Source organism: Bradyrhizobium arachidis, assembly GCF_015291705.1.
GTDB lineage: Bacteria > Pseudomonadota > Alphaproteobacteria > Rhizobiales > Xanthobacteraceae > Bradyrhizobium > Bradyrhizobium arachidis.
Genome location: NZ_CP030050.1, coordinates 7,654,280 through 7,711,950, shown reverse-complemented (window position 1 = coordinate 7,711,950; position 57,671 = coordinate 7,654,280). Strand labels below are relative to the sequence as shown.

Here is a 57,671-nt window from a genome sequence, read left to right as displayed (position 1 = left end):
AGCGGTCCGACATGACGCAGTGCTTCGGCGGTGACGATGCCGACTCCGCCGGCGCATTCATTTTTTCCAGGGAATCATCGTGTCGCATAAGCTTGCCCCGGCGGTCCTCGCCGCTCTCTTCCTCGCGATCTCGTCTTTCTGTGGCGCCCACGCCGAGCCGGCTGCTCCGGCCGCCAACCAGGCGGCCGCGCTGTCGCCTGACGAGGCGAAGCGCGCGCTGGAGACGCTCCAGGACGACAAGAAGCGCGCGCAGATGATCGACACGTTGCGCGCGATCGCGAACGCATCCGGCCCACAGCAGCCCGCGCCCGAGCAGAAGTCGCCGATACCGCTCTCGGCGGACGGTCTCGGCGCGCAACTCCTGCTCACAGTGTCGGAGCAGATCGGCGACATCTCGCGCGAGATCGCCAGCGTGGCGCGGACGCTGACGCATTTCCCCGCGTTCTATTACTGGATCGTGCGCACCGCCAACGATCCCGCCGCCTACAATCTCCTGATCGAGATCGCCTGGAAGCTTGCATTGGTGCTCGGCTGCGCGCTTGCGGCGGAATGGGTGATCTTCCGCCTGATCCGGCGTCCGGTGGCATTCCTCGAGGGGCGCGTGCCGCATACCGCGCGCCTGCCGGTGCAGGCGCTGCCGATCGCCGATCCGCCATCGTCGGTGGCCGACGTGACGCCGGCGCCTGAATTGCAGAAGCGACGCCATAGCCTGGCGCGGGTCTGGCAATTGCTGCTGCGGCTGCCCTTCGTGCTCGGCCGCCTCCTGCTCGAGCTGCTTCCGGTGTTCGTCTTCATCGGCGTCGCGACCGCCTTGCTCGGCACCGAGATCGGCGATCCCGTCACGGTCCGCTTCGTGATCCTTGCGGTCGTCAACGCCTATGCATTCTCGCGCGGGCTCATCTGCGTGGTCCGCGCGCTGGCCGGGCCATTCGGCCTGTTTCCGGTGCGCGCCGAGACCGCGGCCTATATCGAGATCTGGGCACGCCGCATCGTCGGCGTCGGCGTCTCTGGCATCGCCTTTGCCAATGTGGCGCTGCTGCTCGGGCTGCACCGCGCCGGCTACGCCGCGCTGCTGCGCATGGTGATGCTGGTCGTGCATCTCTTCGTCGTCGTCATCATCCTGCAATGCCGCCGCCAGGTCGCCGATTCCATCCGTGCGCCGGCCGACCGGCAGGGCATCGCTGCGCGCCTGCGCAACCGCATCGCTGCCGGCTGGCACTACCTCGCCATCGCGCTCGATCTCGCATTGTGGGCGGTGTGGGCGCTCAACATCCGCAACGGCTATTCGCTGCTGCTGCAATATTTCGTCGGCACCATCGTGGTGGCGCTGATCACCCGCGTCGCCATCATGGTGACCTTGAGCCTGATCGACCGCGGCTTCCGCATCAGGCCGGAGATCCTCCAGCGTTTTCCGGGCCTCGAGGTCCGCGCCAACCGCTATCTGCCGCTGCTGCGCAGGATCGTCTCCGGCGTGATCGCCTTCATCGGCTTCGTCGCCGTGCTCGAAGTCTGGGGCGTCGATGCCATCGTCTGGTTCTATGGCGGTCAGATCGGCAACCGGCTGATCTCGGCCGTGGTGACGATCGGCCTGGCCGTGTTCATCGCGGCAGCCATCTGGGAAGCCAGCAACGCACTGCTGGACCGCCAGATCAACTCGCTGTCGCGCGACGGGCACTATGCCCGTGCCGCGCGCCTGCGCACCTTCCAGCCGATGCTGCGAACTGCCTTGCTCTGCCTGATCGCCACCGTCGTCGGCCTCACCGCGCTGAGCGAGATCGGCGTCAATGTCGCCCCGCTGCTGGCCGGCGCCGGCATCGTCGGCATCGCGATCGGCTTCGGCTCGCAGAAGCTGGTGCAGGATCTCATCACCGGCCTGTTCCTGCTGCTGGAGAACACGGTCCAGGTCGGCGACACCGTCAGCGTCTCGGGGCTCTCTGGCGTCGTCGAGAACGTCTCGATCCGCACCATCCGCCTGCGCGCCGGCGACGGCGCCGTGCACATCGTGCCGTTCAGCGCGGTCACCACCATCACCAATGCCAGCCGCGGCGCCGGCAACGCCTCGGTCAGCGTCAATGTCGCCTACAAGGAGGACACCGACCGCGCCGGCCAGATCCTCAAGGACATCGTCGACGAGATGCGGCGCGAGCCGGAGTTTCGCGCGGCGATCCGCGGCGATCTCGATCTGTGGGGCATCGACAAGGTCGACGGCGCCATGGTGTCGATTGTCGGCCAGATCCGCTGCACCGAGGCCGGCCGCTGGCCGGTCCAGCGCGAGTTCAACCGCCGCATGAAGCTGCGCTTCCAGCAGCACGGCATCGAGATCGCGTCCCCAGTCCAGACCATCTTGATGCAGATCGCGCCACCTGCGGATAGTGCCGCCAATCTGACGCCGCGGCGGGCGGCTGGATAATTTCTGGGCTTGCCTCGGCCAGCGCGGCAGCGTTCACTCCGGCTCCAACCCGCTGACAACATGCGGGCGGCAAAAAGGGTGGGAGAGAACGATGCGGGGGCTGTGGGCCGGATTACGCGGTCATGTGATCGTCATCTGCGCGCTGATTGGATGCGCGTCGTGGACCGCGCCAGCGAGTGCGCAGCCATTCCCGTCGCGTCCCATCACCCTCGTCGTGCCGTTCGCGGCTGGCGGCCCGACCGATACGCTGGCGCGGATCCTGTCGGAGCGGATCGCCGCCGAGCTGCACGCCACGGTCGTGGTCGAGAACGTCGCCGGCGCCTCCGGCAGCATCGCCGGTGCCCGCGTCGCGCGCGCGACGCCTGATGGTACGACCATCACCATCGGCCATTGGGGCACGCATGTGCTCAACGGCGCGATCTTCAAGCTGCCCTATGATCTGCTCGCCGATTTCGAGCCGGTGGCGACCATCGCGATGGGCACGCAGCTCATCGTTGGCCGCAAGTCGCTCGAGGCCAACAATCTGAAAGAGATGATCGCCTGGCTGAAGGCCAATTCCGGCAAGGCCACCGCCGGCACGGCCGGTGCGGGCACCGGCGCGCATGTCGCCGGCGTGTTCTTCAAGGAGAAGACCGGCACCGATTTCCAGTTCGTGCCCTATCGCGGCGCAGGGCCCGCCATGATCGATCTCGTCGCCGGCCAGATCGACATCATGTTCGACCAGGCCTCGAACTCGCTGCCGCAATACAAGAACGGCGCGATCAAGGCCTTTGCGGTGACCTCGCCGACACGGCTTGTCTCCGCGCCTGACATCCCGACCGTCGACGAGGCGGGGCTGCCCGGTCTCTACATCTCCTACTGGCATGGCATCTGGGCACCGAAGAACACGCCGAAAGATATTGTCACAAAGCTCAACGCGGCGATCGTCACGGTTCTTGCGGATCCCGCCGTCAAGCAGCGCTTCACTGAGCTCGGGCAGGAGATTCCGCCGTCCGATCAGCAGACGCCCGCGGCACTCGCGGCGTTCCAGAAGGCCGAGATCGAGAAATGGTGGCCGATCGTCAAGGCCGCGGATATCAAGCCGGAATAGCGTTGTCGCCGTATAGTCCTTCGTCTTCCTGATGGTTTGTGAGGTTTTTCTCGTCATTCCGGGGCGCGCGTCAGCGCGAGCCCGGAATCCATTGCGGCGGCGGTATCTGCGGATCGATGGATTCCGGGTTCGCGACTTCGTCGCGCCCCGGGGAATGACGGGGGGAGAGGGCAGGCCGCCCCTCAATCCCTCATCATCAGGAGCAAAAACGTCGCCGTGTTAACTTGCGCGCGCAACTGCGGATCGTTCTCGAAAACCTCGCTGCGGTGCGAGATCACAATCGATGCCGGGATGCCTGCGTCCTTGATCTCGGGTGAGCACTGGCCGACAATGGCCGCCCTTCAATAAGAAACTCCCTGGGGGAATTCGTGAATAGACCTGCTCGGGTCAGCGCCCATTCGACATCATCCGACGCCGCGCACGGCATGACGCTGCTGCGCGATCCCCTGCTCAACAAGGGCACCGCCTTCACCGAAGCGGAGCGCGCGGCGCTCGGCCTGCGCGGCTTGTTGCCGCCCTGCGTGCTGACGATGGAGACGCAAGCCGAGCGCGTGCTCACCAACCTCCGCACCCTGCCGACGGACCTCGAAAAATACGTCGCGCTGAACGCGCTGCATGACCGCAACGAGGCGCTGTTCTTCCGCGTCGTCGTCGACAACATCGACGAGATCCAGCCGATCATCTACACGCCGACGGTCGGGCTCGCCTGCCAGAAATACGGCCTGATCTTCCAGCGGCCGCGCGGCATGTTCATCTCCTCGCGCGATCGCGGCCAGATCGCGGAGATCCTGAAGAACTGGCCCTATCCGGCCCAGCTGATCGTCGTCACCGACGGCGAGCGCATCCTTGGCCTCGGCGATCTCGGCGCCAACGGCATGGGCATTCCGGTCGGAAAACTCTCGCTCTATTCCGCCTGCGCCGGCGTGCACCCCGAGCAATGCCTGCCGATCGTGCTCGACGTCGGCACCAACAATGAAGAGCTCTTGAACGATCCCTATTATCTCGGTCTGCGCGAGCGGCGGCTCACGGGCGAGGCCTATGACAGCTTCGTCGACGAGTTCATGCAGGCTGCGCGGAAGACGTTCCCGGGCGTGCTGATCCAGTTCGAGGATTTCGCCAATCACTCCGCGTTCAAGCTGCTGCACAAATACCGGGATGATGCCTGCGTCTTCAACGACGACATCCAGGGCACCGCGGCGGTGGCGCTCGCGGGCCTGTTCTCGGCGCTGCGTGTCTCCGGCGGCAAGCTCAGGGATCAGCGAATCCTGTTCCTCGGCGCGGGCGAAGCGGCGACCGGCATCGCCGATCTCGTGGTCTCCGCCATGATGGCGGAGGGCGCAACGGAAGCCGACGCGCTCCGCCGCAACTGGCTGGTGGATTCCCGCGGCCTGGTCGTTGGCGGCCGTGACGGCCTTCACGGCCACAAGCTGCGCTATGCCCATGCGGGCCAGGCGCCGATCGCCGACTTCCTCACCGCCATCAAGACGCTGAAGCCGACGGCGATCATCGGCGTTGCCGCGGTCGGCGGCGCCTTCACGCCCGACGTGCTCAAGGCGATGGCCGAGCTCAACGAGCAGCCGATCGTGTTCGCGCTCTCCAACCCGACCTCGAAGGCCGAATGCTCGGCGGAGGATGCCTACCGCTACACCGAGGGCCGCGCGCTGTTCGCCTGCGGCAGCCCGTATGATCCGGTGAAGCTGAGCGGCCGCACCTTCGTGCCGCGCCAGGGCAACAACTCCTACATCTTCCCGGGCGTCGGTCTCGGCGTCATCGCCAGCCGTTCGCGCCTGGTGACGGACGAGATGTTCATGGCGGCCGCCCATACGCTCGCCGACTGCGTCGGCAAGGAGGACCTCGCGCAAGGCAGCCTCTACCCGGCGCTGCCCCGCATCCGCGAGGTCTCGGCGCGGATTGCGGCGGCTGTGGCCGACGTTGCCTATCAGCGCGGGCTCGCGGAGGGACCGGCGCCGAACGACGTCAAGGCGCTGGTGCAGTCGCAGATGTACGAGCCGGCGTACTGAGGCTCACAATTCAAGCCGAACTTGTGGAGGCGGCCCCTCACCCCACCCTCTCCCCGTAAGAACGGGGCGAGGGAGGGCGAGAGCGGTGCGTCCCTGACGTGGGATGACCAGCCAGATCGTTTGCCGTGCCGCCTCTTAACCTCTCCCCGCTCTTTGCGGGGAGAGGTCGGATTGCGTAGCAATCCGGGTGAGGGGCAAGGCACGCCTGCAGGCCAGATTGAAAGCCCACCCGACGCCTCAGTCGTTTTCAGTTCGGCGTCAGGCCAGCCCGCCACCACCATTCCAGGTGGAATCGCCGTTGTGCCGCGCGGCGCTATATGCGACAATCTGTAGCGTTACAAGAAACTCAAGCCGCAAGGTAAGCCGCCATGGACGATCGTTTGCCCGAACTGGGAGACCTCGAGCGCGAGGTCATGCAATTGGTTTGGGCCCATGGTCCTGTCACGGCCGAAATCGTGCGTGAGCGGCTGTCGCGGCGCCTGAAGGAGTCGACCGTGCGCACCGTGCTGCGCCGGCTCGAGGAAAAAGGCTATGCTAACCACACCGTGGACGGACGGACCTATGTCTACACCGCCGCCGAACCACGCGCGAAGGTCGCGGCCAAGGCCGTGCAGCGCATCGTCGACTGGTTCTGCAACGGCTCGATCGAGGAGGTCCTCGTCGGCATGGTGGACAATGCGATGCTCGACCAGCAGCAGCTGCGCACGTTGGCCGACCAGGTGGCCAAGGCGAAGAAGGCGAGGGGAGTGAAGAAAGAATGATCGCAACTCTGGCGGAGGCGGCGCTGCGCTCCCTTGTGCTGGGAGGCGTCGTCTGGTTCGGTCTCTATCTTTTTCGCGTGCGCAATCCACACGTCCACATGACGGCGTGGATCGTCGTGCTGCTGGCATCGCTGGCGATGCCTTTCGTGATGCATTGGCCGACGCTGACCATCACGCGGCTGCCTCTGCCGATGCCCATGCCGGACGATGTCGCCCCAGTTGACATCTCGATGCTGGAGACGCCGCAGCCAGCCCTGGCAATGCCAGCGGGCGCCGCCGTCGTGGCGCCGCCTGGAAGCGGGTTCTCGATCAATTGGTGGCTGGTCGCCACCATCGTCTATGCCGGCGTCGCCGGCCTGTTGCTGTTGCGGCTCGCCATCGGCCTTTGCCTGACCTGGCGCCTGGCGCGGGCGGCGCAGCCCGTGAGCGCCGCGGCCATGATCGGAGCCGACGTGCGCGTCAGCCGCGACGTCGGCGGTCCTGTCACCTTCGGCTCGACCATCCTGGTGCCGCCGCAATTTGCAGCCTGGGATGCGAAGAAGCGTCTCGCGGTGCTCGCGCATGAAGGCGCGCATGTTGCCAATTGCGATTTCTACATCCTGCTGCTGGCTTCGCTCAACCGCGCAGTGTTCTGGTTCAGCCCGTTCTCGTGGTGGCAGCTCGCGCGCCTCGCCGAGCTCGCCGAGATCATCAGCGACGCCGAAGCGATCGAGGTGATCGACGACCGCCTGTCCTATGCCGAAATCCTGCTGGATTTCGCCAGCACCGTGAAGCCGCGGCCGGTGGAGCTCGCGATGGCGCGCGCCTCGACCGTGCGCGCCCGTGTCGAGCGCATCATCGCGGCAGCCGCGATGCCCGTCGCCGTCGGCTGGCGCAAGCGGCTGTGGATCGCGGCGGCGATCGTGCCGGCCGTGATCGTCTCCGCGGGCATGATCGCCTATCGCAGCCCCGACCCTGCGCCCGTCGCCGCGGACACCGGCGAGGTGCCGGCCCAGCATTACCGTCCCTTCGTCAATTTCTACGCCATGGGGCCGTCTTCCGTGTTCGCGATCTTCCGCGAGGGCGACGAGGTTTACGGTCAGCTTACCGGGCAGCGCAGACTGCGCCTGACGGTTGGCAGCGACGGCACCGCGTCCTACGCGGCTTCGTCCGGCGAGATCACGTTCCAGCTCGAGGCGGAGCGCCGCTCGTCCGAGCTGATGCTGCGCATGAACGGCCGCGACATCCGCGCGGTTCGCGTCGCCGAAATGCCGACGGCGGCGGCCGATTCCGCAGCGCTCGATCAATATGTCGGCTGGTACAGGGTCGCGCCGAACCGCGTGCTCACCGTGCGCCGCGACGGCGATCGTCTCCAGGTACAGGAAACCGTGCAGGGCCGGGCGGCGCTCCTCGCCGAGGGTGCCGACGTCTTCTCGATCCACGGCGACAATCTGCTGATCTTCCTGCGCGACGAGCAAGCCAAGGTCTCGCGGGTTCTGGTCCAGAACGCGGTCTTCGGCGCGCGGCTTGCGCCGCGGATCGACGCGTCGGTGGCGCAGGCGATCGAGGCCGATTTCGCGCGCCGTGTCGCGGAAGTTCCGGATCGCTTCCGTGAGCAGGTCCCGGTCGCCGGCGGCAAGGACTTGATCTTGCGCGGGATCGAGGACTTGCGGCGCGGCACGCCGAACTACGATCGCATGAGCGCGCCGCTGGCTGCCAAGATCCATCGTCAGCTCAATGAAACGCAGGCGACGTTCGCAGCGCTCGGTGCAGTCGAGTCGCTCTTCTTCCGCGGCGTCGGCCCCGGCGGCTACGACATCTATGGCGCGAAGTTCGAGAACGGCACGGCGGAATTCCGCCTGCTGCTCGAGCCCGACGGCAAGGTCGGCGACGTGCTGTTCCGGGCCGACGGCAATGACGAGCTCGGAGGCATCGTGCCTTGCGCGGAGGAAGCGAGCGTGCGCGGCCGCGCCGGTACCTCGCCGATCAGGATCATGCTCTATAACGAGATGGGCGACGACATCCAGGTCTTCAATCTCGATGCGAGCGGCAATCGCAGGATGCAGAGCCTCGTCAGGCCCAACGCGACCTGGGCCGCGACCACCACCGTGAACAATCCCTGGGTGATCGCCGACAAGGCGGGGCGGTGCATGGAGATCCTGGTGCCGGGCCGACAGACCCGCTTCCACAATGTCGAGGCGTCGAACCTCGGCGCGCGTCCGGGCCGCGCGGCACGCCGCGCCGTTCCGATCGCCAATGGCGAGGAGATGCTGCGCCGTTACATCGAGAGCGTCGGCAAGGGCCAGCCTGACTACGAGCACATGACGCCGGAGGTCGCCGACATCACGCGTCAGCAGCTGCCGTTCGACCAGGCGATCCTGGCGCGGTTAGGTGCGCTGCGCGCGGTCTCCTTCCGCGGCGTCACCGCGCTCGACAGCGACATCTATGTCGCCCAGTTCGCCAACGGCTCGGCGGAATGGCGTATCGGCGTCAGGAACGGCACGATCACCAAGATCGCGCTCGGGCCGAATTTCTAGGACGGCTGCTGCCGGCCGGCGGCTCGCGATTTCTTGACGGCGGTGTCCCAATCTCCGCTTGCCCGTCCATTGGTTGAATGCTACGATTTGTAGCACTACAAGTCGTAGCTGCCGATGGCGCTGCCGTCGGGCAGTCTCGAAAGATTGGGCATTCGTCATGAGCAATGCTGCAAAGGCCGAGGTCGTGCTGGCGCTCCATCGCTTCGGGATGGGACCACGGCCGGGATCGATCGCCGCCATCGGGACCGACCCGCGCGGCGCGCTGATCGCAGAGCTCGACCGGCCGCTCACGCTGACCGCCGCAGCCAGTCTTCCGACGAGTGCGAAGGCCTATCGCACCGTGGCCGATGCCAATGCGCGGCGGACGGCGCGCGCCAAGCAGGCGCAGCAGCAGGCCAAGAAGCAGCAGATGGCTGCGACGCAAGTGGCTGCGGGCGAGCAAAGCCAGGCGCAGAGCGAAGGGCAGGCGCCGGCGCAAGGCCAGGAGAAGGACGCTGCCGAGATGGCGGCGAAGCAGGCTGCCGACGCCATTCCCGATCCCGGCCGCCCGATCTATTTGCAGGAAGCCAAGCTGCGCACGGAGGCCGCGCTGTCTGCCGAGATCGGCTTCGCCGAGCGGCTGGTGTGGTTCTGGTCAAATCATTTCTGCATCTCGGCCAACCGGATTCAGAGCATGTCCGGCGCCTACGAGCGCGAAGCGGTGCGTGCCAATGCGCTCGGCCGCTTCGTCGATCTGCTGCTGGCCACCGAGGGCCATCCGGCGATGCTGTTCTATCTCGACAATCTGGAATCGATGGGCGCGAACTCGACCGCCGGCATCAACCGCAGCCGCGGCCTCAACGAGAATTTTGCGCGCGAGATCATGGAGCTGCATACGCTCGGCGTGCGCACCGGCTACACCCAGGACGACGTCATCAGTTTCGCCAATGTGCTGACGGGTTGGACCCTGGTGCCGCCGGGCGCCGATCCCACTCACGGCGGCGAGTTCACCTTCAATCCGCGGCTCCATGAGCCCGGCGGGCAGACCGTGCTCGGCAAGCGCTACGAGCAGGAAGACGCCGAGCAGGGCCGCGCCGTGCTGCGCGACCTCGCCGCGCATCCGGCGACCGCAACCCATGTCGCAACCAAGCTCGCGCGGCACTTCGTTGCGGACGAGCCGCCGCCGGCGCTGATCGAGCAGCTGGCGAAGACCTTTCGCGACACCGAAGGCGATCTCAAGCAGGTCGCGATCGCGATGGTGTCGTCGGATGACGCCTGGCGCGGGCCGCCGTCGAAGCTCAAGCGTCCCGGCGAATGGGTCGTCGGCATGGTGCGTGCGACCGGCATCACGCTCGTCGATCCCGTCCGCTACACCGGCGGCCAGCAACTGCTCGGCGAACCGCTGTGGCGTCCGTCGATGCCCAAGGGCTATCCGGACGACGAGGCGAGCTGGATCGACGGCGTCGGCCGGCGGCTCGACGTCGCCAACAATTTCGCCGAGCGCATCACCGGCATGGCCGATCCGCAAGTGATCATCGAGGACGTGTTCGCATCAGAGATCGCGAGCGAGGTGAAGCAGGCGGTCGGCCGCGCCGAGAGCCGGCAGCAGGCGCTCGCGCTGCTGTTCATGTCGGCGGATTTTCAGAGGAGGTGAGCATGGGCTTCGATCATCATCTGCCCACGCGGCGCGAGCTTCTGGTCGGCTCCGGTGCGCTGTTCGCCTGGAGCCAGATGCCGCGGATCGCGCGCGCCGAAGGCCGCGATCCGCGTCTGCTCGTCATCGTGCTGCGCGGCGCGCTCGATGGCCTCGGCGCGGTCGCGCCGGTCGGTGATCCCGACTGGGCCTCCTTGCGCGGCGATCGCGCGCTACTGCTGGACGGCAAGCCGCCGGCGCTGCCGCTCGATTCCTTTTTCGCGCTCAACCCGGCGATGCCGAACCTGCACCGGCTCTACAAAAGCGGCAAGGCCGCGATCGTCCACGCCTGCGCGACGCCCTATCGCGAGCGTTCGCATTTCGATGGCCAGGACGTGCTGGAGAGCGGCATTTCCAAACCCGGCGTGACCGCGTCGGGATGGCTCAACCGCGCGCTGCTTGCGATGGAATCCGGCGGGCGCGTCGATCCGCGCGGCAGCCGCGCGCTCGGCATCGGTTCGGTGACGCCGCTGGTGGTGCGCGGCTCGGCGCCGGTGATGACATGGGTGCCACAGAAATTGCTGCCGGCGAGCGAGGACACGCAGAACCGTCTGCTCGATCTCTACCAGCACACCGACCCGAAACTCGCGACCGTGCTCCAGGCGCGGATGAAGCTGGCCTCGCTCGGCGGCGCACCGGGCGCGGGCGATCCGATGTCGGACGATCCGACCCTGGCGCCTCCGGGCATCGCGCGCGTGCGCGCCTATTTCGCCGAAGCCGCCGGCACCGCCGCGCGCTATCTCGCAAAGCCCGACGGCCCGCGCGTCGGCGCCATGGGCTTCGTCGGCTGGGACACGCATATTGCGGAAGGCGCAGCGTCCGGCCAGCTCTACAATCTGCTCGGCGCGCTCGACGGCGCGTTCGCGGCGATCGAGAGCAACATGGGCGAGGCATGGAACGAGACTGTGGTCGCCGTCGTCACCGAGTTCGGCCGCACCGCGCGCATCAACGGTACGCAAGGCACGGATCACGGCACGGGCACGGTCGCCTTCCTCATCGGCGGCGGACTCGCCGGCGGCCGCGTGATCGCGGACTGGCCGGGCCTGAAGCCGGCGCAGCTGTTCGAGGATCGCGATCTCAAGCCAACCACGGATTTGCGCGCGGTGCTGAAGGGCTTGCTGCGGGATCACCTGCGCGTTGAGGAGAAGGTGCTGGCAGATACAGTCTTCCCCGGCAGCACTGAGGTCAAACCGATGGGAGGCCTCGTCGGCTGACGGCGTTGTCGCAACCGGATCGGGTTCGTGATGTGCACACTGACGCAATTGGAGCTCGACTTTCTCGCCAGCCTGAAAACCGGCTGGCGACGGCTCTATCGGCGCGAGCTGATGCGGCTCCTGAAGGGGGACGCCGATACCGGTGAGCCCAGCCCGGATTCGCGTCCGATCATTTTGCGGGTCGTATCGGGCTGATTTTCCGCGAATTTTGTTCCGATTCACGACAGCGACTGTGGTGGAATGGCCACAGCTGGCGCGAAAGGACCGCGGCCGCAAGGCCGCTTCTGTTCAGACAAGGTTCTGCCCTCATTGCCGACCGAAACTTGGGGTTGTTCGGAGGGCGCATCATGTCTCGCATTGCAAGTGCCGAAACTGCCCGGATGTCCCTGGCAACCTCGAGCCGGCTGCTGCTGGTCATCGTCGGTGCCGCTTCGCTCGCCGCGTGCGCGCAGTCGCCGGCCGGCCGCCAGAGGGCGGATCTCGGCACCAGCCGGCAGGCCACGATCGAGCGGCCGCACCGGGTCGCGGCATTCCGCCCGCGGCCGATCCACCGGGCGCGCATTCCCAATAATACTCGCGAGGCAAAGCAAAACGCTTCGCATGGCGTTGCCAGCTTCTATTCGGATACGGAAACCGCAAGCGGCGAGAAGTTCGACAAGAACGAATTGACCGCGGCCCATCCGACCCTGCCGTTCGGCACCAAGCTGCGTGTCACCGATGTTTCCTCCGGCCGCTTCGTCACCGTCCGGGTCAACGATCGCGGGCCGTTCGTTCGCGGACGCGTGGTCGACGTCTCGCCGTCCGCGGCCGAGGCGCTTGGCATGGTCGACAAGGGCATCACCAATGTCAGGCTCGATGTCGTGCGATAGCGCGATTCATCGAGCTGAGACGCGCCGCGCTTAACCGGCTGTTAGCTGCTTCTCGCGCACGATGGCTGCCCGAACAATTCGGGGCGGTTGGGGAGGCGGGCGCTTGAACACGATCCAGTATCTCGAAGATCAGGCCGCGCGCGCCGAGCGCCTCGCCAAACGGATCACGGATACGCTGACGATCGAAAAGCTGCTGACCTTCGCCGGCGACCGCCGCCGCGAGATCGAACTGATCGCTGGCAAGTACCGGCGCGCATAACTCCCGTAATCCATGCACTGAACGCATTCGCCCTCTCTTTGAGGCGCGGAACTTCTTTTCGCCTGCCGCGTCATCTGGGCGAGGCAAGAGGAGGAGGACATCATGGGTTTTGGAAGAGGTGCTTTGCTTTGGCTGCTTGGCGTGCCGCTGCCGATCATTCTGCTGCTGGCATTGTTCTGGCACCACTAGAGCATGATCGGGAAAAGTGTAGAGCGGTTTTCCGACAAGATCATGCTCAAGCACGAACGTTGAAGTACGGAAAAGCGCCGCGGACGCGGCGCTTTTTTGTTGCCTGCGATTTGATGTCCGTCAATTGCACAATGCGCGATCAGGTGTGGCTCTCGACGAAGTCGCTGAGATAATCCGGCAGCGTCACGCCGTCGATGTCGCAACGCGCCTTGATCTCGCCGGCGACATCGGTGGAGATGTCCTTCATCCAGTGCTCGAGCGTGTTGAAGGAAATCACCTTGATGGGATCGTTGAAGCAGCCGGCGACGAGCTCGCCGATGGTGGCTTCGAGATCGCTGCGCTCGACCCGAATCTCAGTTGCCTTGTCGAGGCGATCGATCACCACGATCAGGGTCTGATCTGCGCCATAAGGCACGATGGAAGATGGTACGCTGGCTTCAAGCATCTTGAGGCACTCGTCTTGACTTCCGATCCCCATTAACGGGAAAAACCGGAAGAAGGTTCCTGCCTTGATCGGAAGCTTGTCGCGCGCGTGCAGCTTTCCGCGCCTGCACGCAATCAGAGATATTCCCGCAAGCGCGACAGCTCTGCGACGTGCTCGGGCGAGAGGACGCCCGTGACCAGCGGCGGCTGCGCCGTCGTGTGGATTTCATAAAGATGTCTGGTCGCCGCCGGCTTGCCCATGAAAGCGGAGATGCACTGATCGAGCGTGCCTTCGCTCACCTGATAGGTGTCCCTGTCCGGCCGGCGCTGATTCGCCAGTGACGGCCATTTGTGCAGCACCGCAAGCGCGCTGAAATCGACCTTTGAACCTGCAACTGATGCGTCCCTCATTGTCCCCGCCCTCACGCAAAAACACCCCAGCACGCTGGTTGGCGTGCCGGGGCCCACTATCGCTGCATCTCAATGCCGCAGCCACACAACGCGGCGGCCGGGAAAAGGTTCCCGGCCGCCTTGTTGCCGTCAGCTTGCGGCCGCTGCGATCTTGTGCCCCGGACTGACATGACCGTGGCTGGTCTCGTCGCCGCGGCTGACCTCCGGCGGAAGCCCCGCAAAGCGTCGCAGGGCTTCGGCCATCTGCACGCGGCCCTGGACGCCGGTGATCACCACGTCGACCATCGCAAAGGACGAGTGGAAATGGCCGCGCGCCTTGAGCTGTTCGACCGGGACGCCGGCAGCAGCCATTGCTTCGGCATAGGCGATGCCCTCGTCGCGCAAGGGATCGAACTCGCAGGTGACGACGAAGGCCGGCGGTAACCCTGAAACCTTGCCACGCAGCGGCGAGACGCGCGGATCGGTGCGGTCGGCCGGTGAGCAGTAGAGGTCCCAGAACCAGTACATCAACGAGCGCGTCAGGAAATAGCCGGTCGCATTGTCGTTGTAGGACGGGCGATCATAGGTGCAGTCGGTGACCGGACACACTAGCAATTGGCCGGCGATCTCAGGCCCGCCGCGGTCGCGCGCGAGCTGGCAGGTGACGGCGGCGATGTTGCCGCCGGCGCTCCAGCCCGCGACCAGCACCGGTCCCGGTCTGCCGCCGAGCTCGGTGGCGTGCTCGGCGATCCAGCGCGCCGCCGCATAGCCGTCTTCGGCCGCGGCCGGGAAACGATGCTCCGGCGCGTGGCGGTAGCCGACGCTGACGAACATCATGCCGGTCCGCCGCACCATGTCGCGGCAGAACGGCTCGTCCGACTGCTCGTCGCCGAGCACCCAGCCACCGCCGTGGAAATAGACCACGACCGGATGCGGCCCCGGCGTCGCCGGCTTGTAGGCGCGATAGGGCAGCGGGCCATCGGCGCCGGGCAGGGCGCCGTCGACGATCTCGCCGATCAGGCGTCCCGCCGGGCGCCCCTTGTTGAACTCGTTGACGAAGGCGCGCGCGCCGATCGCGCCCATCGACTCGATCGGCGGCAGGTTCAGCGACGCCAGCAGGTTCAGCACCAGCCGCACGTCCGGTTGCAGCTTCACCACCTCGCCGTCGTTGCATTGCGGGGCGACATTGGGGCCGCCGAGCTTGAAGCCGAGCATGCCGCGGTTCGTGACCTCGTCGCAGATGCTGCGATAAGGACCAACGCCGCCGGTATAGGGCATCAGGCCCTGGATCTTGCCCGGCACGTTGGCGCCCGTGTACCAGGTGTTGGCGAGCCGGTGCAGCGTCACCATCGAGCAGTCAGCCATGTGCCGACCCCAGGCGGCCTGCGCCGTCTCGGTCGGCTCCATCGTGGTGAAGCCGGCATCACGCAATGCGGCGAGGCGATCGACCACCCAGTCGACATGCTGCTCGATCGACACCGCCATGTTCGAGAGCACCGACGGGCTGCCGGGCCCGGTGATCATGAAGAAGTTCGGGAAGCCCTCGACCGTGAGCCCGAGATAGCTCTGCGGCCCCTGCGCCCAGACATCGGTGAGCGACTTGCCGCCGCGTCCGGTGATCGGATGCACAGCGCGGATCGCGCCGGTCATGGCGTCGAAGCCGGTCGCGAACACGATGACGTCGACGTCGAAATTGCGCTTGCCGGTGGTGATGCCGCTTCCGGTGATCGCCTTGATCGGCTCCTGGCGCAGATTGACCAGCGTGACGTTCGGCCGGTTGTAGGTCGCATAGTAATTGGTGTCGAGGCAGGGACGCTTGGCACCGAAGGGATGATCGTCCGGCATCAGCGCCGCCGCCGTCTCGGGATCCTTGACGGCAGCACGGATCTTTTCGCGGATCAGGTCCTGGACGATCTTGTTGCCGTCGACGTCGACCGCCTGGTCAGCCCAAAGCTGCGTCAGGATGTGGACGAGGTCACCGGCTGCCCAGGCGCGTTCGAAACGCTCACGACGCTCGGCATCGCTGAGCTGCCAGCTCACGACGGTCTGCTGCGGATAGGGCACGCCGGTCATCGACTGGCGCGCCTGCTCGCGATAGGCCGCGCGGTCGCTCTGGAACATGTCCATGCGATCGGCCGGCGAGGGGCCGTTATGGGCGGGCAGCGCGAAATTCGGCGTGCGCTGGAATACGGTCAGATGGCCAGCCTGCTCGGCGATGATCGGGATCGACTGGATCGCCGAGGAGCCGGTGCCGATCACCGCGACGCGTTTTCCCGCGAGGTTGACGCCGTCATGCGGCCAGCGCCCGGTGAAATAGACCTCGCCTTTGAAATCCTTCACGCCGTCGATCTCCGGCGGCTTTGGCGCGGAGAGGCAGCCGGTGGCCATGACGTAATGACGAGCGGAAACCGGTGCGCCATTGCTGGTGGTGAGCTGCCAGCGTTCGGCCTGCTCGTCCCACTTGGCTTCCGTCACCTTGGTGTTGAAGCGGATGTCGCGACGCAACTCGTAGCGATCGGCGACGAAACCGAGATAGCGCAGGATCTCGGGCTGGGTCGCGTATTTCTCCGACCAGGTCCAGGCGCTCTCCAGTTCCGGGTCGAAGGTGTAGCTGTAGTCGATGGTCTGGATATCGCAGCGCGCGCCGGGATAGCGGTTCCAGTACCAGGTGCCGCCGACATCGCCGGCTTCTTCGAGCGCGACGGCCGAGAGGCCGGCCTTGCGCAGGCGATGGAGAAGATAGAGGCCGGCAAATCCGGCGCCGACCACGGCAACGTCGACTTGTTGGGCTGTTCCACTCGCCGCCTTGGACTCACGTGCGGCGACCATTGCGTCTGGCATGGTATTCCTCCCGTGTAGTTTGTTTTGCCGGCAGGCTAGCCCTGCAGGCCTGGTCTGTCATCAGGACAAATGCAATCTTCGGTAGTCATTCGCGGCGCGATCGTGGCCGCGCGAAGATTGCGGCGATACACGCACCGCGATGCACAATCGCCGGGATTGTCCGGGCTAATCAGAGCACATCCTTCTGTGTATGCTTGCGGCTACAAGCCACGCGTGCCCAGGGCGTCATGACAGAGTTGAGTGAGCGAACCAAAGCGAACATGGACGTCGTCCTGGAGGAGACGTGCCGCCAATTGCCGCATGGCGGCGATCACGACAGCCGCAGGTTCATCGCCGAGCGCCTGATCGAGGCGGCAAAGGCGGGACATTCCACGCTCGGCGAGCTCGGCATCATCGCAAGGCGCGCGCTGGCGGAGATCATTGCGAAGAGCGGTTAGGCGGCGGCCGCGGTGACGGTGCGCTCCCTCGCTCCGTTCTTACGGGGAGAGGGTTCGGGTGAGGGGCTTCTCTCAGCGCGTGCGACTGCCGCGAGACCTGTACCCCCTCACCCGGATCGCACCGGACGATGCTTCGCATCGCCGGGGAGAAGTAAGAACGCGGCGGTGCTTGCCTCTTCGCGCATCCAAGACGTAACCTCGCCAGGAACCCTTTCCGCGCATTGAGATCCCTCAAGATGCGGTCCCTGCTCACGCTCATCACGACGTCCGCGCTCCTTTGCTGTGCCGGCTTCGCCTTCGCGCAGCCGGTCGGACAGTTCCCCTTCGCGCTGACGCGTGAGGGGCAGATGCTGGGCGCCGTCGAAGGCGAGGTGGCCTCGTTCAAGGGGCTGGCCTATGCGGCGCCGCCGGTCGGCGCGCTACGTTGGCGGGCGCCGCAGGCGACCGTCGAGAGCTCGGAGATGCACACCGTCTACGATTACGGCGCGCCGTGCCTTCAGCCGTCGCTGCCTGATACGAGCGAGGATTGCCTGACGCTGAACGTGTTCCGTCCGTTCGGGGTCGATGGCCCGCTGCCGGTGATGGTCTTCATCCATGGCGGCGGGTTCGTCTCAGGCACGGCGAACGATCCGCTGTTCGACGGCGCAAAGCTCGCACAGGCCGGCCTCATCGTGGTGACCGTGAATTATCGCCTCGGCGCGCTCGGCTGGCTCAGCCATTCCGAATTGTCGGACGGCGGCTCCGGCAATTACGGGCTGATGGACCAGATCGCGGCGCTGCACTGGGTTCACGACAACATCGCGGCCTTCGGCGGCGATCCCGGCAATGTCACCCTGTTTGGTAGCGACGCAGGCGCGACGTCGATCGCGCTGTTGATGCTATCGGCGCCATCGCGCGATCTGTTTCAGAAAGCCATCCTTCAATCGGTGCCGGGTCGTAGCCAGCTGCGCTCGGCGCAGGAGGCGGAAGCCGTGGGGCGGCAGTTCGCAGCGGCGCTCGGACCGCAGACTGATTTGCGCGCGGCCGAGCCGCGGCGCCTGCTTGCCGCCCAAAAACATCTGCTCGAAAAATCGCCGCACGGCTTTGCGCCATTCATCGATGGAGCTCTGGTGAGCGGAGATGTTGCCGAAGGCTTTGCGGCCGGGCATGAAAGCCGCATTCCCCTGATCATCGGCTCGAACGATGACGAGACGGGTTTTGATACCGAGCTCGACGTCAAGGAGGCGCTCGCAGCATCAGGTGCCACGAGCGAGGCGTTGCGCAAGCTTTATCCCGATCTCGCCAAGCCTTCGGAGCTCGCGGCGCGGTTCTACACCGACAAGGTCTTCTCCGAGCCGGTGCGGCTGCTGGCCCGCCTGCATGCCGCAAGCGGCGCGCCGACGTTTCGCTATCGCTTCGCCTACGTGCCGGAAGCGCGGCGTGCAAATCCCGAAGGCGGCCACGGGCGGGAGTTGCAGTTGATCTTCGGCGTGGAAGGCGTGCCGGGTGCGGGCATCTTCTCACGGCGCGACCGAGAGATCGCAAGCCGCATGCGCAGCTACTGGATCAACTTTGTAAAAAGCGGCGATCCCAACGGTCCCGACTTGCCACGCTGGGACGCGGCCGCAGACCGCGATCTCCTGCTCCTGATCACGAACGACCGCATCGCGAGCGGAGACGACCCCTTGTCAGAGCGTCTCGACCGGCTCGCAGGTGAGGGCAGAAAATGAGTTGGAATTAGGCCGCGAGCTCGACGCGCGGCGCCGGGCTCAGCCGGTCTTCCTCCAGATAGTCAACCGCGCCGTCCTTCTCGACGGCATAGAACTGCTGGCCTTCCCGCGACTTGAACGCGGCGCGAACGACGCCGCGGCGGCCCTTGTCACTGTTAACGACGTCCCCCAGCGCAAACTTCCTCATCTCACGTCCCTGGCAACCGGCCGACTGCTTCGGCCACACAGCCGGGATTCTGCGAGGCAAATCGTTAACGACTTGCTAACCATGCCGGTTTGCCTATGCTCGCCGCCGATGCGCAGCTGCTACGCGCATGTTGTCTTTGAGCCGGGCCTTTACCCATGACGCGATTTCCGACCCTGTTCCTGTCGCACGGCGGCGGCCCCTGGCCGTTCATGGAGGACAGACGGGTGCAATATGCGAAGACCGCCGAAGCGTTCGGCCGATTGCCGCAGCTGCTGCCGGAAAGGCCGAAGGCCGTGCTCGTCATCACCGGACATTGGGAGGCAGACGCCTTCACCGTCTCGACCTCGGCGCATCCGCCGATGGTGTACGACTATTACGGTTTCCCCGAGCATACCTATCACCTGAAATATCCGGCGCCGGGCAAGCCCGAGCTTGCAGCTAAGGCAAGGGCGCTGCTCAAGCATGCGGGCCTCGATTGCCGGGATGATCCCAACCAGGGCTTCGATCACGGCACCTTCGTGCCGCTCGGCCTGATGTATCCGAACGCCGACATGCCGATCGTGCTGCTGTCGCTGAAATCGACTTACGACGCGGCCGAGCACATCAAGGTCGGACAGGCGATCGCATCGCTCCGCGACGAGGGCGTTCTGATCGTCGGCAGCGGGCTGACCTATCACAACATGCGCGGCTTCGGCCGTGCGGAGTCCAAGCCGGTCTCGTATGATTTCGAGGCCTATCTGAACGAGGCCATCAGCAACCCGGATGCGGCGCGCCGCAACGCGATGCTGGTCGACTGGGAGAGCGCGCCGAGCGCACGCCTTGCGCACCCCCGCGAGGACCATCTGCTGCCGCTGATGGTCGCGGCCGGCGCCGCCGGCAGCGATGTCGGCAAGCGCGTCTTCGTCGATGAGGTCGCGAACGTCGCGATGGCGTCGTACGTGTTTGGGTGATGACTTCTTCTTCCTCTCCCAGCTTGCGGGGAGCGGCGAAGACAGCCTCACCCGTATCTCAGCTTCATCAACAGAATGCCGCCGGCGAGCAGCATGGTGACGGCGTTCGAGGCGATCAGTGGGCCGTCGCCGCTGAGCAGGCCGTAGATCAGCCAAAGCGCGAGGCCCAGCACCATGACCAGGAACATGCCGAGCGAGATGTCGCCGGTGGAGCGGGTCTTCCACACCTTGATGGCCTGCGGCGCGTAGGCCACGGTGGTGCAGGTGGCGGCGGCAAAGCCGATCAGCTTGATCACGAATGGTTCCATGCGCGCTCTATAGCATGGATTCGACGGCGGTCATGACTCAGGTGCGCGACACCATGAGATCGCGATACAGCGCGGCATAGTCGCCGGCGCGGTTGCGCCAGGAGACATCGGTGGCAAGGCCGCTCAGTTGCAGCCGGCGCCAGGTCAGCTTGTCGTGGAAGACGGTGTTGGCCTTGCGCAGCGTGCCGACGAGGGCATCGATGGTCACGGGGCCGAACTTGAATCCGGTGGCATCGCGGTCCGACGCATCGGCCTCGCCGATATCGACGATGGTGTCTTCGAGACCACCGACGCGGGAGACGATCGGCACAGCGCCATAGCGCAGCGCGCAGAGCTGGGTCAGGCCGCACGGCTCGAAACGCGAGGGCACGATCAGCGCATCCGAGCCGGCCTGGACCAGATGCGCCAAAACCTCGTCATAGCCGATCATGACGCCGATCCGCCCGGGATTGGTGCGGGCGGCGGCCTGATAGCTCTCCTGGAGATCGCGGTCGCCGCTGCCGAGCAGCGCGAGCTGCATGCCTTCGCCCAGGATGGTGGGAATGGCCTCCAGCAGCAGATCGAGCCCCTTCTGCCAGGACAGGCGGCTGATGACGCCGAGCAGCGGCGCTTCGTCCGAGGAATCCAGATTGAACTGCTGCTGAAGAACCGCCTTGTTCGCGGCCCGGAACGTCAGGTCTCCGGCGCCGAAACGATAGGCGATGTGCGGATCGGTTTGCGGATTCCATACCTCGGTGTCGATGCCGTTGAGGATGCCGCTGAGCACGCCGGCGCGTTCGCGCAACAGGCCGCCGAGACCCATGCCGCCTTCGTCGCTCTGGATTTCCCGCGCATAGGTCGGCGACACCGTGGTGATGCGATCGGCGAGTTGGAGGCCGGCTTTCAGAAAGCTGATGCCGCCGAAATATTCGAGGCCATGGACGTCGAACGAGGACTCCCAGGGCAGGCCGATCGCGCCGATCAGTGCGCGGTCGAACTTGCCCTGATAGGCCATGTTGTGGATCGTCATCACGGTGCCAGGCCGTGGACGGTTGTCGTAGTGCAGATAGGCCGGCGCGAGTCCGGCCTGCCAGTCGTGGGCGTGGACGACATCGGGCACGAAAGCGGGGACGAGGCCGTGGCCGATATCGGCCGCGATGCGCGACAGCGCGGCGAAGCGGATGCCGTTGTCGGCCCAGTCGACGCCGTCGGTGGTGACGTAGGGATTGCCGGGCCGCGCATAGAGATGCGGCACGTCGAGCACGAACAGGTCGAGCCCGTCATGGGAGCCGGCGAGCAGGCGTCCGGGACCGCCGAAATAATCCGGCCAGCGCCGGATCTCATCCGCGCCCGCGAGCAGCCGCATCACGTCGGGATAGCCCGGCATCAAGGTGCGCATCTCGACGCCGTGCGCCTTGAGCGCGATCGGCAACGCGCCGGCGACATCGGCGAGGCCGCCGGTCTTGACGATGGGATAGACTTCGGAGGCGACCGCGAGGACGCGAACAGGCGTCATGTATTGAGCCTGTCGATCATCGGCTGGGTGATCAGCGAGATGCCCTGCTCGGTGGTGCGGAAGCGCTTGGCGTCGAGTTCCGGGTCCTCGCCGACGACGAGGCCTTCGGGGATCTCCACGCCGCGATCGATCACGACGTTCTTTAAGCGAGCGCCGCGCCCGACATGGACGTAGGGCATGATCACGGCGTTCTCGACATTGGCGTAAGAGTTGACGCGCACGCCGGTGAATAGCAGCGAGCGGCGCAGCGAGGCGCCGGAGATGATGCAGCCGCCCGAGACCAGCGAGCTCACGGCCTGGCCGCGCCGGCTCTCCTCGTCATGGACGAATTTCGCGGGCGGGGTGATCTCGGCATAGGACCAGATCGGCCAGGCGCGGTCGAACAGATCGAGCTCGGGCACCACGTCGGTCAGGTCGATATTGGCAGCCCAATAGGCATCGACCGTGCCGACATCGCGCCAATAGGCGCGCGGGTCGTCGCCGGAGCGGACGCAGGAGCTCGAGAACTGGTGCGCGATGGCGCGGCCGTTCTTGACGATGTAGGGAATGATGTCCTTGCCGAAATCGTGGTTGGAGTTCGGATCCGCAGCGTCGCGCTTGAGCTCCTCGTAGAGGAATTTCGCGTCGAACACGTAGATGCCCATACTGGCGAGCGAGACATCAGGCTTGCCCGGCATCGGCGGCGGATTCTTGGGCTTCTCCAGGAACTCCTGGATCCAGCCGTTCTCGTCGATATGCATGATGCCAAAGCCCGAGGATTCCACACGCGGCATTTCGAGACAGCCGACGGTGACGTCTGCGCCGCTGTCGACGTGCTGGCGCAGCATCACCTCGTAATCCATCTTGTAGATGTGGTCGCCGGCGAGCACCACGATGAAGCGGGCGTTGTGCGACTCGATGATGTCGATGTTCTGGTACACGGCATCCGCCGTGCCGACATACCACATGCTCTCCGACACGCGCTGGCTGGCCGGGAGGATGTCGAAACTCTCGTTACGCTCGGGTCGGAAGAAGTTCCAGCCCATCTGAAGATGCCGGATCAGGCTGTGCGCCTTGTACTGGGTGGCGACCGCGAGGCGGCGGATGCCGGAGTTCACCGCGTTGGACAGCGCAAAATCAATGATGCGGGACTTGCCGCCGAAATAGACCGCGGGCTTGGCGCGCCGGTCGGTCAGCTCCAGGAGCCGGCTGCCGCGTCCGCCGGCCAGGACGAACGCCAGCGCCTGACGGGCAAGCGGCTCGGGTCTCGCGGCACTCATGTGATCCTCCCACAGCTCGGGCGCTTCGCGAGAGGCTTCCCCGCCGCGCGCATTGGAACCGATAGTAACGGTACGAATAGTAAATCGGGAAGGTGGTTGTTGGTTGCGAACACACGGGAAGCTTAATGCTTTGCCGCGGAGGCCGGGCCCGTCGCGCCGTCGTCCCGGTGTCATATCGGTGCGGCCGGACGCAGCATCGCGCGTCGGTCGGCCGCGTCTTGTGCGCCGCACGCAAAATCCAGGCTTTGAGAAACAGGCTTTGACTTGGCGCAAGGATGCCCGATCATGCCTGCGCGATCCCATTTCCAAGCAAACGGAGCACGACGATGAGGATCTGGAAAACGGCAATTGCCTGTTCGCTGGCGGGCGCGGTCATGGCCGGTCAAATCGGTCAGGCCAATGCGGCGCCGATGCCGACCAATGTCGCGACCATGAAGGCCGCGGCCGGCGATGACGTCACGCAGGTGTATTGGCGCGGCGGCTGGGGCTGGGGCCTCGGCGGTCTCGCGGCCGGCGCAATCATCGGTGGCGCTATCGCCGCCAGCACCGCGCCTTACGGCTATGGCTATTATGGTGGCGGTCCGTATTACGGCGGCTACGGCTATCCGGGCTACGGCTATGGCTATGGCTCTGGTTATGGTTATGCGCCGGCCTATTACGGCTACGGACCGGCCTACGCTTACCCCAGATATTATCGGCCCTACCGTCCGTATTACGGCTATCGCTACGGCTACTACCGGTCCTACGGATATTGGTAAGTTAGAGCGACAGCCACACGATCAGGCTCATGCAGGCGAAATGCATGAGCACGATCGCGGCGAGATGCAGCGGGCCGGCTTTGAAGCGAGGTCCGCGCATCCCGCTGCTTCCGCCTAGTTCGATCCCGCCGCCGCGGCGGTGAAGCTGCGGTCGACGGCTTTGCTGACGTCTAACGTCTTCGGCAGGATGCCGTAGCGCGTCGAGCGGTCGGACGCTTGCTGGATTTCCTTCACCACGTTCTCGTCGATCACGATCGGGCTGGTGCGCTGGGCGGTGTAGGCGGAGAGCAGCACGTCCTCCGGCAGCCTGGTCAGCTCGGCGGTGTTCTTGGCATATTCGCCGAGATGGTCGAGCGACCACAGCCGCGCCTTGTTCAGCCGCTGCACGAGATCCTGCACTGCCGCACGCTTGGTGGCGATGGCGTTATCGGAGGCGACGATGAAGGTGATGGTCGGCGTCAGGCCCTCGCCGTCGGCGATCACGCGCGCCTTGTCCTTCAAGGTCGCGAACGAGACATAGGGCTCCCACACCGCCCAGGCATCGATCGAGCCGGCGACCAGCGCGATCTTGGCGTCGACAGGGCCGAGCGGCGCGAAGGTCGCATCCTCCAGCTTGATCTGCGCCTTCTCCAAGGTCGCGTCGATCAGGAACTGGCCCCAGCCGCCGCGCGTGCCGGCCAGGCGCTTGCCCTTGAGGTCGGCCGCCGATTTGATCGGCGAATCCTGGCGCACCAGGATCGCTTGCGTCTTCGCATCCGAACGCGTGCCGCCGATCGCCTTGATCGGCGCGCCGGCCGCGTAGACCGACAGGAACGAGAGATCGCCGGTGTAGCCGACATCGAGCGCGCCGGCGTTGAGCGCTTCCAGGATGGGAGCCGCCGCCGGGAATTCCGACCATTCGATCTTGTAGGGCAGGTCCTTCGCATAGCCGGAGATGTCGAGCAGCGAGCGGTTGCCGCCCTTCTGGTCGCCGACGCGCAGCACCACCGTGTCGGCGGCGAATGCAGCCGCGGCGGTCGACAGCGTGATGGCGGCGGCAAGCAGCGATGCGGCGAGCCGGCGGGTGATGGAATGATCGTCGGAGTTGATGCTCATGTGGCCTGTCTTGTTGCTTTGCTCACGACGCGTGAGCGAGCGATGCAGCGAGACGATCAAGTCTATGATCGCGCGATACGCAGTCAATGAAATGGCCATTCGTATTGTGCACGCATCGGGCAAGGACGTTTCCGCGCAGCGCAGCTTTCGAGAACGTGGCGTGCGCGCAGCGTCAAGATGCGCGGGAATGAAGCAGGCGAGGGGCCGCGTCGCGCTCTGCCGGCCGATACATCGGCAGAAATCGTTTCATCGTGGCTGCGCGCGCTGATGGAGAGAATGACTTCGCTTCGCGCTACATTCGAAATTCCATTTCATTGACGATGCCGCGTGTGCGCCGCATGATTTGCGCATCGCATCAACGCGGCGCGAAAACGCCGACGAAGCAAATTTCTCTCAACGCAGCTCCGCACGGAACATGCGCAACGCGAACCGTTGCGCGCATGGCGGAGCCGTGCCAGCGCAGGAGTGGGGACTGATGGATAACGACAACAAGCGCGGCGGTTCGGGGCTCGACCGCCGCCACCTGCTCCAGGCCGGGCTGGCTGCGGCCTTCGCCGCGCCGCTCGGCGCCTTCGGGGCAGCGCAGGCCTTTGCGCCGCGCGCCATCGCGCCTGCAATCGACTTCTCGGAATTCCCGCTGTGCCGGACGGCATCTGATGCGCCCGTGCTGACGGGCGCCCCGCGTAAGCTGAAGCTGTCGTGGAATGCCGGCGCGGTGTGCCTCGCGCCATTGCCGGTCGCGATCGAGCACGGCTTCTTCCAGAAGCAGAATCTCGACGTCGAGCTCGTCAATTATTCCGGCTCGACCGACCAGCTGCTCGAGGCGATCGCAACGGGAAAAAGCGACGCCGGCCTCGGCATGGCGCTGCGCTGGCTGAAGCCGCTGGAGCAAGGCTTTGACGTCAAGATCGCCGCCGGCACCCATGGCGGCTGCATGCGCGTACTGACCCGCGCAGACTCCAATGTCAGCAAGCTCGCCGACCTCAAGGGCAAGATCGTCGCCGTCGGCGATCTCGGCGGGCCCGACAAGAACTTCTTCTCGATCCAGCTGGCAAAACTCGGCATCGACCCGAACAAGGACGTCGACTGGCGCGCCTATCCCGGCAATTTGCTCAACGTCGCCGTGGAGAAGGGCGAGGTGCAGGCGTTCCTGTCGTCCGATCCGCTGGCCTATCTCTGGCTGAAGGACAGCCAGTACAAGGAGGTCGCCTCCAATCTCGACGGCGAGTACCGCGACAAGAGCTGCTGCATCGTCGGCCTGCGCGGGAGCCTCGTGCGCGAGGAGCCGCAGGTCGCGCGCGCGATCACGCAGGCGCTGCTCGATGCCGCGATGTTCACCGCGCAGAACCCGACCGTCGCTGCGAAATCGTTCCAGCCCTATGCGCCGAAGGCGGCCACGCTCGCCGATATCGAGGGCATGGTGCGCTATCACACCCACCATCATCATCCCGTCGGCGACATCCTGAAGCGCGAGCTCAAGGCCTATGCCGACGATCTCAAGAGCGTGCAGGTGTTCAAGCAGAGCACCGACACGGCCAAATTCGCGGAGCGCATCTATGTCGACGTATTCGCTGTCTGATGGCCTCGCCTCCGGCGCGCCGCGTGTCTCGCGCGCGCCGCTGCTGGCGACCTGGTTGCGGGACTCCGGCGTCGGCATTCTCGCCAGCCTCGCCTGGATCGGCTTCGGCGTTTCCTGCCTGTGGTGGGCGGATGTCGGCGACTGGTCGCGCACGCATTCGCTCGGCATCGCCGCCTTCGTCATCGCGGCGGTCGCGCTGTTCGGCACCGTCGGCGCCGACTATCTGGGATCGGCTGGAAAAGCGCTGCACAAGCGCGCGCCCTGGCTCGTTGCTCTCGGCGCATTCCTGACGCTCTGGGAAGTTGCCACCGCAAAGTTCGCCTGGCTGCCGCTGCCGTTCTTCCCGCCGCCGCAGTCGATCATCGAGGTCTACACTGACGATCTGCCAAAGCTGCTCGACAGCGTGTTCGCCTCGGTCAGGCTCCAGCTCGGCGGTTATCTGATCGGCGCGACCATCGGCTTTCTCGCCGGCGTCTCGATCGGCTGGTCGCGCGCGGTCGGCTATTGGGTGCATCCGGTGCTGCGCTTCATCGGCCCGCTGCCGGCGACGGCCTGGCTGCCGATCGCTTTCTTCACGTTCCCATCGAGCTGGAGCGCCTCGACCTTCCTGATCGCGCTGGCGACCGGCTTCCCGGTCACGGTGCTGACCTGGTCGGGCGTCGCAAGCGTCAGTAACGCCTATTACGATGTCGCGCGCACGCTGGGGGCAAGACCGTCCTTCCTGGTGCTGAAGGTCGCGATCCCCGCGGCGCTACCGCACGTCTTCGTCGGCCTGTTCATGGGGCTTGGCTCGTCCTTCGCGGTGCTCGTCGTCGCCGAGATGATCGGCGTCAAGGCCGGCCTCGGTTGGTACCTGCAATGGGCGCAGGGCTGGGCGGCCTACGCCAACATGTATGCGGCGCTGATCGTGATGTCGCTGCTCTGCTCCGGCGCGATCACGCTGCTGTTTGCGATCCGCGACCGCCTGCTGGTCTGGCAGAAGGGGACCGTGAAATGGTAGGCGCAGCTGCTCTCGCCGAAGCGATCACCCATCCGGCCGCCGGCGCCGCGCTCGACATCGAGCAGGTCAGCCACGCCTTCGACATCGATGGCACTGAATTGCCTGTCCTCAGCGACGTCAGCATCGCGGTCGAGCCCGGCGAGTTCGTCGCGCTGCTCGGGCCCTCCGGCTGCGGCAAGTCGACCTTGCTGCGGCTCGTCGCCGGCCTCGACAAGCCCAAGACGGGTACGCTGCGCGAGGACGAGGCCCGCATCACCCGGCCGCATCCCTCGCGCGTGGTCGTGTTCCAGGATCCGACGCTATTTCCCTGGCGGCCGGTCTGGGACAACGTCGCCCTGGGCCTCGAGGCCCAGGGCATTTTGAAGAGCCAGCGGCAGCGCGTCGACGACGCGCTCGATCTGGTCGGCTTGGCTTCGTTCCGCAATGCCTATCCGCACCAGCTCTCCGGCGGCATGGCGCAGCGCGTCGCGCTGGCGCGGGCGCTGGTCAATGATCCCAAGATCCTCATCCTCGACGAGCCGCTCGGCAAACTGGACTCGCTGACCCGCATCACCATGCAGGCCGAGCTGGTCTCGCTGTGGCAGCGTAAGGGCTTTACCACGCTCCTCGTCACGCATGATGCCGAGGAGGCGCTGGTGCTCGCCAACCGTGTCATCGTCTTCAGCGAGCGGCCCGCGCGGGTGAAGGCCGACATCCGTGTCGACCGGCCCTATCCGCGCCATCGTGGCGACTCGTATCTGGCCGATCTGCGCCGCCAGATCCTTGGCTTGCTGGGGTTGGACGCCACATGGTGACAACCGCAGTCCAGGGCCGGGCAGCCCATAACGAGCCCGACTTCATTGCGCGCGCCGAGACGCTTGCCGAAGGTTTTGCCGCGCGCGCCGCCGAGCACGATCGCACCGGCAGCTTCCCGTTCGAGAATTTTCGCGAGCTGTCCGAGGCGGGCCTGTTGTCGTTGACCGTGCCGGCGGCCCATGGCGGCGGCGGTGCGGGCGCACGATACGCCGCGAAAATCCTCGGTATCATCGGCAAGGCCGATGCGTCGACCGCACTGGTGCTGTCGATGCATTACATCAACCATCTCGTGATGGCGCGGAGCCCGACCTGGCCGGCGCGACTGTCGCGCAAGCTCGCGCGCGAGAGTGTCGAGGGCCTTGCGCTGATCAACGCGCTGCGCGTCGAGCCCGATCTCGGCTCGCCCGCGCGCGGCGGCCTGCCGGCGACGATCGCGCGGCGGACCGAAACCGGCTGGCGTCTCTCCGGTCACAAGATCTATTCGACGGGATCGCCGATCCTGAAATGGTATCTGGTCTGGGCCCGCACCGACGAGGCCGAGCCGCGCGTCGGGCAGTTCCTGGTGCCGGCGGCCCTGCCGGGCACGCGCATCGTCGAGACCTGGGATCATCACGGCCTGCGCGCCAGCGGCAGCCACGATGTCATCTTCGACGACGTGGTGATCCCGCTCGATGCCGAGGTCGATGTCCGCAAGCCCGCCGACTGGCGCGCGCCCGACGTCGCGCAGGCCACCGTCCACACCATCTTCGTCGCGGCGATCTATGACGGCATCGCGCGTGCGGCGCGTGACTGGCTGATCAATTTCCTGAAGACGCGGGTGCCGGCCAATCTCGGCGCGCCGCTCGCGAGCCTGCCGCGCGCCCAGGAAATTCTCGGCGGCATCGAGGCGAAGCTCGCGGTCAACGCACGTTTGATCGACAGTTTTGCGTCCGATTTCGACGATGGCTTGCAGCTCAGCGCGATCGAGTCCAACATCGTCAAGTTGACGGTGACCAACAACGCCGTGGCCGCGGTGGAGGACGCCCTGTCGCTGACCAGCAATCACGGTCTTTCGCGAAAAAATCCGCTGGAGCGGCATTATCGCGACGTGCTCTGCGGCCGCGTCCACACCCCCCAGGACGATGCCACCAAAATCTCCGCCGGGCGCGTCGCGCTGGGCATCTGACCAATCCCGAATGGAGTTTCACTGATGTCCGTCGAGTTCATCGGCTTTATCGCCAACAGCAATGCTTCCGAGACCATCGTGCGCCAAGGCCCGGTGCTCGATCCGAACTATATCGAGACCGTAGCGAAGGCGCATGAGCTCGCCGGCTTCGACCGCGCGCTGCTGGCGTTCCATTCGACGACGCCCGATGCATTGCAGGTCGCTCAGCATGTGCTGACTATCACGAAGAAGCTCAAGGTGATGATCGCGCAGCGGCCGGGCTTCACCGCGCCGACGCTGCTGGCGCGCCAGCTTGCCACGCTCGACCAGCTCTATGGCGGCCGCGTCTCGCTGCACGTCATCACCGGCGGCAACGCCATCGAGCTCAGGCAGGACGGCAACACGCTCGACGACAAGGACGAGCGCTACGCCCGCACCAGTGAGTTCCTCGACGTGGTGCGGCTGGAATGGACCAGCGAGAGGCCGTTCAACTACAGCGGAAAATACTACACTGTCGAGAATGGCTTCTCGCAGGTGAAGCCGGTTCAGACGGGCGGCATCTACACCTTCGTCGGCGGCGGCTCGGATGCCGCGATCGAGGTCGCGGGCAAGCATGCCGATACGTTCGCGCTGTGGGGCGAATCCTATGCGCAGGTGCGCGACGTCACGGCGCGCGTTCATAATGCAGCCGTCAGGTACGGGCGGCCGACGCCGCGCTTCAGCCTGTCGGTGCGGCCGATCCTCGCCGACACCGAGCAGGCCGCCTGGAAGAAGGCGGAGGAGATCCTGGAACGTGCCACCGCGCTCCAGGACCAGACCGGCTACCGCCGGCCCAATCACGCCACCGACGGCGCCAAGCGGCTGCTGGCGCTCGCCGATCAGGGCGCGCGCATCGACAAGCGGCTGTGGACCGGGATCGCAAAGCTCACCGGCGCCAACAGCAACACCACCGCGCTGGTCGGCACCCCCGAGCAGGTCGCGGAGGTGTTCGCCGATTACTACGATCTCGGCGTCGGCCATTTCCTGATCCGCGGCTTCGATCCGCTTCCCGATGCCATCGAGTATGGCCGCGAGCTGATCCCGCTGACGCGCAAGCTGATCGCTGCACGCGACCAGCAGCGGGGGATCGCGGCGGAATGATCCGGTTCATTGTTGCTGTAGCGCTCGCGTTTGCGGGCGCTGACCTTGCCGGCGCGCAAACGACGCTTCGCGTCGGCGACCAGAAGGGCAATTCGCAGGCCGTGATGGAAGCGGCCGGCGTGCTCAAGGACGTGCCGTACAAGATCGAGTGGAGGGAGTTTCCGGCGGCAGCCCCGCTGCTGGAGGCGCTCAGCGCCGGGGCGATCGAGACCGGGCTTGTGGGCGATGCGCCCTTCACCTTCGCCGCCGCCTCCGGCGCGCCGGTGAAGGCGATCGCCGCGATCCGGCAGACGCGCGAGGGGCTTGCCATCCTGGTACCCGAGAATTCGCCGATCAGGAGCTTCGCCGATCTGCGCGGTAAGAAAATCGCAACCGGCCGCGGCTCGATCGGCCATCAACTCATCCTGGCCGCGCTCGAGAAGAACGGCTGGAGTGCGAGCGACGTGCAGATCGCGTTCCTCGCGCCCTCCGATGCCAAGATCGCCTACACGCAAGGCTCGGTCGATGCCTGGTCGACCTGGGAGCCTTATGTGAGCCAGGAGGAGGTGCTGTTCAAATCGCGCCGCATCATCACCTCCGAAGGCCTGACGCCGGGTCTCAGCTTCCAGGTGGCGCGGCCCGACGCGATCCGCGACAAGCGGGCGGAGCTCACGGACTTCGTCCGGCGGCTCACCGCCGCGCGGGCGTGGTCGCTGAACAATATCGACAGCTATGCCGCGACCTGGGGCAGACTGATGAACATCCCGACCGCGGTCCCGCAAAACTGGCTCTCGCGCGCAAAGATCCGGATCGCTCCGATCGACGACGGCGTGGTCGCCGATGAGCAGGGTACGATCGACCTCTATTTCCGCTGGGGCTTGATCAAGCAGAAGCTCGATGCGGCGGATATCGTGGACCGCTCGTTTGCGGATGCGATCGCGAAGGCAGGATTGTAAGCGCACTTTCATGTTCCTGGACGCGGTACCTTCCCTCTCCCCTTGTGGGAGAGGGGGCATAGGCGGCCTTTGGCCGCCGTGTCTCAAGAACGCCGATGCTCTGCATCGGCCATGGCGTAGCGGCGAGACGGGTGAGGGGTCTCTCTCCGCGAGTTCGGAAGCGTAGGGTGGGCAACGGCGCACTTGCGCCGTGCCCACTATCACTCCTCGATGACAGAAGCCGTGGGCACGCTTCGCTTTGCCCACCCTACGAGACTGCGGTCGCGGATAGAGAACCCCTGATCCGGCGTTTCGCGCCACCTTCTCCCACAAGGGGAGAAGGAAGAAGCGCTCTCACAGGCATTTCAAGGACTCGTGAGAAAGGAGCAGGTTTCTCACCCAGTCGCCTTCTTCGAAATATTCCTTCTCCATTCCCAGCCCGCGCCGACATCGCCATTGCTATTTGCACCACCTCCCTTGCGCCACGCTGCGTCTCCTCAAAAATCAATACGACGACCACATCGGGAGACCGGCCATGGGCCTGCAAGAAACAAAAATCGAGTCGCTTCCCTTCGTCACCGCTGAACTCAACTATCTCGCGCCGACATCAGGCAAGCCGCGCACCTATGCTTTCGATCCGCCGCCCGGCGAGCCCAAGAGCACGTCACTGCCGGAGCCGCACCAGGTGCCGATCTTCGATGCGCGCCTGATCGCCGACAATTTCTCGCTCGACCGCGAGGGCTTTGCACTGGTGCGGCATCCGACCCGCGTGAAGGACTTTTACAACGACGAGGAAATCCGCACCGTCTATTATCCCGCCGTCGAAGCCTTCCTGCGCGCGACGCTGAAGGCGGATCGCGTCGTGATCTTCGATCACACCGTGCGCAAGCGTGTCGAGGGCGCGGCCGACATTCGCGGCGGCGGGCCGCGCCAGCCTGCAACGCGCGTCCATGTCGACCAGACCATCGTCTCCGGCGCCAACCGCGTGCGCGAGCATCTGCCCGACGAGGCCGAGGAGCTGCTGAAGGGCCGCGTGCAGGTGATCAATCTGTGGCGGCCGATCCGCGGACCTCTACGCGATTCACCGCTCGCAATGGCCGACGGGACTACGGTCGCGCCGGATGATCTCGTCGCCTCCGACCTGATCTATCCCAACCGCCGCGGCGAGACTTATTCGGTGAAACACAATCCGAACCATCGCTGGTTCTATTTCCCCGAGATGACGCCGGACGAGGCGCTGCTGCTCAAATGCTATGATTCAGCAACCGACGGCCGCACGCGCTTCGGGCCCCACACCGCCTTCGCCGATCCGACCACGCCCCGGGATGCGGCGCCGCGCGAGAGCATCGAGGTGCGCACGCTGGTCTTTCACAAATCGTAACAATGTGTGATGGCACTGCCGCGCATTGCGCGGCAGTGTTTTGGGAACTTAAGGGAACAAAGCGACGTTTGCAGCGCCGGGCAGGGCAAACCGGGAGCGGTGCCGTGCGAGCGCAAACGACATTTTTGCTTTGTTTAACCTCATTTCTCGCCGTTATTTCAGTTGCACAGGCCGAAAGTGGACTGGCCTCCTATTACAGCTATGCAAAAGCCAGCCGGGGCGAATTGACCTGCGCCCACCGTACGCGTCCGTTCGGCAGCGTGCTCAAGGTGTCCTACAGCGGACGCACGATCCAGTGCCGCGTCAACGATCGCGGCCCCTTCATCCGCGGCCGTATCGTCGATCTCTCGGTGCCGGCCGCCCGCGCGCTCGGCATGATGAGCGCCGGCGTGGTGCGGGTGTCGGTGGAATAGCGCGCCCATCATTATTGCGGCAAGCGACCCTGCTGCTCCTCACCCTGAGGCGCCGCGCTCTTGTGCGGCATCTCGAAGGGCGAGACCACAGCGGGGCCCTTCATCCTTCGAGACGCGCGTTCCGCGCTCCTCAGGATGACGGGGGCGAGAGCTCGCATCGCAGTTTAATCACCGTAGAAACTGGGTCGAATTGGCTATAATGCCCTCAGCGACAAGTGGGGGAATTCGTATGGCCAAGATCAGGGTTGGGCTCGTCGGCTGCGGCTTCGTGTCGGAGCTGCATATGTATGCGTTCCGGCGTGTCTATGGCGTTGATGTGGAGGTCGCGGCGGTGGCCGCGCGCGGCGACAAAGTTGTCGCGTTCGCCCAGCATCACAATATCCCGCGGGTCTATCGGAGCTTTGCCGAATTGATCGCGGATCGCGAGCTCGATGTCATCGACATCTGCACCCCGCCCAACCTCCATGCCGGGATGATCGTCGCGAGCATGCAGGCCGGCAAGCACGTGATCTGCGAAAAGCCGTTCGCGGGCTATTTCGGCCGCGAGAGCGACAAGCAGCCGATCGGCAAACATGTGCCGAAGGCGCTGATGTATGAGCGCGTGCTGGAGGAGATGGACGCGACACGCGCCGCGATCGAGCGGACCGGCAAACTCTTCATGTATGCCGAGGACTGGATCTACGCGCCGGCGGTGACCAAGATCGCGGAGATCATCAAGGCGACCAAGGACAAGATCCTGTTCATGAAGGGCGAGGAGAGCCATTCCGGCTCGCACGCCGCGCATGCGGCGCAATGGGCGATGACTGGCGGCGGCTCGCTGATCCGCATGGGCTGCCATCCGCTCTCGGCGGTGCTGTATCTGAAGCAGGTCGAAGCCAAAGCGCGCGGCGAGAGCATCCGTGTCGCCAGCGTCACCTGCGATGTCGGCAATGTCACGGCCGTCCTGAAGCCGGAGGAGCGCACCTATATCAAGGCCAATCCCGTCGATGTCGAGGATTGGGGCACGCTCACCGCGACCTTCTCCGACGGCACCAAGGCCACCGTGTTCTCCGGCGACATGATCATGGGCGGCGTGCGCAATCTGATCGAGACCTACACCTCCGGCGGGTCGCTGTTCGCCAATATCACGCCGAACACCCATCTGATGAGCTACCAGACCTCCGAGGAGAAGCTCGCCAGCGTCTACATCACCGAGAAGGTCGACCGCAAAACCGGTTGGCAATATGTGTGCCTGGAGGAGGAATGGACGCGCGGCTATTTGCAGGAGATCCAGGATTTCATGGAATGCGCCGCGAGCGGACGGCAGCCGCTGTCGGATCTCGCGCTGGCCTATGAGACGATCAAGGTGAACTACGCCGGCTATTGGGCCGCGGAAGAGGGGAAACGCGTGGTGCTGTAGGCCGTTGCCACGCGCCCGCTGCTCGCCGGGGGCTGTCGCTTACCAGGCCCCGACCGCGATCATGATCGCGATGGTCATGCACGAGAGACAGGCAATCGACGCAGTATAGAATTCGGGCGTGTTCATTGTTGCCTCCTGAAAAGTGCGGCCTTTCTCAAAGGCTGCTGACGCGAGGAGAGGCGGCTATTTTCTGGTGCGGTTCAACTCCGCTTCGTGCTGCGCGTCCGTCTCGGCATCCGGATCGGCAAAGTCGTCGTCCGGCAGAACGAGTTCATCACGCTTGCCGGTGAGCAGAAGCTGTTTGCGCATTTCCGCCAGGCGGGCGCGGCAGTATTCCTTGTAGAGCAATTCGAAAATGGCGGGCATCTTCACCCCCATCGCTGGATTTCACGACCTGAGAAATTTCTGATTCCGGCCGGACAGGCCGCTATGCGAGCCGGTCCTGCGCGTGATGATCCTCGGCCTTAAATCGAATTAAGGCGTGAAAGCAGCGTGAAACGAAATGAGGGGGCAACGCCGGATGAAGGGGCTGTCGCCCCAAGTTAATCCGTGAGAGGTTCGCGCGTGACGTGAACCTCTCAGCACTTCGCCGGTCTGGCGAGTTATTCACTCCAAAGGGAGAGGGCCCACCGCCTCACGCCCCGTAAGTCGAGCCCTTCGGCAGCGGGAACACCGGATCCTGCGTGCGGATGTTGGTCGGCCACACCACGGAGATGTGCTCGCCGGCATTCTGCATCACCACCGGCGTCGAGCGCTCGTTCTGCCCTGAGAGCGGCGTGCCCGGCGGGAAGAATTTGACGCCATAGCCCTGGATGGTGCCGCCGGCGGGGATGTCGACGTCGAGCGCGGCCTTGCGGATCGCCTCCGGCTCGAAGCTGCCGTATTTCTCCTTGGCGACTGGCAGCACGTTGTTGAGCAGCACCCAGGTCTGGTTGAACCCCATCGAGCAGTGCGGCGGCACGTCGGTGGCGCCGGTCTTGGCCTTGTAGCGCGTGACCATCGCGTTGGTCAGGTCGCCCATGCCGGGCGCGAGCTTGGCCGGATCGAGCAACTGCGCCGGCACCGGATCGATGTTGCAGAAATTATCGATGTCGGCGCCGAAGGTCGCGCGCAGCTTGTCGAGCTGGCTGTAGCCGGCGCCGGCGCCGAACAGCATCTTGAAGCGCAATCCGCTCTCGCGGGCCTGACGCAGGAACAGGGTGATGTCGGGATTGTAGCCGGCATGCGAGATCACGTCGGCCTTGGCGCGCTTGATCTTGGTGACGAGCACCGAGAGATCGGGCGCCGAGGCCGAGTAGCCCTCGCGCAGCACCACCTGGATGCCGGCCTGCTTGGCATAGGCTTCGTCCGCGGCGGCAACGCCGACGCCGTAAGGACCGTCTTCGTGGATCAGTGCGACCTTGACGTCCTTTGGGTCCATGCCGAGCTTGCCTTGCGCGTGTTCGGCGAGGAAGGCGGCGAAGGCCTGCCCGTATTGATCCGAATGGATCTGCGCACGAAACACGTATTGCAGGTTCTTGTCCTTGAACACGGCGGTCGAGACCGCGGTCGTGATCCAGAGGATCTTCTTCTGCTGCTCGACCTTGGCCGCGAGTGGCACCGCGTGCGAGCTCGCATAGACGCCGTTGAGGATGTCGATCTTCTCCTGGCTGATCAGGCGTTCAGCCTCGTTGATTGCAACGTCAGGCTTGCTCTGGGAGTCCGCGGCGACCGGAGCAATCTTGTACTTGCCGCCGACGCCGCCCTTCTCGTTGACGAGATCGATCGCGATCTGCGCGCCGACCGAGGAGGCGACCGAACCGCCGGCGGCGAAGGGGCCGGTGAGGTCGTAGATCAGGCCGATGCGCAATGTCTCGGCCTGCGCCTGGGCCCTCGTCCAATCGAGGCTGAGTGCGGCGGCGGCAGCCGCCGAGCTCTTCAGCAGCTGTCTGCGTGAAGTCGGCATCCTATCCTCCCTCAAAACCCGTCTGTTGATCGGTCTTGTTATCTTTTTACGAAGTATGGGGAACCGGGAGGCTGAAAGTCAACAAGGCGAAAGTCGCGGTCTATCCTCCGCGGACCGGAACGCAATTGCGAAACGGGCCGGGATGACGCTGCGGAACGCGTTTGGTCACTGCTCCAGGCGGCGGGCAAGATAGCGCGCCGTCCTTCCGCCGGCCTTTGCGCCGTTCTTTCCGCTATTCTTGGCCACCTGATGCGGTGTGCCCGATGCGACGATAGTGCCGCCCTCGTCGCCTGCGCCGGGGCCGAGATCGATGATCCAGTCGCTGTGGGAGACGACGTCCATGTCGTGCTCGACCACGACCACGCTGTTGCCGGCATCCACGATCCGGTCGAGCTGGGCGATCAGGCGCTCGACGTCGCGGGGATGAAGACCGGTGGTCGGCTCGTCCAGGACATAGAGCGTGTGACCGCGCTGCGGGCGCATCAGCTCGGTCGCCAGCTTGATGCGCTGGGCCTCGCCTCCGGATAATTCGGTGGCGGATTGGCCGAGGCGGATATAGCCGAGGCCGACCTCGCGGACGACCGACAGCGACCGGTTCAGCGCGGCATCGCCCTCGAAGAAATCGAAGGCCTCGTCGACGCGCATCGCCAGCACGTCCGCGATGGACTTTTCGCGGATCTTCACCTCCAGCGTCTTGTCGTTGTAGCGCGCGCCCTTGCAGGTCGGGCAGGGCGCATAGACGCTGGGCAGGAACAGCAGCTCGACGCAAACGAACCCTTCGCCCTCGCAGGTCGCACAGCGCCCCTTCGCGACATTGAACGAGAAACGCCCGGCATCGTAGCGGCGAGCTTTGGCCTGCGGCGTTGCCGCGAACAGCTTCCGCACGTGGTCGAACAGGCCGGTATAGGTTGCAAGGTTCGATCGCGGCGTGCGGCCGATCGGCTTCTGGTCGACGACGACGAGGCGATCGACCTGGTCGAGGCCGGCAATGATCTTGCCTCCCAAGGTTTCGACCGTTGGTGCCAGGCTGTCATCCTCGGTGTCGGCGGCAAGCGTGTGGCCGAGATGATCGGCCACGGCATCGACCAGGAACTGGCTGATCAGGCTCGATTTGCCGGAGCCCGATACGCCGGTGATGCCGGTGATCACGCCCAGCGGGATATCGACGTCGAGGCCACGGAGATTGTTGCGGACCACACCCCTGATCTTCAAATGCCCTTTCGGCGCGCGACGGGTCGTCGGCAGCTTCTTGCGTGGATGCGCGAGATAGGTCGCGGTTCGCGATTGCTCGATGTCGCCGAGCCCCGCCGGCGGCCCGCTATAGAGGATGCGTCCGCCGCCTTCGCCGGCGTCGGGCCCGACATCCACCAGCCAGTCGGCATGCCGGATCACCTCGATCTCGTGCTCGACCACGAAGATCGAATTGCCCGCGTGCTTCAGCCGGTCCAGCGCCCGCAGCAGCGCCTCGGTGTCGGCGGGATGCAGGCCTGCGGACGGCTCGTCGAGCACGTAGACGACGCCGAACAGGTTGGAGCGGACTTGTGTTGCCAGCCGCAGGCGCTGCAGCTCGCCCGGCGACAGCGTGGGCGTGCTGCGCTCGCAGGCGAGATAGCCGAGGCCAAGGTCGAGCAGGACGGCGAGGCGTGCCGACAGATCCTCGCAGATGCGCCGGGCGACGACGGCTTTCTCCGACCTGTCCGGCGAGGGTCTTGCGAACGGCTTGATCAGCTCGTGCAGCTGCTTGAGCGGCAAATGCGAGATCTCTGCGATGTTGAGCCCTGCGAACTTGACCTTGAGCGCCTCCGGCTTCAGCCGCGTGCCATGGCAGGTCGGGCAGTCTTGCGTGATCATGAACTGCGCGACGCGACGCTTCATCATCGCGCTCTCGGACTTGGCGTAGGTCTGCATCACGTAGCGCTTCGCGCCGGTGAACGTGCCCTGGTAGCTCGGCTCCTCCTTGCGGCGCAGCGCCCGCTTGACCTCGGCGGCGTCGTAGCCGGCATAGACCGGAACGGTCGGCTGCTCCTCGGTGAACAGGATCCAGTCGCGGTCCTTCCTGGGCAGTTCGCGCCAGGGCTTGTCGACGTCGTAGCCCAGCGTTGTCAGGATGTCCCGGAGGTTCTGTCCCTGCCAGGCGCTGGGCCAGGCCGCGACGGCGCGCTCGCGGATCGTCTTGGTGTCGTCGGGCACCATGGATTTTTCGGTGACGTCGAGCATCCGGCCGATGCCGTGGCAGGTCGGGCAGGCGCCCTCCGGCGTGTTCGGCGAGAATGCCTCCGCATAGAGCATCGGCTGCCCGCGCGGGTAATCGCCGGCGCGAGAGTAAAGCATCCTGAGCAGGTTGGAGATGGTCGTCACGCTGCCGACGGACGATCGCGTCGTTGGCGCGCCGCGCTGCTGCTGGAGCGCGACGGCAGGCGGCAGCCCTTCGATATCGTCGACTTCAGGAATCTGCATCTGGTGGAAGAGGCGTCGCGCATAGGGCGACACCGACTCCAGATAGCGCCGCTGCGCCTCGGCGTAGATCGTTCCAAAGGCGAGCGAGGATTTTCCGGAGCCGGACACGCCCGTGAACACGACCAGGGCGTTGCGCGGAATCTTGACGTCGACATTCCTGAGGTTGTGCTCGCGCGCACCCCGGACCCGAACGAAGCCGTCATCCTGCATCAGGCTCTCGGATTGTCTCGGTCGATCGTCCATCTGGCTCCTCCAGCCCCGCGTCGGGATTAACGGCAAGATCGCAGGATGGATCCTGGGACGCCAGCGCACCAGTTCCGTTCTTAACACAACAGAAGGCCCGCCGCGGTGACAGCGGCGGGCCTTGCAAGGTTGGTGAGGGGAGTTGGGCGCCGAGAAGCGCCACTCGTCAGCTTATTGGGACAGCTTCACGAAGTTCGGAAACTTCAGCTTGCCTTCGGCGATCTTCTCGGGCCAGACCACGACCTGCTTCTGATCCTGCCACTGGAAGACGAGGCCGGTCACCGCGCCCGGGCCGGACTTGATGCCGTGGGTGAACTCGTCGTCCTTGCCGTAGAACTGGATTTGGCCGATCGTGCCCTCGAAATTGGTCTTCTCGAGCTCGGCCACCATCTTGTCGGGATCGGTCGAGCCGGCGCGCTTGATCGCGTCGGTGATGATGTAGACCTCGTCATAGGCGGTGTAGCCGGTATAGGCCGGCGGCGTGCCGAACTTGGCCTTGAAGGCGGCCGCGAACGGTTTTGTCTTTGAGGTCACGGCGACGTCGGGGGTGGCCACTGCGAGCGACGGCACGCCGTCGGCGGCGCCATTGGTGTCCTTCCAGAAGGTCGGGCTCAGCGCCTGCGCGCTGATGCCGAACATCGGGATCGGCACCTGCTGGTTCTTCCACTGCACGGTCGGCTGCACGCCGACATGCGAGATGCCGGTCACGATCACGTCGGGCTTCTTGCTCTCGATATTATTGAAGATCGGCGTGAAGTCGGTGGTGTCGGGCGAGAAGCGGACATGCTCGACGACCTTCAGGCCGGCCTTGGGCAGGCAGGCCTCGTAGCCGACGTCGAGCGGCTTGGTCCAGGCCGCGTCCTCGCTCATGATCGCGACGGTCTTGAACTTGAGCTTGTCGACCAGGAGGTCCTTGGCGGCGTCGCAGACGAGCTGGGCCTGGGCCGCCGAGGTCAGGTAGCCGTGGAAGGTGTACTTGTTCTTCTCGTAGTCGTTGTGGATCGCCTTGGTGATCTCGTTCGAGGCGGCACCTGGGGTGATCAGCGGCATCTTCAGCCGCGCCGCCCAGGGCTCGAGCGCGAGAACGACCTCGGAAATGTGGCTCGCGATCACGGCGGAGACCTTGTCCTCGCTCACCGCGCGCTGGAACGCGCGAACGGAGTCGGCCGAGGAGCTCTTGTTGTCATAGGTGACGATCTCGACCTTGCGGCCGAGGATGCCGCCCTTGGCGTTGATCTCGTCGGCGGCGATCTGCGCGCCGCCCGGCGTCGCAGCGCCCGCGATCGACTGCACCTCGGCGATGACGCCGATCTTGATCGGATCGTTCGATTGCGCGTAGGCGGGGGCGGCAAGGCACAGCGCCAGCGCCGAGGCGATGAAGCTGCCGCTGAGAACTGAAGATCGCATGGTCGTTTCCCTTTCTATGCTTTTTGTTGATGTCGAGGACTTACAGAAAATCGGCGCCGGCCTCCGCCGCGAAGCGGCCGGGATCACCTTCCCAGACGATTCGCGCATGCTCCAGCACATAGACGCGATCAGCGTGCGGCAGCGCGAAAGTCACGTTCTGCTCGCCGAGCAGCACCGTGATCGAGGTGGTCTGACGCAGCTTGGTCAGCGCCTTGGACAATTGCTCGAGGATGACCGGCGCAAGGCCCAGCGTCGGCTCGTCCAGGATCAGGATCTGCGGCTGCATCATCAGCGCGCGGCCGATCGCCAGCATCTGCTGCTCGCCGCCGGAGAGCGTCTGCGCCATCTGGCCCTGACGTTCCTTGAGGATAGGGAACAGCTCGAACAGCCAAGCGAGCTGCGCGGCGCGCTTGTCGTCGGAAAGATGCTGGCCGCCGAGGTCGAGATTCTCCCGCACGCTCATCTCGCCGAACAGCTCGCGCGATTCCGGGCATTGCACGAGACCGCTGCGCGCGATCTTCGCAGGAGACGTGCCGCGCAGCTTGTCGCCGCCGCGCACGATCTCGCCGGTGTAGGGCAGGAAGCCGGAGATGGTGTTGAACAGCGTGGTCTTGCCGGCGCCGTTGAGGCCGACCACGGAGACGAACTCGCCCTCGTGGACGTGGATCGAGACGTTCTCCAGCGCCTGGGCCTTGCCGTAGAACACGCTGACATTGTCGACCTGGAGCAGCGGCACCCTGTCCTTGAAGCTGGTCTCGGGACGCGCATGGGTCTCGATCGCGCCGCCGAGATAGACCCGGCGCACGGTCTCGTTTCGCATGACGTCCTCGGCCTTGCCGGTGACGATCTCCTCGCCGAGATACATCGCGAGCACGCGGTCGACGAGCGCTGCGACGCTCTTGACGTTGTGGTCGACCAGCATCACGGCGCGGCCCTCGTCGCGGAAGCTGCGGATCAGGTCGGAGAAGATGTCGACCTCGGCCCGCGTCAGGCCGGCGAAGGGCTCGTCCACCAGCACGACCTTGGGATCGCGCGCGATCGCTTTCGCAAGCTCGAGCCTGCGCAGGTCGGCGAACGGCAGCGTCGGCGGACGGCGGTTCATCACGCTGCCGAGCCCGACGCGCTCGGCGATCCATTTGGCGCGCTCGACCAGCGCCTTGTCCGGAAACAGCATGAACAGGCTGTCCGGCAGCAGCGCCACCATGATGTTCTCCAGCACCGTCTGCCGGTTCAGCGGCCGCGAGTGCTGGAACACCATGCCAAAGCCCTTGCGCGCGATCTTGTGCGCGGGCAGGCCGGCGACGTTCTCGCCTTCGAAGACGACTTCGCCCGCGGTCGGGCGCTCGATACCCATCACGCTCTTCATCGCGGTCGACTTGCCCGAGCCGTTCGGCCCGATCAGGCCAAAGATCTCGCCGGCGTTGACCTCGAAGCCGAGATTCTTCACCGCCGTCAATCCGCCGAAGCGTTTTGTCAGGCCGTGAACTTCGAGCACGGCGCGGTTTGAAAGCCTCATATCCATCACGAACGAGCCTCGCGCGAGAGGGCCGCTCCGAGGAAGCCGCCGGGGAAGAACAGCACGACGAGGAGGGCGACCGCCGAGACGATGAAGGTCGCAAGCTCGCCGGTCGGCCGCAAAAATTCGCCGGCGACGATCAGGAAGATCGCGCCCAGCGCAGCACCAAGCACGGTGCGCCGGCCGCCGAGCACGGCCGAGACGATGACGTTGACGCCGACCGCGACGTCGACGACGGTGCCGACCGAGGCGGTGCCGAAGTAGAACACCAGCAGCGCCCCTGATAGCCCCGAGAAGAACGCCGAGACGATGAAGGCGGCGAGCTTGTGCTTGACGATGTTGAAGCCGAGCGCGCCGGCCTGCACCGGATCCTGGCCGCTGGCCTGGAGCACGAGGCCGATCGGCGATTGCGACAGGCCATAGAGGATCGCCGCCGAGATCGTCATGAAGCCGAGCGCGATCCAGTAATTGGCGCCGGCGTTGATGGTGATGACGTCGGGGATGGTGAGGCCGATCTCGCCGCCGGTGAGGTCGGCGAACACGACGATGAAGTTCTGCAGCATCAACACTGCGACCAGCGTGGTCAGGCCGAAATAGGGGCCGCGCACGCGCAGCGCCGGCAGCGCCAGCACGAGGCCGGCGATGACCGAGGCCAGCGCCCCGAGCACGATGCAGAGATAGACCGACCAGCCGAACTGGTTGTTGAGGATGCCGGCGGTGTAGGCACCGACGCCGATCAGGAAGGTCGGACCGAAATTGACCTCGCCGGCGAAGCCGAACAGCAGGTCCCAGGCCATCGCGAACACGCCGAAATAGAACGCGACGGTAAGCAGGCCGAGCACATAGCCGGAGACGTAGAGCGGCAGCGTCGCCGCGATGACGACGAGCGCCAGCGAGATAAAGAACAGGCGCGAGGTGAAGAAGGTGGACATCTCAGCGCCTCCCCAAGAGGCCCTGGGGCCGGATGTACATCACGAACACAAGCAGCAGCAGCGCCGGGATGGTGCGGTAGGCCGGTGAGATCAGATAGGCCGTGATGGTCTCGAGATAGCCGACCACGAAGGCCGCGATCAGCGAGCCGGAGACGCTGCCGAGGCCGCCGAGCACGACGATCGAGAACGCGCTCGCGGTCAGCGGTCCGACGCTGTAGGAGCTGACGCCGAGGAACATGCCGAGCAGCACGCCGGCGATGCCGGCGAGGATGCCGTAGATCGCCCAGACCACGATGTAGATGTTGGTGAGCTCGAGCCCGAGCAGGGTGACGCCGCGCGGGTTCATCGAGGCCGCCAGCACCGCCTTGCCGGTGCGGGTGCGGTTCACCAAGAGCCACAGCAGCGCGATGACGAGGCAGCACACGATGGCGGTGAAGATCTCGTTGCGCGGCGTGCGCACGCCGAGGATCTCGACCACGCCTTCGACGATCGGCAGCACGGTCTTGGCGTTGTTGGTGAAGAAATAGGCGATCAGCTCCTGGATCATGATGCCCCAGAGCAGCGTTCCTGTGAGGACGAAGATCTCCTTCTCCTCGTTCGGGATGCGCCGGGAGTCCTGGATCGGCTTCACCACCGCGAAATAGGTGGCGAAGGCGATGACGAGCGCGACCGCGACGCCGATCAGCGCGCCGGCATAGGTGCCGACGCCGAGGATGCTGGCGGCGGCCCAGGCGGCGACGGCTGCGGCCACCATGATGGCGCCGTGGGAGAGATTGAGCACGCCGGAGACGCCGAAGATCAGCGTGAAGCCGGTGGCACCGAGAGCGTAGAGAGCACTGATGGCAAAGCCATCGATCAGGATCTGGAAAACTCGCATTGATGATTGGCCAGGTGGCAGTCAAACTGCCGCTTCGAGGAAAGGTGCTGCGGGGCGCCGCATGTGGAAGCTCCCGGGAGGTGGTCCCGGGAGCTGTTCCTGCTAATTCGAGAGCTTGATGAAGCTCGGGAACTTGACGTCGACCTTGGCGACGTCCTTGGGCCAGACCGCGCTCTGCTTGCCGTCCTGCCATTGCAGCATCAAGCCCGTGATCAGGCCCTTGCCGTATTTGATCGAGTGGGTGAACGGATCGTCCTTGCCGTAGAACTGGACGCGGCCGATCGTGCCTTCCCAGTCGGTCTTCTCCAGCGCCGCGACCAGCTTGTCGGCCTCTGTCGAGCCGGCCCGCTTCACCGCGTCGGCGATGTAGTAGACCTCGTCATAGGCGGTGTAGCCGGCATAGGAGGGATAGTTGCCGAACTTCTTCTTGAAGTTTTCGGCGAACGGCACCGACTTCGGCGTCACCGCGACGCCGGGCCCGGAGACGCCCTGATAGAGCACACCTTCGGCGGCCTGGTTGGTGTCCTTGCCGAAGGTCTCGTTGGTCGCCTGCGAGGAGATGCCGAACATCGGGATCGGCACCTGCTGGTTCTTCCACTGCACCGTCGGCTGCACGCCGACATGGGAGATGCCGGTGATGATCACGTCGGGCTTGGAGCCTTCGATCTTGTTGAAGATCGGCGTGAAGTCGGTGGTATCAGGCGAGAAGCGGATGTGGTCGAGCACCTTCAGCCCGATCTTGGGCAGGCATTCCTCGTAGCCGATGTCGAGCGGCTTGGTCCAGGCGGCGTCCTCGCTCATGATGACGGCCGACTTCATGTGCATCCTGTCGACGAGCAGGTCCTTGGCGGCATCGCAGACCGAGAGCGCGAGCGCCGCCGAGGTCAGGTAGCCGTGGAAGGTGTACTTGTTCTTCTCGTAGTCGGCGTGGACGCTCTTGCTGATCTCGTTGGAGGCGGCGCCGGGCGTGACGAACGGCGTCTTCAGCCGCGACGCCCAGGGCTCCAGCGCCAGCACGACCTCGCTGATATAGCTGGCGATGACCGCGTTGACCTTGTCCTCGTTCACCGCGCGCTGGAACGCGCGCACGGAATCGGCCGAGGAGGAGTGATTGTCGTAAGAGATGATCTCGATCTTGCGGCCGTCGACGCCGCCATTGGCGTTGATCTCGTCGGCGGCGAGCTGCGCCGCTTGCGGAATGGAGGCGCCGGCAATCGCCTGCGCTTCGGCGATCACACCGATCCGAAGCGGATCGGCTGCAAGTGCTGCGCCTGAGGCTGCCATCACTGCGCCCGTCGCGGCGGCACCAAGCGTCATTCGCAATGCAACAGAGAGTGCTTTATTCATGTTGTTCTCTCCCTTTGAACCAAGCTTCTTTGAGCTATTGGGGCGCGACTATAACGGCGAGGGAATTCTCGGCAAGTGAAACCGCGTTCAGGAATGTGAGAAGGGGACTAAAGTCTATCGCTGCGTAAATTGCAGGCAGGAGCGGTGCGAACAACCCGTTGCACGCACAGGCATGCAGATTTCGTCGATGGGCATGCGTGAGCGTCGAAGGCGCGCAAATAACAGGCGTCGAGCGAAAAGCTGCGATGCTGCTGCGCTCAGCGCGCTTGCAGCAGCGATGGATCGAGCGGCGGGAGCCGGGCCGGATCGAACGGCGCAAGGTCCACATCGCGCGTTGCGCCCTTGGCGATCAGTTGTGCCATGGCTTCGCCCGTCGCGGGCGCATTGAGGATGCCCCAGACATTATGTCCGGTCGCAACATAAAGGCCCTCGCTCTGCGGCACCCGGCCGATCAGCGGCAAGCCGTCCTGGGTCACAGGACGAAAGCAGGCCTGTTGCGCGATGATCTTCGCAGGGGTGAACAACGGCGATAGGCGCTCGGACATGGCTTGCAGCCGCGCGATCGCATCACTGTCCGGCGTCACGGCTGCCGGATCGAGCGGCAGCGGCGCGATATCGGAGAGGGCGACGATATGCGTGCTGCCGTCGGCGCGCGGGAAGACCTCGATCGAGACGGCGCCACCACCATCGTCATGCTCCAGGAACAAGGCATCGGCCGGCACGTTGGGGCCGAGATCGTAGACGATGCTCGGGCTGCGCTGGCCATAGACAGCGGGCAAGCTCATCCATTGTGCCGCGAGCAGCGACCATGGTCCCATCGCGATCACGACGGCATCGGCCGCGATAATGTCGCCGTCGACCGCGACGCCTGTCGCACGCGTGCCGTCCGCATCGCGCACGATGCCGGTGATGCGGCCAAGGCGAAGCTCGGCGCCTTGCGCGAGGGCGGCGTTCATCACAGCCGACGTGAACTTGTGGGGATGAACGATTGCGGTCGTCTGCGGCGTGCCGATACGCTGCGCGATGACGACGCCGTCGCTGAGCCAGCTCAGCGCGGATGGCGCAGTCCGGCGCGCATCGCCGACGGACGCAACGAAACCGCTATACGCGTTCATCGGGCGATAGCCCCAGTCGCCCGCGATCTCGTCCGGCAGTTGCGCGTGGAGTGCAAAGCTGCGCCGGGCCAGTGCATCGAGCGGCGACCCAGCGCACCAGTCGCGCGCGAGGAAGCCGCCGGCCTTGCCCGATGCGGCGGCCGCGACCTCGGTCCGCTCGACGACGATGACGCCGATGCCGAGCTGGCGAAGAAAATACGCCGTGCAGGCTCCGATCACGCCGCCGCCGCAGATCACAACGCGCATGGCTTGTTCCTTGACGATCTCTTTTGCATCGAAAGAACTATCCAAACAATTCGGCGCCGGCGAGGCACGCCGGCGCCGCGTTGGAGTTGCGTGCGCTTCCTCAGCCCGGCCCGGCGCCTTGCGTTGCCGTATACACCGCATAGAGCGACTGGCTCGCCGCCATGAACAGGCGGTTGCGCTTGGGGCCGCCGAAGGTGATGTTGCCGCAGACTTCCGGCAGGCGGATGCGGCCGAGCAGCTTGCCCTCCGGCGACCACACCGTGACGCCGTTATAGCCGACGGCGCGGCCGGCATTGCTCGAGGACCAGAGATTGCCGTTGACGTCGCAGCGCAGGCCGTCTGGACCGCACTTCACGCCGTCGATCACGCAATCGCTGAACCGCTTGACGTTGGACAGCTTGTTGTCCGCGCCGACGTCGGCCACGAAGATCTCGCCCTTGCCGCCGGGGCCGGTGTCGCCCGGACCCTTGCCGGTCGAGGCGATGTAGAGCTTCTTGAAATCGGGCGAGAAGCACAATCCGTTCGGATCGGGCACCTGCTCCTCGGTGACGACGAGGTCGATGCGGCCCGAGGGATCGATGCGATAGCAATTGGTCGGCAGCTCGCGCTTGCCCGGCGCGAAGCCGGCCGGCTGTCCGATCCGCGGATTGAGCTTGCCGGTCGTATTGCTCGGGCCGCCCGGACCATCGGGCTCGCCTTCGTACAGCTGGCCGCCATAGGGCGGATCGGTGAACCAGTAGCTGCCGTCGGGATGCGCCGCGATGTCGTTCGGCGAGTTCAGCCGCTTGCCCTGATAGGAATCGGCGAGCACGGTCGCGGTGCCGTCATGCTCATAGCGCGTCACCCGGCGCGTCAGGTGTTCGCAGGAGAGCTGGCGGCCCTGGAAGTCGAACGAGTTGCCGTTGGAATTGTTGGAGGGCGAGCGGAACACGCTGACATGGCCGTCGTCCTCGCTCCAGCGCATCTGCCGGTTGTTGGGAATGTCGCTCCACAGCAGATACCGTCCTTGCGCGCTCCAGGCCGGACCCTCGGCCCACAACAGGCCGGTGTAGAGGCGCTTGATCGCGGTGTTGGGCTGGGCGAGATCGTTGAAGGATGGATCGACCGCGAGGATGTCGGGGTCCCAGAAATAAGTGGTCGGCGCACCGCGGGGGCTGAAATCGCGGGGCGGCGTGGTGATGGTCGTTGGTGGTGCGGCTGGTCCCGTCTGCGCCAGCGCGGCGCCGGTTGCAGCCGCGGTGGCCACGGCACCGAATGCAAGTCCCTGGACAAGTGTTCGTCGTGAAAGCGCAGCATCCCGGTCACGCTGCTCGTGGTCACGAGCCTCTTGGCGTGTCATCGCGTCCTCCCGATCATGTTCGGCTGGCCGGTTGATCCGGCCGAGCAGGAGTGGAGGTTAATGCGGTCCGCAGTCAGTTGCGAGAGCCGGCTTTGCATGTTCTGCGCGATTGCGGGATGTCGCGATTTCGTCGCAGGTCTGTCCAAAACGCGGGCAGTGCTGCGCAGGAACCTGCATATGGTTGCTCGAAAAATGTGAACGACTATTGGTTCTCCTCCGCGAATCCGGCCTCCGGCATTTCAAGCCTTGATTTCGCGCTTATTGCCGCGCACAAAAACGTCCCGGGGGCAGGTCGGAGTTGGTCGTGGGTGGCGTTGTCATATTGATCGTATTGCTCGGGATCGCGTTCGCGGCCGGCTATTTCACGCGCGACCAGATCTCCCGCAAGCGACATGCGGAAGCGCGCCGCATGCGCGGCTACGCAAAGGCGGACTGGGACCGTGCCACCGCGCCCGCCAACACCAATGAGATCGCGAGCACCAGGCCGGCAGCACCCGTCGCCACCGGCGAGCTCGGCCAGATGCTGAACCGCTGGGAGACCCGGGCTCGCGCTCGCCGCGCGGGATAGTGTGACGTTGTCTCCTGCTCGCAATGACGCAAAGACTGCCGCGAGCGCCAATCCATCACCGTTACCCCTAAGGTGCGCGTTCGGCGGCGCGCCTGCGACGCTGGACGCGCCTCGAAGGGCGACGGCCCGGCTGCGTCAGCTCGGCCGTTCATCCTTCGAGGCTCTCCGCGGGGCGTGTTGCGCCCCGCGCCTCGCACCTCAGGATAACGGGGCTCGGGCCGAGCGGTGAACGCAACGCCCGCCGACACGCAATCAGGTCAGTCCCCCTGACCATCTTTTGGCGTTGCAGTTGCGCCCGTTTCTCGTCTAGAAACAGACGCATCGAGCCTCCCGGCAACCAACCGTCAACGGTTTTGACCGAGGATTTGGGGCTCAAAAGGGTCTGGCAATGCTGATTCGCGGCCAAATCGATGGGATTTCGGGGGAGGTGGCTCTGGCCGCCGCCACGATCCCGGCCGCGCTGCTGCCCACCCTCCTTATTGGCGGCCTTCTTCTTACTTGCCCCTGAGGGCCGGCTGGGCGCCACGCGCCTGGGCACTCAGGGGTTGGTACGAGATCACCGGACAACCTCAGGCGCTCAAGGCAGATGAAGGGCGCCGAAGCTCAAAAGGAAATTTGAAATGGCCCCCGCGAACAAGTCCGACAAGGACCGCGTCATCATTTTCGACACTACCCTGCGCGACGGCGAGCAGTGCCCCGGCGCCACCATGACCTTCGAGGAGAAGCTTGAGGTCGCCGAGCTGCTGGACGATATGGGCGTCGACGTCATCGAGGCCGGCTTCCCGATCACCTCCGAAGGCGACTTCCAGGCGGTCAGCGAGATCGCGCGCCGCTCGAAGAACTCCGTCATCGCCGGCCTGTCGCGCGCGCATCCCGCGGACATCGACCGCTGTGCCGAAGCCGTGAAATTTGCAAAACGCGGCCGCGTCCACACCGTGATCGCGACCTCGCCGCTGCACATGCGGGTGAAGCTCAACAAGACGCCGGAGCAGGTGATCGAGACCTCGGTTGCGATGGTCGCGCGCGCCCGCAACCAGATCGACGACGTCGAATGGTCGGCCGAGGACGGCACCCGCAGCGAGATGGATTTTCTCTGCCGCATCGTCGAGGCCGTGATCAAGGCGGGCGCAACCACGGTGAACATCCCCGATACCGTCGGCTACACGGTGCCGGAGGAATACACCCACTTCATGAAGACGCTGATCGAGCGCGTGCCGAACTCGGACAAGGCGGTGTTCTCGGTGCATTGCCATAACGACCTCGGCATGGCCGTGGCGAACTCGCTGGCCGGCATCGTCGGCGGCGCGCGCCAGGTCGAGTGCACCATCAACGGCATCGGCGAGCGCGCCGGCAACGCCGCGCTCGAAGAGATCGTGATGGCGATCAACGTGCGCAACGACAAATTCCCCTACTGGAACAAGATCGACACCACGCAGCTGACCCGCGCCTCCAAGGTCGTGTCGGCGGCGACCTCGTTCCCGGTCCAGTACAACAAGGCCATCGTCGGCCGGAATGCGTTCGCGCATGAGAGCGGCATCCACCAGGACGGCGTGCTGAAGGACGCCTCGACCTACGAGATCATGCGGCCCGAGATGGTCGGCCTGAAGCAGTCCTCGCTGGTGCTCGGCAAGCACTCCGGCCGCCATGCCTTCGTGCACAAGCTGGAAGAGATGGGCTACAAGTTGGGTCCGAACCAGCTGGAAGATGCGTTCACGCGGATGAAGGCGCTCGCCGACCGCAAGAAGGACATCTACGACGAGGACATCGAGGCGCTGGTCGACGAAGAGATGGCGGCCTCGCACGATCGCATCAAGCTGACCTCGCTGACCGTGATCGCCGGCACCCATGGTCCGCAGCGCGCGACCATGAAGCTGGACGTCGACGGCCAGATCAAGATCGAGGAGGCCGAGGGCAACGGTCCGGTCGATGCGGTGTTCAACTGCATCAAGCGCCTGGTGCCGCATGAGGCCAAGCTCGAGCTGTATCAGGTCCACGCCGTGACCGAAGGCACCGACGCGCAGGCGGAAGTCTCGGTGCGCCTGTCGCAGGACGGCCGCTCGATGACGGCACGCGCGGCGGATCCGGATACGCTGGTGGCTTCGGCCAAGGCCTATCTCGGCGCCCTCAACAAGATTGTCATGAAGCGCCAGCGCGACACCGTGACGACGGCGGCGGCGAGCTGACGTTGCTGACTTCGCCTCTCCCGCTTGCGGGAGAGGCCGACGCCCGAAGGGCGGCGGGTGAGGGTTTTCTCCTCTAGGGGAGTCCCATTGTTGAGAGACCCTCTCCCCAACCCTCTCCCGCAAGCGGGAGGGGGCGCAGCGGCATTCATGATGAATACCTGCCCTGCTAACGGCCAATAGCGGCTCACTCTCCCAGCGGCTATTGATGCTCCCGGCTCGAAAATAGGCGCCCGCGTTGGGCCGCCCAAGAGAATAACAAGGGAGAGATTATGCGTACCTTCGCGATCGCCGCGTCCATTGCGGCACTGGCACTTGGTCTGAATCTTGGCTTGACCGGGCCGGCATCGGCTCAATCGCCGATCATCATCAAGTTCAGCCACGTGGTCGCGACCGACACGCCGAAGGGCAAGGCGTCGGAGAAGTTCAAGGAGCTCGCCGAGAAGTACACGAACGGCAAGGTCAAGATCGAAGTCTACCCGAACTCGACGCTCTACAAGGACAAGGAAGAGCTCGAGGCGCTCCAGCTCGGCAGCGTGCAGATGTTGGCTCCGTCCAACTCCAAGTTCGGTCCGCTCGGCATCCGCGAGTTCGAGGTGTTCGATCTGCCCTACATCCTGCCCGACCTGAAGACGCTGCGGAAGGTGACGGAAGGCCCGCTCGGAGCCAAGCTGCTCAAGCTGCTCGAGCCGAAGGGCATCACCGGCCTTGCCTATTGGGACAACGGCTTCAAGCAGATGAGCGCCAACAAGAAGCTGATTGCTCCCGCCGATTACCAGGGCGTGAAGTTCCGCATCCAGTCCTCGCGCGTGCTCCAGGCCCAGTTCAAGGCACTCGGCTCGCTGCCGCAGGTGATGGCGTTCTCGGAAGTCTACCAGGCGCTACAGACCGGCGTCGTCGACGGCCAGGAGAACACCTGGTCGAACATCTATACCCAGAAGATGCACGAGGTGCAGAAGTACATCACCGAGACCAACCACGGCTACATCGGCTACGTCGTGATCGTGAACAAGAAGTTCTGGGACGATCTGCCGGCCGACATCCGCGACCAGCTGTCGAAGGCGATGAAGGAGGCGACCGACTTCAATAACGCGCAGTCGCAGAAGGAGAACGACGACGCGCTCGCCGAGATCAAGAAGAGCGGCAAGAGCGAGATCATCAAGCTGACGCCGGAGCAGGATGCTGCGATGCGCAAGGCGATGGAGCCGGTCTACAAGGATGCCGCGAGCCGCGTCGGCCAACCGCTGATCGACGAATTCCAGAAGGAAGCCAAAAGCGCGACTAACTAAGCGCGCGACCAACTAGGAGCGCCACGAACCAAGTCGCGCCATGCACGGATAGATCATGCATGAACAAAGGGCTTCCGTGCCGGCACGGAAGCCCTTTTTGTTGCAAATCGTTTCAGTGTGCATCTGAACGGACATTCACGGTAGTTACATCTCCGTAAGAACGTGCTCCCTGTCCAAGTTGTAAGTTGCGCGTCAGCCGCTTGGCGCTCATCCTCACGCCCATCCTTCCAGAGGAGGTACGCATGAGGAAGTTCACCATCGCTGCCATCGCCGTGCTCAGCATCGCCGGCTCGGGCGCGGTTTATGCCCAATATCATCGTCCGTGGATGGAGCACTTCCGCCACATCCGCATGAACCCGGAAGACCGCGCCGCCTTCGTCGACGCGCGGATCGCCGCCGTCCATGCCGGGCTGAAGCTCAACGCCGATCAGGAGAAGCTGTGGCCGCCGGTCGAGGCCGCCGTGCGCGATTTCGCCAAGCTGCGCATCGATCGCGCCAATGCGCGGATGAACGCTGGCCCCGGCGATGCCGACAAGCCGGAGGATCCGGTCGCCCGCCTGCGTCAGCGCGCCGAGGACATGGGCGCGGCCTCCGCCGCCCTGAAGAAGATCGCCGATGCCGCCGATCCGCTCTACAAGACGCTCGACGAGGGCCAGAAGCGGCGCCTCGCCGTGCTGACCCGCCACCGCGGCCCGTTCGGCGGCGGCGAGGACGGCCCGCCCCGGCACTTCATGGAACGGGGCATGGACCGGATGATGGAGCGCGGCATGGAGCACTTCCGCCGCGACCGTTTCGACCGCGACGACGGTCCGGACCGGGACCGCGAGGGCCGGCTCTGAGCCACCGCGGATTTTACGGGGATTAACCTTTGCGAAGCCGCTGGAATCCAGCGGCTTTTCGCTTTTTGGGGACTGTGGAAAAACCTTCACCGCATCGCTTGCCAGACCCGGATCGCTTTGCTAAACGACCGGCCTCGCAAGGCATTTGACCGCCTTTCGGGCGCATAGCTCAGTTGGTAGAGCAGCTGACTCTTAATCAGCGGGTCCCAGGTTCGAGCCCTGGTGCGCCCACCATATAAATCAGGACCTTAGCGAGAGAGACCGTTTGAGAAGGCCGAACTAAAACGGTTTTTCAAACGGTGTTTTTTCGAGTTTTCGCTCGGCTGGCTCTCGATAATGTGAAGCGCCGGCAATCTTTTTCGGGAAGCGAATGAGCCTCGCCAAGCTGTTACAGGCACGACCGCGCCGCAACTGTCGGCCCTCTTGATCGTCGGCTCCGTGAACCATGCACATTTGCCCAGCCACCTTGGGGTGGTTTCCATCTGAATGTTTGACCACCTTGTCTATTCGCGAGGATCGAATATCAACCTTCGCTCCCCCAAGGTTGTCGTTGAGAACGAGATGGATTGGCTAAGTTTTCTGAAGTTTTTGCTGTCGGTCGGTACGGTAGCCTGCACGTGTCTTGCATTCGATCGCGTTCGTCGAGTTTTACGGAGGTCGGTCCTGGAGCGAACCTGGTATGGTTGCGACCGCGCCCGAGAAGAAATCATCGTTTCGCGCCGAGGCCCGCCGCAGCCGATTTTGATTCCACCAGACGTAGGTTCGAATCCTGCCGCCCCAACCACCAAACCCTCTGAAATTCTCTTATTTCATCGCAAAAATTGCGATTCCGTCCCACGAATTCCGACGCGGCATCGTTCGCAAAAATTCCCGTTCAATTTCAATGACTACCAACTTGTATCGGCGGCTCCACGCAGCAAGGACGCAGCATGGACTCGCTTGATCGCTAACGCATCACGCCGACTTATAGCTTCGCGGGTATCCGAACGTCTTCCTGGAGGAAGCCATTGTAGAGCTCTTCAGCTCTCTTTTTGATGATCTTTGCCTCGGCTTCTGAGCGTGCGCACAACTGATCGTTGACCTTGATCGTCGCGATGCTCAATTCATCGACGGCGCATTGCAGTACCAATGGTCATCGGGAATCCCAGTGGGGCCCAGGAAGGCGATTTTCGCGGCGCATCGGGATTTTGAAGGTGAATGATCTTAGAAGGGCCTCGGCTTGCTCTTGAAGCTTAGCGCGCACCGGCTCGTCTTCCGGGTCATTGCCGAAGAGGACGCGTTTCGAATAGCTCACGAGGTTATTCCTCCTGGCTTTCGACACGCACAGGGATTTCAATCACAGGCATGAGCGCTTCCAACGTTCCGCGGTAACGGCGCACGATGCGATTGTAGAGGTCGGTCACGCGGCGCGCCGTAACAGACACGATGAGCGCGTATTTCAGCTCCTGCTTTTTCTTGCTGTTGTGTCCTTCCGCGCGCGCATTGTAGTGAATTGAATGCGGGAGCATCGAGCGAGCGTCCCCGATATGTATTCTCGGCATGGAGGCAATTCTCCCATTCCAGGCGTCGCGGCGCAACTCGTCTTCGGCGACCGTGGGCCGATCCTTGCCGAAGAAGCTCTTCGATACAGCATGCGTTGCCTTGTCACGTACCTTGCCCGCTGTTCGGTCGAAAGATCACATCCAGACCCGCGCGCGTGTAGTTGCCTGGATGGTGGGGGTCGACTTCGGTCGCGTAAACAAGCGTCTCCTTGATCTTGACCAGCCCTTCAAGAGGTTCGTCAGGAACGGGGATTGGCGCCCTTATGTACTTGGATGCGGTGATCGTTCCCTCGAACACGACGCGGACGGTATCGTCATTGCAGATCGCAATTTCGGCAAGATGTTGAGAGGCGCGACCCCGGACCTCGACATGCGGGATGTCTATGGGTTCGGCGCAATGTACGAGCAACGCGCGAATGGCAAGCGGACTTAGGGATGAGCCGAGGTGCGCGCGAATTCCGACACCCATACGCAGGGTGCTGGGAGCCGCAAAGCTCCTGCCACCCGTGGGCCACCAGGCGTGGCTTCACCGGCAGAGGATCATGCGATGATCGGCAGGTTCAAGACGCTGACCGCGATGCTCGGCGGTGCCGCGGCTCTTATCGCGCCTATCGTTCTCGAGATCACGCCGCTCTATGTCTGGAATGCATCCGAGAGCGTACCGTTCGGCCTCTATCGTTTGCGACCGGTTGACAGCCTGTTCGTCACGGAACTCCTCGCCGTACAGCCACCGGAGCCGCTTGCAAGCTTCCTCGACCTGAACGGCTATCTGCCGGCCAGAGTGCCGATGCTTAAGCGCGTGCTGGCGCTTCCGGGGCAGACCGTCTGCCGAAACGGGCTCACAGTTTCTGTCGACGCGATCGAAATGGGGCAAGCGCGGGAGCGCGATGACCGCGGCCGACCGCTCCCGAAATGGCAGGGCTGCCGCGTCGTCGGCGAGGGCGAATTCTTCGTCATGAACCGGCAGTCCGCCAACTCGCTGGATGGCCGCTATTTCGGGTTCTTGCCGACATCGGCCGTGATTGGCCGAGCGTTCCCTGTGTGGACTTGGGAGGACTGATCGTGCGCGTGTTGAGAGTCCGATCTGCCATTCCTCTGTTCGACCGAGTGCGGCACCATTCCTCCGTCCCGACCAACAAACGCACAGCCGTCGCGCGCAGCGGCGGTCCAGGGCGGCCGGAAGGCCGGCGCGAAGCGACTTTACCCTGGACGGGCGCGCGCACGGCGGCATGCTTGTGCTTGTTCGAGAGAAGCCTGCGCGTTGTCGTGCCGCTGTTCCTCGTCCTGGCCGTCAATAACGCTACTGCTGTCGCCCGGATGCGACCTGCGGTGGCTACGGCGAGTTATCGAACTGGCGATCCATTTGCGGCTTTCGTCGAGGAGGCCTCGCGTCGCTTCGGCGTCCCGGTGCACTGGATACGCGCAGTCATAGACGTCGAAAGCGTTGGAGACGTGCGCGCCAAGTCACCGAAAGGCGACATGGGGCTGATGCAGATCATGCCGGAGACTTGGGCAGATCTGCACCTGCGGTACCATCTCGGCAGCGATCCGTACGATCCCAGCGACAATATTCTTGCGGGTACTGCGCATCTTCGCGAAATGCACGATCGGTATGGTTCACCGGGCTTCCTTGCAGCCTACAACGCCGGACCTGCTCGCTACGAGACGCATCTGGCCGGCCGTCCATTGCCAGCTGAGACCCAGGCCAATTTGGACAAGCTTGGACCAGTGGTCGGCGACGACATCACAGGTTCGGAGGCAGTTGCGAACCTGCAGCGATCGGCAGCGGTGCTCTTCGTTGTGCGGTCTGGAAGCTCGAAGACCGATGCACGGCTGCAGCCTGGGCGCCCGCCGAACCGGGCTCCGACGGCCGCTGCCGTTCACAACATCTCGGCCATCGTGCCACAGGCAACAGGGTTGTTCGTCGCGAGATCTGATGCAGGACGCCCGCGATGACCGAATGCGCAACCTCGCAAGCATTGGCGTGCGCTGGAGAAGAATGTGCGGAAAGGCGATGGAGGTGGGGACGCACGACAGCAGGACAGCTCTTCAAATCGGGCTTCGAGATACCGATGTACGGGGATAAGACGGTCGTGGCCGAATCTGGAGCCTGGTGCAACGACTTGCAAGGTCGTTGCCACAAGGGAGAGCTCCGATGAAACTGTACGTTGGACTGGACGTCGGCCTTGAAGAAACCAGCGTTTGCATCGTTGATGGCGAGGGTCTCACGGTTCGCGAAGTCAAGGTCAGCACGGAGCCAGAGGCGATCCGCTCCGCTGTAGAGGGCTGTGCGGATCGCCTCGATAGAGTGGGGGTCGAGGCGTCATCGCTAGGCTTCTGGCTGTATCGCGAATTGCAACCAGCTGGACTTCCGATGATTGTCGTAGAAGCGCGCCATATGCGCGTTTCGCTTTCGACAATGCGCAATAAGACCGACCGCAACGATGCGCGCGGCATCGCGCAGATGATGCGGCTGGGCTGGTATCGCGCCGTCCATGTCAAGAACATCGAGATGCAGAAAATGCGCTCGCTGCTGGCGAACAGGAAGCTGCTCAAGCGCAAGCTGATCGACCTCGAGAACCACATTCGTGGCACGCTGAGGGCTTACGGTCTGATGGTTGGAGCGGTCGGCCGCGGAGGATACGAAGCGCAGGTCCGCGAGCTCATCGAGCACAGCGATCCGGTATTCTCCGTGATGATCGAGGCCATGTTGGACGTACGGCGAGCGATCTTCGAGGGTTACGAACGATTGCATAAGGTACTCCTGCAGGTGGTCCAACATGATACGATTTGTCGTCGGCTGATGACCGTACCCGGCGTCGGTCCCGTTGCGGCTCTTTCGTTCAAGGTTGGTGTCGATGACCCTCTCCGGTTTGCGCGATCTCGGACAGTCGGCGCGCATTTTGGTCTGACGCCAAGGCGACACCAGTCTGGAACGTCCACCGACTTCGAAGGCCGAATTACCAAACAGGGCGACGTCGCAGTTCGCTAAGCGCTCTGCGAGGCGGCCGCTAGCTTGTTGCTGCGGGTCAGGAAATGGTCGGCGTTGCGGGCTTGGGGCCTGCGGATCGCCAAGCGGTCGAGCATGTTGTGCGCGGCGTCGCGGCTGCACGCAAGCTTGCGAGCATTCTGCACAGGATGTGGGTCAATGAGACCGACTTCCACGTCGGCTTCGGTGCCAAGGTCACGCAACGATTGCGCTTAAAGCCTGC

Annotated in this window: 49 protein-coding genes, 1 tRNA gene and 1 pseudogene (1 of these 51 cut by a window edge); 31 read left to right on the top strand and 20 right to left on the bottom strand. The window is 64.7% G+C overall.

The genetic code is table 11. The annotated features are described in order from the left end of the window. Positions 1-79 precede the first annotated feature (79 nt). From WN72_RS36335 to WN72_RS36290, 10 genes are all read left to right on the top strand, one after another. Positions 80-2,410 (top strand): mechanosensitive ion channel domain-containing protein, encoded by a 2,331-nt coding sequence (locus tag WN72_RS36335; RefSeq protein ID WP_092212519.1) that lies wholly within the window; start codon positions 80-82, stop codon positions 2,408-2,410. A 91-nt stretch (positions 2,411-2,501) separates the two neighbouring features. Continuing rightward, entirely contained in the window at positions 2,502-3,500 is a 999-nt protein-coding gene (locus WN72_RS36330) for a tripartite tricarboxylate transporter substrate-binding protein (protein ID WP_027560482.1), read from the top strand. 425 nt (positions 3,501-3,925) lie between these two features. Further along, entirely contained in the window at positions 3,926-5,521 is a 1,596-nt protein-coding gene (locus WN72_RS36325; RefSeq protein ID WP_244553663.1) for an NAD-dependent malic enzyme, read from the top strand. A gap of 368 nt (positions 5,522-5,889) precedes the next feature. Beyond that, positions 5,890-6,282, top strand: a complete 393-nt coding sequence (locus WN72_RS36320; protein WP_027560480.1) for a BlaI/MecI/CopY family transcriptional regulator — start codon at positions 5,890-5,892, stop codon at positions 6,280-6,282. After that, a complete protein-coding gene (locus tag WN72_RS36315) occupies positions 6,279-8,798 on the top strand; it encodes a M56 family metallopeptidase (protein ID WP_092212515.1) in 2,520 nt (839 codons plus the stop codon). The genes WN72_RS36320 and WN72_RS36315 overlap by 4 nt, the downstream gene beginning before the upstream one ends. Before the next feature lie 157 nt (positions 8,799-8,955). Beyond that, positions 8,956-10,431 carry a DUF1800 domain-containing protein gene (locus WN72_RS36310; protein WP_092212513.1) on the top strand — a complete coding sequence of 492 codons (1,476 nt, stop codon included), beginning with the start codon at positions 8,956-8,958 and terminating at the stop codon, positions 10,429-10,431. Between the two features lie 2 nt (positions 10,432-10,433). Next, positions 10,434-11,684 carry a DUF1501 domain-containing protein gene (locus WN72_RS36305; RefSeq protein ID WP_092212511.1) on the top strand — a complete coding sequence of 417 codons (1,251 nt, stop codon included), beginning with the start codon at positions 10,434-10,436 and terminating at the stop codon, positions 11,682-11,684. 27 nt (positions 11,685-11,711) lie between these two features. After that, positions 11,712-11,879, top strand: coding sequence for a hypothetical protein (locus WN72_RS36300; RefSeq protein WP_194483058.1), 168 nt, complete (start codon positions 11,712-11,714; stop codon positions 11,877-11,879). Positions 11,880-12,031: 152 nt separating this feature from the next. Next, positions 12,032-12,553 carry a septal ring lytic transglycosylase RlpA family protein gene (locus tag WN72_RS36295; RefSeq protein WP_027560476.1) on the top strand — a complete coding sequence of 174 codons (522 nt, stop codon included), beginning with the start codon at positions 12,032-12,034 and terminating at the stop codon, positions 12,551-12,553. 103 nt (positions 12,554-12,656) lie between these two features. Continuing rightward, positions 12,657-12,812 carry a hypothetical protein gene (locus WN72_RS36290; protein WP_167336478.1) on the top strand — a complete coding sequence of 52 codons (156 nt, stop codon included), beginning with the start codon at positions 12,657-12,659 and terminating at the stop codon, positions 12,810-12,812. Between the two features lie 328 nt (positions 12,813-13,140). On the opposite strand, the gene WN72_RS36285 is transcribed toward WN72_RS36290, so the two are convergent. From WN72_RS36285 to WN72_RS36275, 3 genes are all read right to left on the bottom strand, one after another. Then, complete coding sequence (locus WN72_RS36285) at positions 13,141-13,446, bottom strand: hypothetical protein (protein WP_027560475.1); 306 nt, start codon at positions 13,444-13,446, stop codon at positions 13,141-13,143. 113 nt (positions 13,447-13,559) lie between these two features. Continuing rightward, positions 13,560-13,835: a hypothetical protein gene (locus WN72_RS36280; protein ID WP_027560474.1), complete on the bottom strand. Its 276-nt coding sequence runs from the start codon at positions 13,833-13,835 to the stop codon at positions 13,560-13,562. 129 nt (positions 13,836-13,964) lie between these two features. Further along, positions 13,965-16,655 carry a flavin-containing monooxygenase gene (locus WN72_RS36275; RefSeq protein WP_092212509.1) on the bottom strand — a complete coding sequence of 897 codons (2,691 nt, stop codon included), beginning with the start codon at positions 16,653-16,655 and terminating at the stop codon, positions 13,965-13,967. A gap of 260 nt (positions 16,656-16,915) precedes the next feature. Here WN72_RS36275 and WN72_RS36270 point away from each other — a divergent pair, with 260 nt between their 5' ends. Both WN72_RS36270 and WN72_RS36265 read left to right on the top strand, forming a co-directional pair. After that, positions 16,916-17,092 carry a hypothetical protein gene (locus WN72_RS36270; RefSeq protein ID WP_231164101.1) on the top strand — a complete coding sequence of 59 codons (177 nt, stop codon included), beginning with the start codon at positions 16,916-16,918 and terminating at the stop codon, positions 17,090-17,092. 236 nt (positions 17,093-17,328) lie between these two features. After that, positions 17,329-18,801, top strand: coding sequence for a carboxylesterase/lipase family protein (locus WN72_RS36265; RefSeq protein ID WP_092212507.1), 1,473 nt, complete (start codon positions 17,329-17,331; stop codon positions 18,799-18,801). Positions 18,802-18,808: 7 nt separating this feature from the next. Here the strand turns inward: WN72_RS36265 and WN72_RS36260 are convergent, their stop codons facing one another. Further along, the gene (locus tag WN72_RS36260) at positions 18,809-18,988 is read right to left on the bottom strand and encodes a hypothetical protein (RefSeq protein ID WP_027560470.1); all 180 of its coding nucleotides are present in this window, start codon (positions 18,986-18,988) and stop codon (positions 18,809-18,811) included. Positions 18,989-19,143: 155 nt separating this feature from the next. Here WN72_RS36260 and WN72_RS36255 point away from each other — a divergent pair, with 155 nt between their 5' ends. Further along, the gene (locus tag WN72_RS36255) at positions 19,144-19,938 is read left to right on the top strand and encodes a DODA-type extradiol aromatic ring-opening family dioxygenase (protein ID WP_092212505.1); all 795 of its coding nucleotides are present in this window, start codon (positions 19,144-19,146) and stop codon (positions 19,936-19,938) included. A 47-nt stretch (positions 19,939-19,985) separates the two neighbouring features. Here WN72_RS36255 and WN72_RS36250 read toward each other — a convergent pair whose 3' ends face one another. The 3 genes from WN72_RS36250 to glgC are packed head-to-tail and all read right to left on the bottom strand — an operon-like array spanning position 19,986 to position 23,000. Beyond that, positions 19,986-20,246: a SemiSWEET transporter gene (locus WN72_RS36250; protein WP_092212503.1), complete on the bottom strand. Its 261-nt coding sequence runs from the start codon at positions 20,244-20,246 to the stop codon at positions 19,986-19,988. A gap of 37 nt (positions 20,247-20,283) precedes the next feature. Continuing rightward, entirely contained in the window at positions 20,284-21,741 is a 1,458-nt protein-coding gene (glgA, locus tag WN72_RS36245) for a glycogen synthase GlgA (protein WP_092212501.1), read from the bottom strand. Further along, positions 21,738-23,000 (bottom strand): glucose-1-phosphate adenylyltransferase, encoded by a 1,263-nt coding sequence (gene glgC, locus WN72_RS36240; protein WP_092212499.1) that lies wholly within the window; start codon positions 22,998-23,000, stop codon positions 21,738-21,740. The genes glgA and glgC overlap by 4 nt, the downstream gene beginning before the upstream one ends. A 326-nt stretch (positions 23,001-23,326) precedes the next feature. On the opposite strand from glgC, the gene WN72_RS36235 reads away from it, so the two are divergent. Then, entirely contained in the window at positions 23,327-23,758 is a 432-nt protein-coding gene (locus WN72_RS36235) for a hypothetical protein (RefSeq protein WP_027560465.1), read from the top strand. Positions 23,759-23,872: 114 nt separating this feature from the next. Here the strand turns inward: WN72_RS36235 and WN72_RS36230 are convergent, their stop codons facing one another. Then, positions 23,873-24,853 (bottom strand): ABC transporter substrate-binding protein, encoded by a 981-nt coding sequence (locus WN72_RS36230; protein WP_027560464.1) that lies wholly within the window; start codon positions 24,851-24,853, stop codon positions 23,873-23,875. A 475-nt stretch (positions 24,854-25,328) separates the two neighbouring features. Here WN72_RS36230 and WN72_RS36225 point away from each other — a divergent pair, with 475 nt between their 5' ends. The 9 genes from WN72_RS36225 to WN72_RS36185 all read left to right on the top strand — a co-directional run bounded on the left by WN72_RS36225 (position 25,329) and on the right by WN72_RS36185 (position 34,618). Beyond that, positions 25,329-26,432 carry an ABC transporter substrate-binding protein gene (locus WN72_RS36225; protein WP_092213048.1) on the top strand — a complete coding sequence of 368 codons (1,104 nt, stop codon included), beginning with the start codon at positions 25,329-25,331 and terminating at the stop codon, positions 26,430-26,432. Next, positions 26,410-27,432 (top strand): ABC transporter permease, encoded by a 1,023-nt coding sequence (locus tag WN72_RS36220; RefSeq protein ID WP_092212497.1) that lies wholly within the window; start codon positions 26,410-26,412, stop codon positions 27,430-27,432. The genes WN72_RS36225 and WN72_RS36220 overlap by 23 nt, the downstream gene beginning before the upstream one ends. Next, positions 27,426-28,226 (top strand): ABC transporter ATP-binding protein, encoded by an 801-nt coding sequence (locus tag WN72_RS36215; protein ID WP_092212495.1) that lies wholly within the window; start codon positions 27,426-27,428, stop codon positions 28,224-28,226. The genes WN72_RS36220 and WN72_RS36215 overlap by 7 nt, the downstream gene beginning before the upstream one ends. Further along, positions 28,220-29,392, top strand: a complete 1,173-nt coding sequence (locus WN72_RS36210; protein ID WP_092212492.1) for an acyl-CoA dehydrogenase family protein — start codon at positions 28,220-28,222, stop codon at positions 29,390-29,392. Before WN72_RS36215 ends, WN72_RS36210 begins: the two co-directional genes overlap by 7 nt. Positions 29,393-29,416: 24 nt before the next feature. Continuing rightward, positions 29,417-30,511 carry an LLM class flavin-dependent oxidoreductase gene (locus tag WN72_RS36205; protein ID WP_027560459.1) on the top strand — a complete coding sequence of 365 codons (1,095 nt, stop codon included), beginning with the start codon at positions 29,417-29,419 and terminating at the stop codon, positions 30,509-30,511. Continuing rightward, positions 30,508-31,446 (top strand): ABC transporter substrate-binding protein, encoded by a 939-nt coding sequence (locus WN72_RS36200; RefSeq protein WP_092212490.1) that lies wholly within the window; start codon positions 30,508-30,510, stop codon positions 31,444-31,446. The genes WN72_RS36205 and WN72_RS36200 overlap by 4 nt, the downstream gene beginning before the upstream one ends. Before the next feature lie 514 nt (positions 31,447-31,960). Further along, positions 31,961-32,806 carry a CmcJ/NvfI family oxidoreductase gene (locus WN72_RS36195; protein WP_092212488.1) on the top strand — a complete coding sequence of 282 codons (846 nt, stop codon included), beginning with the start codon at positions 31,961-31,963 and terminating at the stop codon, positions 32,804-32,806. 104 nt (positions 32,807-32,910) lie between these two features. Then, the gene (locus tag WN72_RS36190; RefSeq protein ID WP_092212486.1) at positions 32,911-33,219 is read left to right on the top strand and encodes a septal ring lytic transglycosylase RlpA family protein; all 309 of its coding nucleotides are present in this window, start codon (positions 32,911-32,913) and stop codon (positions 33,217-33,219) included. A gap of 229 nt (positions 33,220-33,448) precedes the next feature. After that, complete coding sequence (locus tag WN72_RS36185; RefSeq protein ID WP_092212484.1) at positions 33,449-34,618, top strand: Gfo/Idh/MocA family protein; 1,170 nt, start codon at positions 33,449-33,451, stop codon at positions 34,616-34,618. A 183-nt stretch (positions 34,619-34,801) separates the two neighbouring features. On the opposite strand, the gene WN72_RS36180 is transcribed toward WN72_RS36185, so the two are convergent. From WN72_RS36180 to WN72_RS36135, 10 genes are all read right to left on the bottom strand, one after another. Next, positions 34,802-34,984, bottom strand: coding sequence for a hypothetical protein (locus tag WN72_RS36180; RefSeq protein ID WP_143130528.1), 183 nt, complete (start codon positions 34,982-34,984; stop codon positions 34,802-34,804). Between the two features lie 268 nt (positions 34,985-35,252). Continuing rightward, positions 35,253-36,563, bottom strand: coding sequence for an ABC transporter substrate-binding protein (locus WN72_RS36175; protein WP_092212480.1), 1,311 nt, complete (start codon positions 36,561-36,563; stop codon positions 35,253-35,255). 165 nt (positions 36,564-36,728) lie between these two features. Further along, a complete protein-coding gene (gene uvrA / locus WN72_RS36170; protein ID WP_092212478.1) occupies positions 36,729-39,263 on the bottom strand; it encodes an excinuclease ABC subunit UvrA in 2,535 nt (844 codons plus the stop codon). Between the two features lie 171 nt (positions 39,264-39,434). Further along, positions 39,435-40,670 carry an ABC transporter substrate-binding protein gene (locus WN72_RS36165; protein ID WP_092212476.1) on the bottom strand — a complete coding sequence of 412 codons (1,236 nt, stop codon included), beginning with the start codon at positions 40,668-40,670 and terminating at the stop codon, positions 39,435-39,437. A 40-nt stretch (positions 40,671-40,710) separates the two neighbouring features. Continuing rightward, positions 40,711-42,192 carry an ATP-binding cassette domain-containing protein gene (locus WN72_RS36160; protein WP_167380603.1) on the bottom strand — a complete coding sequence of 494 codons (1,482 nt, stop codon included), beginning with the start codon at positions 42,190-42,192 and terminating at the stop codon, positions 40,711-40,713. Further along, positions 42,192-43,118 (bottom strand): branched-chain amino acid ABC transporter permease, encoded by a 927-nt coding sequence (locus WN72_RS36155; RefSeq protein ID WP_027560449.1) that lies wholly within the window; start codon positions 43,116-43,118, stop codon positions 42,192-42,194. Before WN72_RS36155 ends, WN72_RS36160 begins: the two co-directional genes overlap by 1 nt. A gap of 1 nt (position 43,119) precedes the next feature. Next, positions 43,120-43,995 carry a branched-chain amino acid ABC transporter permease gene (locus WN72_RS36150; RefSeq protein ID WP_092212472.1) on the bottom strand — a complete coding sequence of 292 codons (876 nt, stop codon included), beginning with the start codon at positions 43,993-43,995 and terminating at the stop codon, positions 43,120-43,122. Between the two features lie 102 nt (positions 43,996-44,097). Further along, positions 44,098-45,342 (bottom strand): ABC transporter substrate-binding protein, encoded by a 1,245-nt coding sequence (locus WN72_RS36145; RefSeq protein WP_027560447.1) that lies wholly within the window; start codon positions 45,340-45,342, stop codon positions 44,098-44,100. 257 nt (positions 45,343-45,599) lie between these two features. Beyond that, on the bottom strand, positions 45,600-46,703 hold the full coding sequence (locus WN72_RS36140) for an NAD(P)/FAD-dependent oxidoreductase (protein ID WP_092212470.1): 1,104 nt from the start codon (positions 46,701-46,703) through the stop codon (positions 45,600-45,602). Positions 46,704-46,803: 100 nt separating this feature from the next. Beyond that, positions 46,804-48,042 (bottom strand): SMP-30/gluconolactonase/LRE family protein, encoded by a 1,239-nt coding sequence (locus WN72_RS36135; protein WP_027560445.1) that lies wholly within the window; start codon positions 48,040-48,042, stop codon positions 46,804-46,806. Positions 48,043-48,346: 304 nt separating this feature from the next. Between WN72_RS36135 and WN72_RS36130 the strand changes: the two genes are divergently transcribed. From WN72_RS36130 to WN72_RS36110, 5 genes are all read left to right on the top strand, one after another. Continuing rightward, the gene (locus WN72_RS36130; protein ID WP_035730901.1) at positions 48,347-48,610 is read left to right on the top strand and encodes a hypothetical protein; all 264 of its coding nucleotides are present in this window, start codon (positions 48,347-48,349) and stop codon (positions 48,608-48,610) included. A 620-nt stretch (positions 48,611-49,230) separates the two neighbouring features. Beyond that, positions 49,231-50,793, top strand: coding sequence for a 2-isopropylmalate synthase (locus WN72_RS36125; protein WP_027560443.1), 1,563 nt, complete (start codon positions 49,231-49,233; stop codon positions 50,791-50,793). Between the two features lie 269 nt (positions 50,794-51,062). Then, positions 51,063-52,079: a TRAP transporter substrate-binding protein gene (locus WN72_RS36120; RefSeq protein WP_027560442.1), complete on the top strand. Its 1,017-nt coding sequence runs from the start codon at positions 51,063-51,065 to the stop codon at positions 52,077-52,079. A gap of 242 nt (positions 52,080-52,321) precedes the next feature. Continuing rightward, the gene (locus WN72_RS36115; RefSeq protein WP_027560441.1) at positions 52,322-52,918 is read left to right on the top strand and encodes a Spy/CpxP family protein refolding chaperone; all 597 of its coding nucleotides are present in this window, start codon (positions 52,322-52,324) and stop codon (positions 52,916-52,918) included. A gap of 158 nt (positions 52,919-53,076) precedes the next feature. Next, positions 53,077-53,152, top strand: a tRNA-Lys gene (locus WN72_RS36110). A 1,064-nt stretch (positions 53,153-54,216) separates the two neighbouring features. On the opposite strand, the gene WN72_RS36105 is transcribed toward WN72_RS36110, so the two are convergent. Together WN72_RS36105 and WN72_RS36100 are read right to left on the bottom strand one after the other, a co-directional pair. Then, a complete protein-coding gene (locus WN72_RS36105) occupies positions 54,217-54,426 on the bottom strand; it encodes a hypothetical protein (protein WP_014493150.1) in 210 nt (69 codons plus the stop codon). A gap of 136 nt (positions 54,427-54,562) precedes the next feature. Further along, positions 54,563-54,928, bottom strand: coding sequence for a hypothetical protein (locus WN72_RS36100; RefSeq protein WP_014493151.1), 366 nt, complete (start codon positions 54,926-54,928; stop codon positions 54,563-54,565). A 78-nt stretch (positions 54,929-55,006) separates the two neighbouring features. Here WN72_RS36100 and WN72_RS36095 point away from each other — a divergent pair, with 78 nt between their 5' ends. The 3 genes and pseudogenes from WN72_RS36095 to WN72_RS36085 form a co-directional block, all read left to right on the top strand. Beyond that, the gene (locus WN72_RS36095; RefSeq protein WP_014493152.1) at positions 55,007-55,519 is read left to right on the top strand and encodes a S26 family signal peptidase; all 513 of its coding nucleotides are present in this window, start codon (positions 55,007-55,009) and stop codon (positions 55,517-55,519) included. A gap of 179 nt (positions 55,520-55,698) precedes the next feature. After that, positions 55,699-56,415, top strand: a complete 717-nt coding sequence (locus tag WN72_RS36090; protein WP_092213046.1) for a lytic transglycosylase domain-containing protein — start codon at positions 55,699-55,701, stop codon at positions 56,413-56,415. Positions 56,416-56,614: 199 nt separating this feature from the next. After that, positions 56,615-57,671, top strand: a pseudogene (locus tag WN72_RS36085) (IS110 family RNA-guided transposase); it runs 7 nt beyond the window's last position.

Bases quoted from the DNA above. Each gene is read 5' to 3' on its own strand.
- WN72_RS36330 (WP_027560482.1), top strand. From the start codon at position 2,502: ATGCGGGGGCTGTGGGCCGGATTACGCGGTCATGTGATCGTCATCTGC.
- WN72_RS36325 (WP_244553663.1), top strand. From the start codon at position 3,926: ATGACGCTGCTGCGCGATCCCCTGCTCAACAAGGGCACCGCCTTCACC.
- WN72_RS36320 (WP_027560480.1), top strand. From the start codon at position 5,890: ATGGACGATCGTTTGCCCGAACTGGGAGACCTCGAGCGCGAGGTCATG.
- WN72_RS36315 (WP_092212515.1), top strand. From the start codon at position 6,279: ATGATCGCAACTCTGGCGGAGGCGGCGCTGCGCTCCCTTGTGCTGGGA.
- WN72_RS36310 (WP_092212513.1), top strand. From the start codon at position 8,956: ATGAGCAATGCTGCAAAGGCCGAGGTCGTGCTGGCGCTCCATCGCTTC.
- WN72_RS36305 (WP_092212511.1), top strand. From the start codon at position 10,434: ATGGGCTTCGATCATCATCTGCCCACGCGGCGCGAGCTTCTGGTCGGC.
- WN72_RS36295 (WP_027560476.1), top strand. From the start codon at position 12,032: ATGTCTCGCATTGCAAGTGCCGAAACTGCCCGGATGTCCCTGGCAACC.
- WN72_RS36285 (WP_027560475.1), bottom strand. From the start codon at position 13,446: ATGCTTGAAGCCAGCGTACCATCTTCCATCGTGCCTTATGGCGCAGAT.
- WN72_RS36280 (WP_027560474.1), bottom strand. From the start codon at position 13,835: ATGAGGGACGCATCAGTTGCAGGTTCAAAGGTCGATTTCAGCGCGCTT.
- WN72_RS36275 (WP_092212509.1), bottom strand. From the start codon at position 16,655: ATGCCAGACGCAATGGTCGCCGCACGTGAGTCCAAGGCGGCGAGTGGA.
- WN72_RS36270 (WP_231164101.1), top strand. From the start codon at position 16,916: ATGGACGTCGTCCTGGAGGAGACGTGCCGCCAATTGCCGCATGGCGGC.
- WN72_RS36265 (WP_092212507.1), top strand. From the start codon at position 17,329: ATGCGGTCCCTGCTCACGCTCATCACGACGTCCGCGCTCCTTTGCTGT.
- WN72_RS36260 (WP_027560470.1), bottom strand. From the start codon at position 18,988: ATGAGGAAGTTTGCGCTGGGGGACGTCGTTAACAGTGACAAGGGCCGC.
- WN72_RS36255 (WP_092212505.1), top strand. From the start codon at position 19,144: ATGACGCGATTTCCGACCCTGTTCCTGTCGCACGGCGGCGGCCCCTGG.
- WN72_RS36250 (WP_092212503.1), bottom strand. From the start codon at position 20,246: ATGGAACCATTCGTGATCAAGCTGATCGGCTTTGCCGCCGCCACCTGC.
- glgA (WP_092212501.1), bottom strand. From the start codon at position 21,741: ATGACGCCTGTTCGCGTCCTCGCGGTCGCCTCCGAAGTCTATCCCATC.
- glgC (WP_092212499.1), bottom strand. From the start codon at position 23,000: ATGAGTGCCGCGAGACCCGAGCCGCTTGCCCGTCAGGCGCTGGCGTTC.
- WN72_RS36235 (WP_027560465.1), top strand. From the start codon at position 23,327: ATGAGGATCTGGAAAACGGCAATTGCCTGTTCGCTGGCGGGCGCGGTC.
- WN72_RS36230 (WP_027560464.1), bottom strand. From the start codon at position 24,853: ATGAGCATCAACTCCGACGATCATTCCATCACCCGCCGGCTCGCCGCA.
- WN72_RS36225 (WP_092213048.1), top strand. From the start codon at position 25,329: ATGGATAACGACAACAAGCGCGGCGGTTCGGGGCTCGACCGCCGCCAC.
- WN72_RS36220 (WP_092212497.1), top strand. From the start codon at position 26,410: ATGTCGACGTATTCGCTGTCTGATGGCCTCGCCTCCGGCGCGCCGCGT.
- WN72_RS36215 (WP_092212495.1), top strand. From the start codon at position 27,426: ATGGTAGGCGCAGCTGCTCTCGCCGAAGCGATCACCCATCCGGCCGCC.
- WN72_RS36210 (WP_092212492.1), top strand. From the start codon at position 28,220: ATGGTGACAACCGCAGTCCAGGGCCGGGCAGCCCATAACGAGCCCGAC.
- WN72_RS36205 (WP_027560459.1), top strand. From the start codon at position 29,417: ATGTCCGTCGAGTTCATCGGCTTTATCGCCAACAGCAATGCTTCCGAG.
- WN72_RS36200 (WP_092212490.1), top strand. From the start codon at position 30,508: ATGATCCGGTTCATTGTTGCTGTAGCGCTCGCGTTTGCGGGCGCTGAC.
- WN72_RS36195 (WP_092212488.1), top strand. From the start codon at position 31,961: ATGGGCCTGCAAGAAACAAAAATCGAGTCGCTTCCCTTCGTCACCGCT.
- WN72_RS36185 (WP_092212484.1), top strand. From the start codon at position 33,449: ATGGCCAAGATCAGGGTTGGGCTCGTCGGCTGCGGCTTCGTGTCGGAG.
- WN72_RS36180 (WP_143130528.1), bottom strand. From the start codon at position 34,984: ATGCCCGCCATTTTCGAATTGCTCTACAAGGAATACTGCCGCGCCCGC.
- WN72_RS36175 (WP_092212480.1), bottom strand. From the start codon at position 36,563: ATGCCGACTTCACGCAGACAGCTGCTGAAGAGCTCGGCGGCTGCCGCC.
- uvrA (WP_092212478.1), bottom strand. From the start codon at position 39,263: ATGGACGATCGACCGAGACAATCCGAGAGCCTGATGCAGGATGACGGC.
- WN72_RS36165 (WP_092212476.1), bottom strand. From the start codon at position 40,670: ATGCGATCTTCAGTTCTCAGCGGCAGCTTCATCGCCTCGGCGCTGGCG.
- WN72_RS36160 (WP_167380603.1), bottom strand. From the start codon at position 42,192: ATGGATATGAGGCTTTCAAACCGCGCCGTGCTCGAAGTTCACGGCCTG.
- WN72_RS36155 (WP_027560449.1), bottom strand. From the start codon at position 43,118: ATGTCCACCTTCTTCACCTCGCGCCTGTTCTTTATCTCGCTGGCGCTC.
- WN72_RS36150 (WP_092212472.1), bottom strand. From the start codon at position 43,995: ATGCGAGTTTTCCAGATCCTGATCGATGGCTTTGCCATCAGTGCTCTC.
- WN72_RS36145 (WP_027560447.1), bottom strand. From the start codon at position 45,342: ATGAATAAAGCACTCTCTGTTGCATTGCGAATGACGCTTGGTGCCGCC.
- WN72_RS36140 (WP_092212470.1), bottom strand. From the start codon at position 46,703: ATGCGCGTTGTGATCTGCGGCGGCGGCGTGATCGGAGCCTGCACGGCG.
- WN72_RS36135 (WP_027560445.1), bottom strand. From the start codon at position 48,042: ATGACACGCCAAGAGGCTCGTGACCACGAGCAGCGTGACCGGGATGCT.
- WN72_RS36125 (WP_027560443.1), top strand. From the start codon at position 49,231: ATGGCCCCCGCGAACAAGTCCGACAAGGACCGCGTCATCATTTTCGAC.
- WN72_RS36120 (WP_027560442.1), top strand. From the start codon at position 51,063: ATGCGTACCTTCGCGATCGCCGCGTCCATTGCGGCACTGGCACTTGGT.
- WN72_RS36115 (WP_027560441.1), top strand. From the start codon at position 52,322: ATGAGGAAGTTCACCATCGCTGCCATCGCCGTGCTCAGCATCGCCGGC.
- WN72_RS36105 (WP_014493150.1), bottom strand. From the start codon at position 54,426: ATGCTCCCGCATTCAATTCACTACAATGCGCGCGCGGAAGGACACAAC.
- WN72_RS36100 (WP_014493151.1), bottom strand. From the start codon at position 54,928: ATGGGTGTCGGAATTCGCGCGCACCTCGGCTCATCCCTAAGTCCGCTT.
- WN72_RS36095 (WP_014493152.1), top strand. From the start codon at position 55,007: ATGATCGGCAGGTTCAAGACGCTGACCGCGATGCTCGGCGGTGCCGCG.